This window comes from Priestia sp. 179-F W1.4 NHS, assembly GCF_045369295.1.
Taxonomy (GTDB): Bacteria; Bacillota; Bacilli; order Bacillales; family Bacillaceae_H; genus Priestia; species Priestia zanthoxyli.
This window is the reverse complement of record NZ_JBIQFF010000002.1, coordinates 402,609-460,279: the sequence shown is the minus strand read 5'-3', so window position 1 is coordinate 460,279 and position 57,671 is coordinate 402,609. Positions and strand designations below refer to the sequence as shown.

General features: G+C 38.2%; 59 protein-coding genes and 2 riboswitches (2 of these 61 cut by a window edge). Of the genes, 37 read left to right on the top strand and 22 right to left on the bottom strand.

What is annotated here, in order from left to right:
• On the bottom strand, positions 1-1,047 hold the 5' portion of the coding sequence (locus ACH0CI_RS12855) for a bifunctional homocysteine S-methyltransferase/methylenetetrahydrofolate reductase (protein WP_014461038.1). 792 nt of this gene lie to the left of the window's left edge; 1,047 of the gene's 1,839 nt are visible here — the first part of the coding sequence; its start codon is at positions 1,045-1,047; its stop codon lies beyond the left edge, outside the window.
• Between the two features lie 107 nt (positions 1,048-1,154).
• Positions 1,155-1,265: riboswitch (SAM riboswitch) on the bottom strand.
• Positions 1,266-1,597: 332 nt separating this feature from the next.
• On the opposite strand from ACH0CI_RS12855, the gene ACH0CI_RS12850 reads away from it, so the two are divergent.
• From ACH0CI_RS12850 to ptsP, 9 genes are all read left to right on the top strand, one after another.
• The gene (locus tag ACH0CI_RS12850; protein WP_406901546.1) at positions 1,598-2,632 is read left to right on the top strand and encodes a YkvI family membrane protein; all 1,035 of its coding nucleotides are present in this window, start codon (positions 1,598-1,600) and stop codon (positions 2,630-2,632) included.
• Between the two features lie 107 nt (positions 2,633-2,739).
• A riboswitch (FMN riboswitch) is annotated at positions 2,740-2,890 on the top strand.
• Between the two features lie 278 nt (positions 2,891-3,168).
• Positions 3,169-3,828 (top strand): riboflavin synthase, encoded by a 660-nt coding sequence (gene ribE / locus ACH0CI_RS12845; RefSeq protein WP_406901545.1) that lies wholly within the window; start codon positions 3,169-3,171, stop codon positions 3,826-3,828.
• A gap of 16 nt (positions 3,829-3,844) precedes the next feature.
• The gene (locus ACH0CI_RS12840) at positions 3,845-5,038 is read left to right on the top strand and encodes a bifunctional 3,4-dihydroxy-2-butanone-4-phosphate synthase/GTP cyclohydrolase II (protein ID WP_406901543.1); all 1,194 of its coding nucleotides are present in this window, start codon (positions 3,845-3,847) and stop codon (positions 5,036-5,038) included.
• Between the two features lie 91 nt (positions 5,039-5,129).
• Positions 5,130-5,600, top strand: a complete 471-nt coding sequence (gene ribH / locus ACH0CI_RS12835) for a 6,7-dimethyl-8-ribityllumazine synthase (RefSeq protein WP_013056007.1) — start codon at positions 5,130-5,132, stop codon at positions 5,598-5,600.
• A gap of 382 nt (positions 5,601-5,982) precedes the next feature.
• Positions 5,983-6,855 carry a hypothetical protein gene (locus tag ACH0CI_RS12830; protein WP_406901541.1) on the top strand — a complete coding sequence of 291 codons (873 nt, stop codon included), beginning with the start codon at positions 5,983-5,985 and terminating at the stop codon, positions 6,853-6,855.
• Between the two features lie 131 nt (positions 6,856-6,986).
• A complete protein-coding gene (gene glcT, locus ACH0CI_RS12825; RefSeq protein ID WP_406901540.1) occupies positions 6,987-7,835 on the top strand; it encodes a glucose PTS transporter transcription antiterminator GlcT in 849 nt (282 codons plus the stop codon).
• A 270-nt stretch (positions 7,836-8,105) separates the two neighbouring features.
• Entirely contained in the window at positions 8,106-10,160 is a 2,055-nt protein-coding gene (gene ptsG, locus ACH0CI_RS12820) for a glucose-specific PTS transporter subunit IIBC (protein ID WP_406901538.1), read from the top strand.
• Between the two features lie 18 nt (positions 10,161-10,178).
• On the top strand, positions 10,179-10,445 hold the full coding sequence (locus ACH0CI_RS12815; RefSeq protein ID WP_013056011.1) for a phosphocarrier protein HPr: 267 nt from the start codon (positions 10,179-10,181) through the stop codon (positions 10,443-10,445).
• On the top strand, positions 10,445-12,166 hold the full coding sequence (ptsP, locus tag ACH0CI_RS12810; RefSeq protein ID WP_154989295.1) for a phosphoenolpyruvate--protein phosphotransferase: 1,722 nt from the start codon (positions 10,445-10,447) through the stop codon (positions 12,164-12,166). The genes ACH0CI_RS12815 and ptsP overlap by 1 nt, the downstream gene beginning before the upstream one ends.
• Positions 12,167-12,207: 41 nt before the next feature.
• Here the strand turns inward: ptsP and ACH0CI_RS12805 are convergent, their stop codons facing one another.
• The 3 genes from ACH0CI_RS12805 to ACH0CI_RS12795 all read right to left on the bottom strand — a co-directional run bounded on the left by ACH0CI_RS12805 (position 12,208) and on the right by ACH0CI_RS12795 (position 14,632).
• Complete coding sequence (locus ACH0CI_RS12805; protein WP_033578394.1) at positions 12,208-12,894, bottom strand: LrgB family protein; 687 nt, start codon at positions 12,892-12,894, stop codon at positions 12,208-12,210.
• Complete coding sequence (locus tag ACH0CI_RS12800) at positions 12,891-13,259, bottom strand: CidA/LrgA family holin-like protein (RefSeq protein ID WP_014461029.1); 369 nt, start codon at positions 13,257-13,259, stop codon at positions 12,891-12,893. The genes ACH0CI_RS12805 and ACH0CI_RS12800 overlap by 4 nt, the downstream gene beginning before the upstream one ends.
• A gap of 497 nt (positions 13,260-13,756) precedes the next feature.
• Positions 13,757-14,632, bottom strand: coding sequence for a LysR family transcriptional regulator (locus ACH0CI_RS12795; protein WP_028414130.1), 876 nt, complete (start codon positions 14,630-14,632; stop codon positions 13,757-13,759).
• A 241-nt stretch (positions 14,633-14,873) separates the two neighbouring features.
• On the opposite strand from ACH0CI_RS12795, the gene ACH0CI_RS12790 reads away from it, so the two are divergent.
• A complete protein-coding gene (locus ACH0CI_RS12790; protein WP_033578396.1) occupies positions 14,874-15,650 on the top strand; it encodes a hypothetical protein in 777 nt (258 codons plus the stop codon).
• Positions 15,651-15,789: 139 nt separating this feature from the next.
• On the opposite strand, the gene ACH0CI_RS12785 is transcribed toward ACH0CI_RS12790, so the two are convergent.
• Positions 15,790-16,485, bottom strand: a complete 696-nt coding sequence (locus ACH0CI_RS12785; protein ID WP_335708029.1) for a GNAT family N-acetyltransferase — start codon at positions 16,483-16,485, stop codon at positions 15,790-15,792.
• A gap of 140 nt (positions 16,486-16,625) precedes the next feature.
• On the opposite strand from ACH0CI_RS12785, the gene ACH0CI_RS12780 reads away from it, so the two are divergent.
• On the top strand, positions 16,626-17,411 hold the full coding sequence (locus ACH0CI_RS12780; protein ID WP_028414127.1) for an SDR family oxidoreductase: 786 nt from the start codon (positions 16,626-16,628) through the stop codon (positions 17,409-17,411).
• Positions 17,412-17,447: 36 nt separating this feature from the next.
• Here ACH0CI_RS12780 and ACH0CI_RS12775 read toward each other — a convergent pair whose 3' ends face one another.
• The 5 genes from ACH0CI_RS12775 to ACH0CI_RS12755 form a co-directional block, all read right to left on the bottom strand.
• A complete protein-coding gene (locus ACH0CI_RS12775) occupies positions 17,448-18,059 on the bottom strand; it encodes a nitroreductase family protein (protein ID WP_335708030.1) in 612 nt (203 codons plus the stop codon).
• 152 nt (positions 18,060-18,211) lie between these two features.
• The gene (locus ACH0CI_RS12770; RefSeq protein WP_033578399.1) at positions 18,212-19,375 is read right to left on the bottom strand and encodes an aminotransferase A; all 1,164 of its coding nucleotides are present in this window, start codon (positions 19,373-19,375) and stop codon (positions 18,212-18,214) included.
• A gap of 96 nt (positions 19,376-19,471) precedes the next feature.
• Complete coding sequence (locus ACH0CI_RS12765) at positions 19,472-19,693, bottom strand: IDEAL domain-containing protein (protein WP_013056021.1); 222 nt, start codon at positions 19,691-19,693, stop codon at positions 19,472-19,474.
• Positions 19,694-19,896: 203 nt separating this feature from the next.
• Positions 19,897-20,091: a hypothetical protein gene (locus ACH0CI_RS12760; protein ID WP_013056022.1), complete on the bottom strand. Its 195-nt coding sequence runs from the start codon at positions 20,089-20,091 to the stop codon at positions 19,897-19,899.
• A gap of 113 nt (positions 20,092-20,204) precedes the next feature.
• Positions 20,205-20,804, bottom strand: coding sequence for a TetR/AcrR family transcriptional regulator (locus tag ACH0CI_RS12755; RefSeq protein WP_335708032.1), 600 nt, complete (start codon positions 20,802-20,804; stop codon positions 20,205-20,207).
• A gap of 296 nt (positions 20,805-21,100) precedes the next feature.
• Here ACH0CI_RS12755 and ACH0CI_RS12750 point away from each other — a divergent pair, with 296 nt between their 5' ends.
• Positions 21,101-22,006 (top strand): chemotaxis protein, encoded by a 906-nt coding sequence (locus ACH0CI_RS12750; RefSeq protein WP_406901536.1) that lies wholly within the window; start codon positions 21,101-21,103, stop codon positions 22,004-22,006.
• 50 nt (positions 22,007-22,056) lie between these two features.
• Here ACH0CI_RS12750 and ACH0CI_RS12745 read toward each other — a convergent pair whose 3' ends face one another.
• Both ACH0CI_RS12745 and ACH0CI_RS12740 read right to left on the bottom strand, forming a co-directional pair.
• Entirely contained in the window at positions 22,057-22,524 is a 468-nt protein-coding gene (locus tag ACH0CI_RS12745; protein ID WP_013056025.1) for a YkyB family protein, read from the bottom strand.
• A gap of 254 nt (positions 22,525-22,778) precedes the next feature.
• Entirely contained in the window at positions 22,779-23,291 is a 513-nt protein-coding gene (locus ACH0CI_RS12740) for a L,D-transpeptidase family protein (RefSeq protein WP_335708033.1), read from the bottom strand.
• Between the two features lie 102 nt (positions 23,292-23,393).
• Here ACH0CI_RS12740 and ACH0CI_RS12735 point away from each other — a divergent pair, with 102 nt between their 5' ends.
• The gene (locus ACH0CI_RS12735; protein ID WP_406901535.1) at positions 23,394-24,920 is read left to right on the top strand and encodes a Ppx/GppA phosphatase family protein; all 1,527 of its coding nucleotides are present in this window, start codon (positions 23,394-23,396) and stop codon (positions 24,918-24,920) included.
• Positions 24,921-24,993: 73 nt separating this feature from the next.
• Positions 24,994-27,117 (top strand): RNA degradosome polyphosphate kinase, encoded by a 2,124-nt coding sequence (locus ACH0CI_RS12730; protein WP_335708035.1) that lies wholly within the window; start codon positions 24,994-24,996, stop codon positions 27,115-27,117.
• Positions 27,118-27,156: 39 nt separating this feature from the next.
• Here the strand turns inward: ACH0CI_RS12730 and ACH0CI_RS12725 are convergent, their stop codons facing one another.
• Together ACH0CI_RS12725 and ACH0CI_RS12720 are read right to left on the bottom strand one after the other, a co-directional pair.
• A complete protein-coding gene (locus tag ACH0CI_RS12725) occupies positions 27,157-27,450 on the bottom strand; it encodes a hypothetical protein (RefSeq protein ID WP_013082274.1) in 294 nt (97 codons plus the stop codon).
• Positions 27,451-27,596: 146 nt separating this feature from the next.
• Positions 27,597-28,463, bottom strand: coding sequence for a metallophosphoesterase (locus ACH0CI_RS12720; protein ID WP_013082275.1), 867 nt, complete (start codon positions 28,461-28,463; stop codon positions 27,597-27,599).
• 171 nt (positions 28,464-28,634) lie between these two features.
• On the opposite strand from ACH0CI_RS12720, the gene fadH reads away from it, so the two are divergent.
• From fadH to ACH0CI_RS12705, 3 genes are all read left to right on the top strand, one after another.
• Positions 28,635-29,399, top strand: coding sequence for a 2,4-dienoyl-CoA reductase (fadH, locus tag ACH0CI_RS12715; protein WP_028414119.1), 765 nt, complete (start codon positions 28,635-28,637; stop codon positions 29,397-29,399).
• A gap of 105 nt (positions 29,400-29,504) precedes the next feature.
• Positions 29,505-30,716, top strand: a complete 1,212-nt coding sequence (locus ACH0CI_RS12710; RefSeq protein ID WP_406901532.1) for an EAL domain-containing protein — start codon at positions 29,505-29,507, stop codon at positions 30,714-30,716.
• 155 nt (positions 30,717-30,871) lie between these two features.
• On the top strand, positions 30,872-31,354 hold the full coding sequence (locus ACH0CI_RS12705) for a DUF3993 domain-containing protein (protein ID WP_406901531.1): 483 nt from the start codon (positions 30,872-30,874) through the stop codon (positions 31,352-31,354).
• 29 nt (positions 31,355-31,383) lie between these two features.
• On the opposite strand, the gene ACH0CI_RS12700 is transcribed toward ACH0CI_RS12705, so the two are convergent.
• On the bottom strand, positions 31,384-31,620 hold the full coding sequence (locus tag ACH0CI_RS12700) for a glutaredoxin domain-containing protein (protein WP_013056034.1): 237 nt from the start codon (positions 31,618-31,620) through the stop codon (positions 31,384-31,386).
• Positions 31,621-31,900: 280 nt separating this feature from the next.
• On the opposite strand from ACH0CI_RS12700, the gene ACH0CI_RS12695 reads away from it, so the two are divergent.
• The 6 genes from ACH0CI_RS12695 (at position 31,901) to ACH0CI_RS12670 (ending at position 36,376) form a co-directional block, all read left to right on the top strand.
• Positions 31,901-32,137: a YkuJ family protein gene (locus ACH0CI_RS12695; protein ID WP_013056035.1), complete on the top strand. Its 237-nt coding sequence runs from the start codon at positions 31,901-31,903 to the stop codon at positions 32,135-32,137.
• Between the two features lie 382 nt (positions 32,138-32,519).
• Entirely contained in the window at positions 32,520-32,975 is a 456-nt protein-coding gene (gene cbpB, locus ACH0CI_RS12690; RefSeq protein ID WP_013056036.1) for a cyclic-di-AMP-binding protein CbpB, read from the top strand.
• Between the two features lie 99 nt (positions 32,976-33,074).
• Positions 33,075-33,953 carry a transcriptional regulator CcpC gene (locus tag ACH0CI_RS12685; protein ID WP_013056037.1) on the top strand — a complete coding sequence of 293 codons (879 nt, stop codon included), beginning with the start codon at positions 33,075-33,077 and terminating at the stop codon, positions 33,951-33,953.
• Positions 33,954-34,082: 129 nt separating this feature from the next.
• On the top strand, positions 34,083-34,802 hold the full coding sequence (gene dapD / locus ACH0CI_RS12680; protein ID WP_013082280.1) for a 2,3,4,5-tetrahydropyridine-2,6-dicarboxylate N-acetyltransferase: 720 nt from the start codon (positions 34,083-34,085) through the stop codon (positions 34,800-34,802).
• 144 nt (positions 34,803-34,946) lie between these two features.
• Positions 34,947-36,074 (top strand): N-acetyldiaminopimelate deacetylase, encoded by a 1,128-nt coding sequence (locus ACH0CI_RS12675; protein ID WP_335708038.1) that lies wholly within the window; start codon positions 34,947-34,949, stop codon positions 36,072-36,074.
• Between the two features lie 56 nt (positions 36,075-36,130).
• A complete protein-coding gene (locus ACH0CI_RS12670) occupies positions 36,131-36,376 on the top strand; it encodes a YkuS family protein (RefSeq protein WP_013056040.1) in 246 nt (81 codons plus the stop codon).
• Positions 36,377-36,410: 34 nt separating this feature from the next.
• On the opposite strand, the gene ACH0CI_RS12665 is transcribed toward ACH0CI_RS12670, so the two are convergent.
• Positions 36,411-37,274 carry a mechanosensitive ion channel family protein gene (locus ACH0CI_RS12665; RefSeq protein ID WP_014461007.1) on the bottom strand — a complete coding sequence of 288 codons (864 nt, stop codon included), beginning with the start codon at positions 37,272-37,274 and terminating at the stop codon, positions 36,411-36,413.
• A 356-nt stretch (positions 37,275-37,630) separates the two neighbouring features.
• On the opposite strand from ACH0CI_RS12665, the gene ACH0CI_RS12660 reads away from it, so the two are divergent.
• The 6 genes from ACH0CI_RS12660 to ACH0CI_RS12635 all read left to right on the top strand — a co-directional run bounded on the left by ACH0CI_RS12660 (position 37,631) and on the right by ACH0CI_RS12635 (position 44,441).
• Positions 37,631-38,179, top strand: coding sequence for a peroxiredoxin (locus ACH0CI_RS12660; RefSeq protein ID WP_014461006.1), 549 nt, complete (start codon positions 37,631-37,633; stop codon positions 38,177-38,179).
• A gap of 102 nt (positions 38,180-38,281) precedes the next feature.
• A complete protein-coding gene (locus ACH0CI_RS12655) occupies positions 38,282-38,728 on the top strand; it encodes a TlpA family protein disulfide reductase (RefSeq protein ID WP_028414116.1) in 447 nt (148 codons plus the stop codon).
• A 187-nt stretch (positions 38,729-38,915) separates the two neighbouring features.
• Positions 38,916-39,812 carry a phosphogluconate dehydrogenase (NAD(+)-dependent, decarboxylating) gene (gnd, locus tag ACH0CI_RS12650; protein WP_025749395.1) on the top strand — a complete coding sequence of 299 codons (897 nt, stop codon included), beginning with the start codon at positions 38,916-38,918 and terminating at the stop codon, positions 39,810-39,812.
• A 259-nt stretch (positions 39,813-40,071) separates the two neighbouring features.
• Positions 40,072-41,808 carry an ABC transporter ATP-binding protein gene (locus ACH0CI_RS12645; protein WP_335708039.1) on the top strand — a complete coding sequence of 579 codons (1,737 nt, stop codon included), beginning with the start codon at positions 40,072-40,074 and terminating at the stop codon, positions 41,806-41,808.
• A gap of 15 nt (positions 41,809-41,823) precedes the next feature.
• Positions 41,824-43,629 carry an ABC transporter ATP-binding protein gene (locus ACH0CI_RS12640; RefSeq protein ID WP_335708040.1) on the top strand — a complete coding sequence of 602 codons (1,806 nt, stop codon included), beginning with the start codon at positions 41,824-41,826 and terminating at the stop codon, positions 43,627-43,629.
• Positions 43,630-43,778: 149 nt separating this feature from the next.
• The gene (locus ACH0CI_RS12635; protein ID WP_028414113.1) at positions 43,779-44,441 is read left to right on the top strand and encodes a potassium channel family protein; all 663 of its coding nucleotides are present in this window, start codon (positions 43,779-43,781) and stop codon (positions 44,439-44,441) included.
• 42 nt (positions 44,442-44,483) lie between these two features.
• Here ACH0CI_RS12635 and rnjA read toward each other — a convergent pair whose 3' ends face one another.
• Complete coding sequence (rnjA, locus tag ACH0CI_RS12630; protein WP_013056048.1) at positions 44,484-46,151, bottom strand: ribonuclease J1; 1,668 nt, start codon at positions 46,149-46,151, stop codon at positions 44,484-44,486.
• A 5-nt stretch (positions 46,152-46,156) separates the two neighbouring features.
• Positions 46,157-46,366, bottom strand: a complete 210-nt coding sequence (locus tag ACH0CI_RS12625; RefSeq protein ID WP_013056049.1) for a DNA-dependent RNA polymerase subunit epsilon — start codon at positions 46,364-46,366, stop codon at positions 46,157-46,159.
• 550 nt (positions 46,367-46,916) lie between these two features.
• Here ACH0CI_RS12625 and ACH0CI_RS12620 point away from each other — a divergent pair.
• On the top strand, positions 46,917-47,699 hold the full coding sequence (locus ACH0CI_RS12620; protein ID WP_033578407.1) for a Cof-type HAD-IIB family hydrolase: 783 nt from the start codon (positions 46,917-46,919) through the stop codon (positions 47,697-47,699).
• 29 nt (positions 47,700-47,728) lie between these two features.
• Here the strand turns inward: ACH0CI_RS12620 and def are convergent, their stop codons facing one another.
• Together def and ACH0CI_RS12610 are read right to left on the bottom strand one after the other, a co-directional pair.
• Positions 47,729-48,283, bottom strand: a complete 555-nt coding sequence (gene def, locus ACH0CI_RS12615) for a peptide deformylase (RefSeq protein ID WP_013056051.1) — start codon at positions 48,281-48,283, stop codon at positions 47,729-47,731.
• A 174-nt stretch (positions 48,284-48,457) separates the two neighbouring features.
• Entirely contained in the window at positions 48,458-48,568 is a 111-nt protein-coding gene (locus ACH0CI_RS12610) for a YjcZ family sporulation protein (RefSeq protein ID WP_016763434.1), read from the bottom strand.
• A gap of 169 nt (positions 48,569-48,737) precedes the next feature.
• Between ACH0CI_RS12610 and ACH0CI_RS12605 the strand changes: the two genes are divergently transcribed.
• From ACH0CI_RS12605 to ACH0CI_RS12580, 6 genes are all read left to right on the top strand, one after another.
• Positions 48,738-49,403: a YkyA family protein gene (locus tag ACH0CI_RS12605; protein WP_335707893.1), complete on the top strand. Its 666-nt coding sequence runs from the start codon at positions 48,738-48,740 to the stop codon at positions 49,401-49,403.
• A gap of 581 nt (positions 49,404-49,984) precedes the next feature.
• The gene (gene pdhA, locus ACH0CI_RS12600; RefSeq protein WP_013056054.1) at positions 49,985-51,100 is read left to right on the top strand and encodes a pyruvate dehydrogenase (acetyl-transferring) E1 component subunit alpha; all 1,116 of its coding nucleotides are present in this window, start codon (positions 49,985-49,987) and stop codon (positions 51,098-51,100) included.
• A gap of 3 nt (positions 51,101-51,103) precedes the next feature.
• Positions 51,104-52,081 (top strand): alpha-ketoacid dehydrogenase subunit beta, encoded by a 978-nt coding sequence (locus ACH0CI_RS12595; RefSeq protein WP_013056055.1) that lies wholly within the window; start codon positions 51,104-51,106, stop codon positions 52,079-52,081.
• Positions 52,082-52,183: 102 nt separating this feature from the next.
• Positions 52,184-53,485 carry a dihydrolipoamide acetyltransferase family protein gene (locus tag ACH0CI_RS12590; protein WP_406901530.1) on the top strand — a complete coding sequence of 434 codons (1,302 nt, stop codon included), beginning with the start codon at positions 52,184-52,186 and terminating at the stop codon, positions 53,483-53,485.
• A 3-nt stretch (positions 53,486-53,488) separates the two neighbouring features.
• On the top strand, positions 53,489-54,901 hold the full coding sequence (gene lpdA / locus ACH0CI_RS12585; protein WP_013082295.1) for a dihydrolipoyl dehydrogenase: 1,413 nt from the start codon (positions 53,489-53,491) through the stop codon (positions 54,899-54,901).
• A 246-nt stretch (positions 54,902-55,147) separates the two neighbouring features.
• Positions 55,148-55,390 (top strand): hypothetical protein, encoded by a 243-nt coding sequence (locus ACH0CI_RS12580; RefSeq protein ID WP_033578408.1) that lies wholly within the window; start codon positions 55,148-55,150, stop codon positions 55,388-55,390.
• 48 nt (positions 55,391-55,438) lie between these two features.
• On the opposite strand, the gene ACH0CI_RS12575 is transcribed toward ACH0CI_RS12580, so the two are convergent.
• The gene (locus ACH0CI_RS12575; protein WP_335707892.1) at positions 55,439-56,959 is read right to left on the bottom strand and encodes a glycine betaine uptake BCCT transporter; all 1,521 of its coding nucleotides are present in this window, start codon (positions 56,957-56,959) and stop codon (positions 55,439-55,441) included.
• Positions 56,960-57,352: 393 nt separating this feature from the next.
• Between ACH0CI_RS12575 and ACH0CI_RS12570 the strand changes: the two genes are divergently transcribed.
• Positions 57,353-57,478 carry a GapA-binding peptide SR1P gene (locus ACH0CI_RS12570; RefSeq protein WP_013056059.1) on the top strand — a complete coding sequence of 42 codons (126 nt, stop codon included), beginning with the start codon at positions 57,353-57,355 and terminating at the stop codon, positions 57,476-57,478.
• A 36-nt stretch (positions 57,479-57,514) separates the two neighbouring features.
• Here the strand turns inward: ACH0CI_RS12570 and ACH0CI_RS12565 are convergent, their stop codons facing one another.
• Positions 57,515-57,671, bottom strand: partial view of an aminotransferase class I/II-fold pyridoxal phosphate-dependent enzyme gene (locus ACH0CI_RS12565; protein WP_335707891.1) — the end only. The gene runs 1,319 nt beyond the window's last position; 157 of the gene's 1,476 nt are visible here — the last part of the coding sequence; the start codon falls outside the window, past its right edge — the gene reads right to left on this strand; it ends in the stop codon at positions 57,515-57,517.

Genomic DNA, 57,671 nt, shown 5'->3' with positions numbered 1-57,671 from the left:
ATCTACGCCGACTTTATCAAGTGCTTTTGCGCCTTCTAAAAATTTCGTCGGACCAAGCTGTTTAGGCGGATCCAGCTCGACGATAACCGAGCGGCGCTTCTTCACAATTTCGTGCATATGAGGTTTATCCTGCTGCTCACGCTCTTGAACCGTAACGGCAGGTCTCATTTTAACGACTTTGCTTGTAATTGGAGGCAGGTCTTTTAAGGCAGACGACATGGCGCGTACGTGAGCTGGTGTTGTACCGCAGCATCCTCCAATTAAGCGAACCCCTTGTTCGCGGAATAAACGCGCGCTTTCTACAAAGTAGTCTTCATTCGTTTCATATTCCAGCTTGCCTTCCACATACGCCGGAAGGCTGGCATTAGGGTAAGCAGATAAGAAAGCACGATCAGGAAGCGGTACTTCTTCAAGAGACTGAATCATATGGTAAGGACCTAAACGGCAGTTTAGCCCGACAACATCTGCTCCCAAGTCTTCTAATTCTTTTAATGCATCTGCTAAAGGACGGCCATCTTGCAGTACGCCAATATCATGCAGGGAAACGTGGGTAATAATAGGCTTATCCGTTTCTTTTCTTGCCAGTGTAAGAACGGTCTTTAATTCTTCGAAATCATAGTATGTTTCAAATAAAAGGCCATCCACGCCTTCATTTAAAAGCCAAAACATTTGTTCACGAATGCTCCGCTTAACCTCTTCTAAACTAATAGCATTTTTTTGGAAAGAACGAATTCCGCCGAGTGTACCAACCACGTAAGCCTGATCTTTTGCGGCTTGTTTCGCTAATTTTACACCAGCAACATTGATGTCTTTGACTGAATCTTCTAATCCATAACGGGCAAGTTTTTGATAATTAGCAGCGTACGTATTTGTTTGAATAACGTTTGCACCAGCTTCTACATAGGCTCTGTGAATACGAGAAACCTCTTCTGGTTTGGTGATGTTTAGTTCTTCAAAACAGCTGTCAATACCGTGTGAGTAAAGGAGGGTACCAGTGGCACCATCCCCAATTAAAATTTTAGACTTTAAATCTTCAAGTAACCCCATGTCAAAACCTCCTTAAATTGTTCCGCTTCTATTTCACGAGTGATTCGTTTTATGCAATATGCCGATAAAATAGAAAAAGTCTTCTTAAGAAGAAGACTTTTTTCGCCTTCTTATCTTCCAAGCAATAAATTAATTGCTTGCTGGATTTAGCACCATGTCTCTAACGACTGGTTGCTGAGGTTTCAAAGGGCCAGTCCCTCCACCTCTCATGATAAGAATCAATTGTATATAATTGAAACATATTTTTTTAAATAGAAAGAATACTTATTTAATAATTTATCTGATTTTTAGAAATTATACAACAGTAAATTGTGAATTTCCAGCAAATATTGAGGAAAATTTAAAAGCTAAAGGGAAAATATCCGTATATTTTGTTTGAAAACTGCCGTTATGTTAAGGGATAAAGGGTTTTTATGAAAAAAACAAGAAGGAAATAAAAAAACGAAAAAGGAACAGCATCGGGTGAGGCGAGGATTTACATATAAAAGGCTCGTCTTTTTTTAACCGTTTCTACATATAGTGAACTATGAAGGGTAGAAGGGTGATGGGCATGAAAAGGTGGAAACTCACGCTGCAGGTTGCTGCTACGTATGTAGGAACCGTTGTAGGAGCCGGTTTTGCAACAGGCAAGGAAATTGTTCAATTTTTTACACAGTACGGCGAACTTGGAATGGTTGGAATTTTGGTCAGCGGCTTGTTTTTTATTTGGCTAGGTTCGAAAATGATGCTGCTTTCGCACGCAATTGGGGCTTCTTCTTATCAGCAGCTTAATACATATTTATTTGGTGATGTACTTGGAAAAGCGGTAAACGGTGTAATGATCGTCATTTTATTTGGAGTAACTTCAGTCATGCTGGCGAGTACGGGGGCAATAGGAAAAGAACAGTTCGGGCTGTGGCCTCCTGTTGGGATGATTTGTACAATTGTTTTAACTTATATATTTATCGCAAGAGGAATTAACGGTATTTTAATGGTTAATTCTCTTGTTGTGCCGATGATGCTTTCATTTGCTTTTATCATCTTTGTGCCAAATGTCAGCTATTTCTCACTGATTCAAACGAAGCCAGACTTAACGCTCGTCACACAGTGGAAGTGGGCGGTTAGTCCCTTTTTATATATTTCCCTAAATCTAGCTTTGGCTCAGGCCGTTTTAGTTCCATTAGGAAGCTCCGTGAAAGATAAGAGCGTGATCAAAAAAGGGGCCATAATAGGAGGATGTGTACTTACGTTTATGCTTGTTTCTACTCATCTTGCCCTTTCCAATTTGCCTTATTCATTTCAACTTGATATTCCTATGAGTGCCGTTGTTAAAAATATCTCAGCGTGGGTGAATGTTTTATTTACGGTAGTTGTGTTAGGCGAGATTTTTACTACATTGATTGGAAATGTATTTGGAATCGCTAAACAGCTTCAATCATTTCTTCCCCTGAATGACAAACAAGCTTTTGCGTTTATTATCTTGGCATGCTTTATTATCGGGCAATTTGGATATGCTCAGCTTCTTGAGTTTTTGTATCCGATATTTGGCTATATTGGACTAGCTTTTATATGGATGCTATGTATTAAAAAAGAAAAAATAAGCTAAAAGCTGGATTTTGAAGAGCAGATGTGAAAAAACGAAGTTAAATGATGTGACAAGTCGATTTTACTTTGCTATAATGTAAAACAAATAAGACTCTAGCAGTCGAATATATTATCCTTCGGGGTCGGGTGTAAGTCCCAACCGGCGGTGATAAAGCATATGCTTTTAAGCCCGTGACCCGTTTTCATACGATGTATGTTAGCGGTGGATCTAGTTAAAATCTAGAGCCGACAGTAAAAGTCTGGATGGGAGAAGGATCAGGAAGCACAGTTGTTTTTTTGTGTTGTATTAATAAGGGACAGGTTTGCCTTTTTTAAAGCTACCCTTGTTTTCATACACAAAACATAACTGTTTATTTCGTATACAATTAGCGGAATTTTGCATAGATAAAACTGATTCAGCTCAGCCGACCCCTTGGACATTTGTTCAAGGGGCTTTTTTATTTTCAGTGGTTGGGGGAAAGATAAATATGAAAAAAAAGCAGCTGCTATTTCAAAACGGCATAAGAAGTTGGAATAGCGCCAAAGCAGGTGAAGAAAATGTTCACAGGTATTATTGAAGAAATTGGAAAAATAAAACGGATTCAAAAGGCTACAGAAGCAATTGTTCTTACGATTGATGCGAAGACCGTGTTAGAAGATGTGAACTTAGGGGACAGTATTTCAGTTAACGGCGTTTGTTTAACCGTAACGGCTTACTCTCAAAATGAATTTACGGTCGACGTCATGCCGGAGACGATTAAAGCAAGTACCCTGCAGCTTCTAACCATTGGATCACGTGTTAACTTAGAACGGGCGATGGCTGCAAATGGCCGGTTTGGAGGACATTTCGTCAGCGGACACGTTGATGGAATTGGAACCATTGTAAGCAAAACACGTAAAGGAAATGCCTTTTATTATGAAATTCAAGTCGATCCTGAACTTCGTGAATTTATGATGTTAAAAGGATCTGTTTCCGTAGACGGAACAAGTCTTACTATTTTTGATGTCAGCAACCAATCATTTACTATTTCTCTTATTCCTCATACGGTGCTTCACACAGTCGTGGGAGACAAACAGCGAGGAGACAAGGTGAATATTGAATGCGATATGTTAGCTAAATATATGCATCAGATGATGACAAATAAGTCAACTCCTGGCGCCTCGAATCGTTCAGGTAATATGAAGGATTTATTGCAGCAGCATGGTTTTACAAATTAACAGTGAGGTGAAAGAGATGTTTCATAAAGTAGAAGAAGCCATTGAAGAGTTAAAAAAGGGAAAAGTGGTTATTGTATGCGATGATGAAGATCGAGAAAACGAAGGAGATTTTATTGCATTAGCCGAAAAAACGACGCCTGAGGTTATTAACTTTATGGCTACTCATGGAAGAGGATTAATTTGTACACCTGTTAATGAAGAAATTGCGCATAAATTGAATCTTCACCCGATGGTAGCGAACAATACGGATGTACATGGAACAGCATTTACAGTAAGTATTGACCATATTTCAAGTACAACAGGTATCAGTGCATACGAACGTTCTGCTACCGTTATGGCTCTTGTAAATGAAGCAACGGTAGCAAGTGATTTCCAACGACCAGGACACATTTTTCCGTTGATTGCAAAAGACGGGGGCGTTCTGCAGCGTGCGGGTCATACAGAGGCCGCTGTTGATTTAGCCTTGTTAGCAGGAGGAAAGCCTGCGGGTGTTATTTGTGAAATCATGAATGAAGATGGAACAATGGCACGCGTACCGGATTTAACAAAGATTGCAGAGCAATTTGATTTAAAAATGATTACAATAAAAGATTTGATTGCCTACCGCCGCAAACATGACCAGCTGATTAGCCGTGAAGTAGAAGTAAGCTTACCTACGGCATTTGGTGATTTTAAGGCTGTAGGATATACAAATAAACTTGATAATAAAGAACATGTTGCTCTTATCAAGGGTGATATTGATCATAATAGCCCCGTTCTCGTGCGGGTTCACTCCGAGTGCTTGACTGGAGATGTGTTTGGCTCTGAGCGCTGTGACTGCGGTCCTCAGCTTCACGCAGCTCTTACGCAAATTGAAGAAGAAGGACGCGGCATTCTGCTGTATATGCGTCAAGAGGGCAGAGGTATTGGCTTATTAAATAAGCTAAGAGCATATAAGCTGCAGGAAGAAGGATACGATACCGTAGAAGCGAATGAAAAACTCGGGTTTGCTGCGGATTTACGAGAGTATGGAATCGGTGCTCAAATCTTAAAGGACCTTGGAGTCAAACAAATGAAGCTTTTAACGAACAATCCTCGCAAAATTACTGGGCTAAAAGGTTACGACCTTGAAGTGGTAGAGAGAGTGCCTCTTCAAATGCCGGCAGTGGATGCCAATAAAAAATACTTAGATACCAAAGCTAAAAAACTAGGTCACTTATTACATTTATAAGTTTACACTTTTTTTCGTTATAACAAATGAAGCTAATTCATGAAAAGAAATGTAAATAACTATATATTACTACTAGCAGGAGGAACAAGAGATGAATCATTTATATGAAGGAAATTTAGTTGGCACAGGATTAAAAATTGGAATCGTGGTAGGGCGTTTTAATGAATTTATTACAGGGCGTTTACTTAGTGGAGCAGAAGATGCGCTTAAACGTCACGGCGTAGCTGATGAAGATGTAGACGTGGCTTGGGTACCGGGCGCTTATGAAATTCCATTAATCGCTAAAAAATTAGCTGAATCTAAAAAATATGACGCGGTTATTACGCTAGGAACGGTTATTCGAGGAGCTACTCCACACTTTGATTTTGTATGTAATGAAGTAGCAAAAGGCGTTGCATCTCAAAGCTTACAAACAGGCGTACCAATTATCTTTGGTGTATTAACAACTGAAACAATTGAGCAAGCAATTGAACGTGCAGGAACAAAAGCAGGAAACAAAGGATGGGAAGCTGCAGCATCAGCTATCGAAATGGCCAACCTTTCAAAAATGATTGAAGGATAATAGAGGGTATTCTAGTTTTTGTAAGCTAAAGAGTTAAAAGAGGCTGAAACAAAAGTATGGTAGTTGAAAGAAGATCCGAACGATGAATCGTTCGGATTTTTTCATGGTTAGGGTTACATTACAACGTAGGTTTCCTGTATGTAGGCTTCTAACTGTTGAGTGGAGAGCAGGGCGAAGGCTCCTGTAGGGAAAGCGAAGCCTTGCAGGGAAATCACCTGCAGTGCAGCAAGCGATCCATACTATCTCATGTATCCGATTTGTTCGCCTTTAGATTGGATTGATGTAGTATGTCTCAATCTCTTTTGAATAGAAGCTAGCTATGTATAATTTAGCTAAAACGTCTTACTCTAAGTAATAATTAGGTCGTAAAAGGGAGACGTCTATGCCTCATTATACTGCTTTTTTTGCATTGATTATTATCAGCACAGCCGTTTTGCTTACAGTATTCATACGTAAAAAAGATAAAAAGCTAGTCGTTTTGCTTTTTTTTATCATTGGAATGGCTTATGTACTAGAGTATGTTGTATTTGTGTTGTTTGAAAGTTACGAGTACGATCCTGATTTTATGACCAATGAATATTTTGATAATTTGTTTGGGTCCTTAACTTCTCAAACGTTTGCTTTTCCAATCATGGCTATGGTGGTAGCTGCTTATCAATTAAAATTCCGCTATATTTTAATCATTTCCGCTATGTTTATGGGGATTGAAGAATTATTTTTACACTGGGATATTTATACACATCACTGGTGGAAAACAATTTATACAGGCGTTTTAATGACTATAGGCTTTAGTATTTCAAAGATTTGGTATGTATGGCTAACAGAACGGTATATGACATTTGTGCATTATGCTACATTTTTTCTGGGAATGCTCGCCATTACTTCTACTATTATGTTTCTGCTGTTAGCATACTTTCATAATAATTGGTTTTATACGGGATGGTTTGCGTCGGTTACTCATGATTCGGTAAATGCAACGATGATTTATGTTTGTATTGTTACGATTCTCCTCGTTTGGAGTGTAGTCAAAGAATTTTTTATTGGAGCTGGGATCATTATAGCGGGGCTGCGTATAGTAGATATTTTGCTGATTCACTATGGGATTTTGCTGGTATCTATTACCACTTCACTTGTTCTTTTTACGCTTTTACAAGCGGGTATATTCATTCTGAGCGTTATGCTTCAACGTTTTATTATGAAAAATTGTTATGGGACGAGTAAAAAAGACGTTGCGTTTCCAGCGAAGAACTACTAAGATAATACGTAACTCAAATAGTTTAGTTCAATAATATTTGAAACAAAGAAAAATGAATTGACGGTTATACGTATTATTTGTAAGATAGGAAAGCAAATAATAGAAAGCCGAAACAGGGGAGTGAAGGATTCGTGAAAGAGTCCTTTTTTGTAGAAAAGGTACTTAATAATAATGTATTAATTGCTAAACACCTTACCTATGATGAAGTTGTGCTAATTGGGAAAGGAATAGGGTTCAATAAGAAAAAAGGCGATGAAATCGATGCAAAAGCTGTGGAAAAAATGTTTTTGCTAAAGAGTGAAGAAGAGCAAGAACAGTACAAGCAGCTTTTAGCTCAGGTGGATGAAGATGTAATTGAAATGATGAATGATATTGTAACGCATATTCAAAAACGCGTTAGTATCCCTTTGAATGAGCATATACACATTTCATTGACAGATCATATCGCCTTTGCGATAAAACGTTTTCAGCAGGGGATGGGTCTTAAAAATCCATTTTTACTTGAAACAAAAGCCTTATATCCAGAGGAATATACGATCGCATCTGAAGTGGTAGAAATCATTAGTCGTAAAATAGGCGTGCAGCTTCCGGTAGGAGAGATTGGTTTTATCGCGCTTCATATCCATAGTGCGCTGACTGAAAAAAACCTGTTAGAAGTGAATCAAGACTCGCAGCTTATTCAAACGATTATTAATGTGATTGAAGAATCGCTTCATCTGCAGGTAGACAAAGAATCTGTACACTATATGAGGTTGATTCGTCATTTGCATTTTGCCATTGATCGAGTAAAAACAGGAGAAAAAATAGAAGAGCCAAAAAAAATTGCTTTGCTATTGAAAGAAGAATATCCTCTGTGTTACAATGTGTCTTGGAAAGTGATAAAAGTAATGCAGCAAGCGTTACATTTACCTGTGTATGAAGCAGAAGCAGTTTACTTAACGATGCATTTGCAGCGACTTATAACAAAAACGGATTTATAAAATCATTTCAATACGTGTTACTGATACGATCAGGCATGAGTGAGAAATGAAGCGATGTGTAATTGGATGAGTATATCCATTTGTCGTTTCTTTTTCCTCATGCCTTTTTTTGTTATAAGAAAGCGCAATCATTGAAGACTTCGCCTCATAGCACCGGAAAATGTAATGAGTTTTCTAGTTAAAGAAAGCGTTTTATGAAAGCGCGTTAATGATTCACGTATCAAATAAATAGCTTGTTGCACACTAAATATATAAAAGGAGGTAAGCGCCATGTTTAAAAAACTTTTTGGAGTATTACAAAAAGTCGGAAAAGCGCTTATGCTACCGGTTGCGATTTTACCGGCAGCAGGGATTTTACTTGGAGTAGGGACAGCGCTTCAAAACCCTACATTGTTGGATGCAGTACCGGCACTTGGTGCAGACTGGGTTCAATTAGTTTCAAATGTTTTGTCGCAGGCGGGTCAAATCGTATTTGACAACTTATCGCTATTGTTTGCCGTTGGTGTTGCCGTTGGTTTAGCCGGTGGTGACGGTGTAGCAGGTATTGCTGCAATCGTAGGTTACTTAATTATGAACAAAACGATGAGCACAATCTTAGTTGCTACAGGACAACTAGATCCTGACAAAATGGGTGCTAATCCAGCTTACACTAGCATCTTAGGAATTCCTACGTTAGCTACGGGTGTATTCGGGGGTATCATAGTAGGTATTTTAGCTTCATCCATGTATAATCGTTATTTCAATATTGAATTACCATCTTACTTAGGGTTCTTTGCAGGAAAACGATTTGTACCAATTATTACTGGGGTATTTTCAATTATTTTAGGTGTTATTATGATTTTCATTTGGCCGCCAATTCAAAGCGGATTAAATGCTTTCTCTACCAACATGATTGATGCAAACCCAACTTTATCAGCGTTTGTATTTGGATTAATTGAACGTTCATTAATTCCATTTGGACTTCATCACATCTTCTACTCTCCGTTCTGGTTTGAGTTTGGTGATTATGTTAATAAAGCAGGTCAACATATTCACGGTGACCAAAAGATTTTCTTTGCTCAATTAGCAGATGGCGTGCCTTTAACAGCAGGAACATTCCAAGTTGGTAAATTCCCGTTCATGATGTTCGGATTGCCAGCAGCAGCTCTTGCGATTTATCACGAAGCGCGTCCTGAAAACAAAAAATATGTAGCTGGTATCATGGGTTCAGCTGCTTTAACATCTTTCTTAACGGGTATTACAGAGCCGCTTGAGTTCTCGTTCTTATTCGTAGCACCAGTATTATTTGCGATTCACGCAGTATTTGCTGGTTTGTCGTTTATGGTTATGCAATTATTAAATGTTAAAATCGGTATGACATTCTCAGGTGGGGTTATCGATTACGTTCTATTTGGAGTTATGCAAAACCGCACAGCATGGTGGCTAGTTATTCCAGTAGGTTTAGTTCTAGCAGTTATCTACTACTTCGGTTTCCGCTTTGCAATCCGTAAATTTAACTTAAAAACACCGGGTCGTGAAGATAAAGAAGAAGGAGAAGAAGATGTAAAAGTAGAAGCAGCAGAGCTTCCGACAAATATTTTGGCTGCACTTGGCGGTAAAGAAAACATTACACATTTAGATGCTTGTATTACGCGTTTACGTGTTTCAGTAGATGATGTGGGTAACGTTGATAAAAACCGTTTGAAAAAACTTGGAGCAGCTGGTGTTCTTGAAGTTGGTAACAATATTCAAGCTATTTTCGGTCCGAAATCTGACACGTTAAAAGGTCAAATTCAAGACATTATGAATGGCAAAACACCGGTTGTCACAAAAGAAGAGACAAAAACAATTGAAAAACCTGTTGCAACATCTGAAGTAGGAAGCGATAATGGTAATGATATTGTTTCACCGATTGAGGGAGAATTGGTACCTTTATCGGAAGTACCAGATCAGGTATTTTCACAAAAATTAATGGGTGACGGTTTTGCGATTATTCCGAAAACAGGCACAGTAGTTGCACCAGTGGACGGAAAAATAGTAAACTTATTCCCGACGAAACATGCTTTAGGTATTGAATCAACGACTGGACGTGAAATTTTAATTCACGTTGGTATTGATACAGTTAATTTAAAAGGCGAAGGTTTTGAAGCTTTAGTTGCCCAAGGCGATGAAGTGAAAAAAGGACAGCCTCTATTGAAAATTGATTTAGACTTTGTAAAAGAAAATGCGCCATCGACGATTACGCCGATCATTTTCACGAATTTACAAGCTGATGAAAAAATTGATATCTTAAAGCAGGGCCAAGTTTCTCAACAAGAAGCAAATATTATTAACATTTCAAAGTAAAAAGGAGATTGATTTAACATGGCACAAAAAACATTTACAGTAACAGCAGACTCAGGAATTCACGCACGTCCAGCAACAACTTTAGTACAAGCAGCAAGCAAATTTGATTCTGACATCAACTTAGAATTCAACGGTAAAACTGTAAACTTAAAATCAATCATGGGCGTTATGTCTTTAGGTATTCAAAAAGGCGCTACAATCACTATCTCTGCAGAAGGTTCTGACGAAGCAGATGCACTTGCTGCTCTTGAAGATACAATGAGCAAAGAAGGATTAGGCGAATAATGACAAAGGAAATTCAAGGCATTGCCGCTTCTAGCGGCATTGCTATTGCTAAAGCATTTCGTCTAGAAAATCCAGAATTAACCGTTGAAAAAAAATCAGTAACTGAAGTTGAAGCAGAAGTAGCACGTCTAGAAGCTGCGCTAGAAAAATCAAAATCAGAACTTGAAATTATTAGAGAGCACGCTCGTAAAGAACTTGGAGATGACAAAGCAGAAATCTTTGAAGCTCACTTATTAGTTCTAAGCGATCCTGAACTTATTAATCCAATTAAAGATAAAATTACGAATGAAAATGTAAACGCTGAACATGCACTTGATGAAGTAGCGGCAATGTTTATTAATATGTTTGAGTCAATGGACAATGAATATATGAAAGAACGTGCTGCTGATATCCGTGACGTAACCAAACGTGTATTAGCTCATCTTTTAGGTGTAAACGTTTCAAATCCAAGCTTAATCTCAGAAGAAGTTGTCATTATCGCAGAAGATTTAACGCCGTCTGATACAGCACAGTTAAATCGTAAGTTCGTAAAAGGATTTACAACAGATATTGGCGGACGTACTTCTCACTCAGCAATTATGGCCCGTTCAATGGAGATCCCAGCTGTTGTAGGTACAAAAACAGTTATGGAAGACATTCAAAACGGCGTATTAGTAATTGTTGATGGTTTAGATGGCGAAGTTATCGTTGATCCAAGCGAAGAAACAGTAAAAGCTTACGAGAAAAAAGCCGCTGAGTATGCAGAACAAAAAGCTGAGTGGGCTAAGCTTGTAAATGAAAAAACGGTTTCATCTGATGATCATCACGTTGAACTTGCAGCTAACATTGGTACACCAGAAGATGTAAAAGGCGTATTAGAAAACGGCGGCGAAGGCGTTGGCCTTTATCGTACAGAATTCTTATATATGGGCCGCGAAGATCTTCCGACGGAAGAAGAGCAGTTTACTTCTTATAAAACAGTTCTTGAACGTATGGAAGGCAAACCAGTGGTTGTTCGTACTCTTGACATCGGTGGAGACAAAGAGCTTCCTTATTTAAATCTACCAAAAGAAATGAACCCATTCTTAGGATTCCGTGCTATCCGCTTATGTCTAGAGATGCAAGACATGTTCCGTACACAGCTTCGTGCGCTTCTACGTGCAAGCGTATACGGTAATCTGAAAATTATGTTTCCTATGATTGCTACTGTTGATGAGTTCCGTCAAGCAAAAGCTATTCTTTTAGAAGAAAAAGCAAAACTTCAACAAGAAGGCGTACAAGTTTCGGAAGACATCGAAGTAGGGATGATGGTAGAGATTCCTTCTTCAGCGGTAATCGCAGATTTATTTGCTAAAGAAGTAGATTTCTTCTCTATCGGAACAAACGATTTAATTCAATACACGCTTGCTGCTGACCGCATGAATGAGCGCGTGTCTTATTTATACCAACCGTATAACCCAGCGATTCTTCGCTTAGTGAATATGGTAATCAAAGCGGCTCACAAAGAAGGTAAGTGGGTAGGCATGTGCGGAGAGATGGCAGGAGATGAGATTGCCATTCCAATTCTTTTAGGCTTAGGCTTAGATGAATTCTCAATGAGTGCAACGTCTATTCTGAAAGCTCGTTCTCAAATCCGTCAATTATCAAAAGCTGATATCGAACCTCATTTAGATACAATTCTATCAATGTCTTCTACGGAAGAAGTTATTGAGTTCGTAAAATCAACTTTTCATATTGGATAATAAAAAGGTGTGATCATATATGATCACACCTTTTTTATCTTTTAAGAGAAAATAGTAGGCAAAAGCATATTTGCAAACAGCATTGTAAGAAGTGCTGCTACGATCATGCCAAGGCTAGAAAAAGTGCCTTCAATTTTTCCAAATTCAAAAGCTCTTGCTGTACCTGTCCCATGGGAAGCTACTCCTAAAAGAAGACCTCTTGCTAGAGAAGAGTGCAGTGCGAGGAGCTTAATCAGTTTTGGAGCGACCATACATCCTACTACACCGGTTATAATCACAAACATAATGGTAATATTCGGATCTCCTCCTAGCGTCTGAGACACATTAACGGCAATAGGAATCGTAACCGATCTTGGAATCAAGCTATGAACCAGCGTTGATTGTAAATGAAACACTAATGCTAACAGCATGGAAGAAATCATGGCAGCAAACGTTCCGAGCCCTACGCTTAAGCTGATTTCAACACGATGTTTTTTGAGTAAATCAAAGTATTTAAACATAGGAACAGCAAAAGCAACAGTTGCTGGTCCAAGCATAAAGCTAATAGCACTGGCACCTTGCTTATAATGATCATAAGAGCCATTCGTTACTAATAAGATGCCAATTAAAAGAATGGGGGCTAGTAAAATAGGGGAAACTAGCATAGACTTATATTTTTTATAGAGCACTTTTGTGCCGACATAAACGAGCAGTGTAAGCGGAAGAGCAATCCATGTGAGTAATGTCATTTTAGCGAACCTTCCTTTCTTCTTGAAATATGTTCTGCAATGATTCCCGTTACAGACATCACAATAATCGTACTGATTGTGATAATAATCACAATCTGGATTCCAAAATGCATCAATACATCTCCATAATTGATGAGTCCAACGACGGCTGGTATGAAAAATAATAATAGTTCTCCCACTAACAGTGTTCCACCTTGTTCAACCCAGCTTAATTTAATTACTTTAAAGTACAGTAAGAAAAACAGTAAGAAAAATCCGATGATACTACCTGGCACTGGGAGGTCAAACCACTGTGAAATACTTTCTCCTATTAAAAACAGAGCCGTTAGTAATAAAATCTGTAAAATCACCATAATCAGTTTCATGATTAGCCTCCTTTATTTATGTTTTTATTCATTCATTCCTAGTTTGTTGAGACAATAATGGAGTCGTCTATGCTGAAAAGACGACTCCATCATGGGAAAAGAGAAACTATTTGGATTTTGCAAATGGGGATACAACTTAAGTAAATGAATGCTACACACTTATCTTACAAAAAAACGACTATAATATGAAATATATAATAACTATGATAACTATTCTTTTTAGTTATAGTCGCAAGAAATCTCTTTACAAATGCGTTGGTAACCTTTTCAAAAAAGCGTTTGTGAAATATAAGGTGTAATTATTTAATAAAAGGCAATCAAAAAAAGAAATTGTGACATGCCTACATCCATTCAATCTAAAGACGAACCAATGGGATAAATGATTTAGTATGAATGACTTGTTACACCGCCATGAAAAAAATCCGAACGAGTTTGATTCTTGATGGAGAATCAGGCTCGTTCGGATTTTTAATTAAACTACTTTTGTCTTAGCTTTGTTAAACTGTACTTTTAATATAATCAATAAAAGCCTGCGTAGCATAAGAGATATATCGATCTTTTTTAACGATTAAAGCAATTTCCCATGGAATAGCATTCTCGAGATTAATTACTTTCATATGCTCCAAATCAAGCTTTTCACATAGTGAATAAGGGAAAAGAGCAATGCCGAGATTAGCAGCTACCAGCTCTCCAATGAAGTCCCACTGAGAGCTTTTAAAAGCAATATTAGGCGTAAATCCATTTTTTAAACATTCGTTATAGACCATTTCATGCATGGTGAAGTCTTCATGAAAGGAAATAAGCGTTTCGTCTTTTAACTCTTTTAATGAAATCGTAGAATGCTGAGCCAACGGATGAGATTTATGTACAACAAGCTGCAGCGTTTCTCGAGCTAAAGGAGTCGTAAAGAACATATTTTCATCAACTGGAAGTAAAACTACCCCCACGTCCACTTCTCCTTGTTCCACAAACTTTTGCATTCTTTTAGCGCCATATTCCACTAATTGAATATGAATCTCAGGGTATTGCTCTCGAAATGCTTTAATAATAGTAGGAAAAAACAATGTACCAATAATAGGGGGAATGCCTATTTTGATGGTTCCTCTTTTTAAATGCATTAAATCATAGAGGGAATCCGATAAATCTCGGAGAGAAGATAAAATGCTTTCAGCTTGCTCGTACACAATCATTCCTGCATCGGTAAGCTGCACTTGTTTGCCAGCTCGATCAAACAAAGGTGTGCCGAGCTCTTCTTCTAATGATTTAACCATTTTACTGAGAGAAGGTTGAGAAATATGCAGCGCTTCAGAAGCTCTTGTGAAATTTTTATGTTTAGCCACTTCTGTTAAGTAATGCAAATGGCGAACATCCATTTTGTATACCTCCGTGTTCATACATGCTAATTAATAAGATACACACATTCTACCACATTCACGATCAGCTCTATACCTTTCTTTCCTATCCAATAAAATGATCAGTAGAAGGGGGAGTGAATACAAAAGAAATTGCCAACAATATATATTTACACATTGTTTATTTTAGAAGTATAATATATAAATCAGTAGAACGGTTACATATCGATCACAGAATCAATCAATAAGGTGGTTAGAACGGTTGAGTAAAGCAGATGAAATAAGAGATATCGTTTATATTAATGGCCATGTAAATAAAAAATGCTTTATTACATATGGAATTGAATTTAAAGAGTTTTATCATTCCCTTCCTACGCCGCTTGCAAATATATTATTGTTAAAGCACGGTTTTGAAGACAGTGATTACCATTACCAAACCCATATGGACTATGTAGAAGAAGAACAAATTCATCTTTTAGCAGAGGATGATGTTTATAATTATGGCGATTTTTGTTGGATTGATTTTGAGGATATATCTTCGTTGGATTTGTTAGAACCTCAAGATATTGCAGCGCTGCTGTATTTAGGTCATTTAAAAAAACCGCTCAATTCGCCATTTAATAATAAACTCGGTAATCAATTTGTTTATTTAGCTCACGATGATGGATTTTATAACAAAATCTATTTTCGAGACGTGTATGATATGAAGCACATTTTAAGTCGAATCATTCCGTTAAAAATGTCAGCAATTAAGCAAAAAAGATTTGTATTTAGAAGGAAGAAGTTAGAATATCCGATTTTGCCGCTCGTGTTAGCAAATACGCTTCTTACTTTAACGAATGACGGTTTGTTTATTGATTTTGAACATATGGTTCAATCTCGTAAAGATATTAAAATTCCTTTGTATACAATCGGTGATTTTGACGATATGAATGAAATGTATAATGATCGGTTTGAGCACAAAGAGATGAGTAAATTGCAGGCGCATCTTGTTCTGACTCATAAAGAACTGGAGTGGAGCATTGAAGAAGTTCAATAATCTAAAAAGAAGTTGAGACATAACGTAATGAATCCAATCAACTGCTAGAAGGAACGAGACAGATAAAACTATATTCACCATCACAAAAAAACGAACTACTAATCAAACATGTTGATTAATGGTTCGTTTTTCACTTGGGCTAAAATGCTTTTGTCCCAGCCTCTTTTTGAATAGACGTATAAAATGGATTTTTCCATTCCATTAGTACGGCGTAGTTGTGTGAATCTTCATCTTCAATATAGTTTGCTGCGAGGCCAATAGGCGTTCTGCCACAGCGCATCAAAAAGGTCATAACGGGGTCGTAGAGAGTTCCGGCTGATACAAGGTTCATATATTCAACGGGGGTGTACAAGGAAGACACTGGTGCGTATCCAGGGATGCGGCACCCGCCGAGCAGCCTTTCTAACTTGTAATGAATCACCACTTCATATAAAGACTGCAACAGCAGCTTCCCAAGCCCCATTGATCGATGCGAAGGAGGGACGCACACGTCCACTACATAAAGCGTATTACCAGAAGGGTCGTGCGTATGAATATATCCGCTTCCTGTTACTTCATCCCATGTGTGAGCCGCATTTCCTTCCACTGAAACAATCGCGCTTGTGATAGATCCGCATATTGTCCCGTTTATCTCCACGCATAGCGCTCCATCCGGAAAAAGGGAAACATGGTTATTTAACTGATCTTTACTCCATAATAATTCAGAAGGGAAAGGAGGGGGAAAACTTTCTTCTTGAATCCGAATCAACTCATCAAAATCATTCGATGTATATGATCGTACCGTACACATTACAGGCTTATTTTGATGAAAGACAAAGCATTGCTTTTTATACACTGCTTTTTTGCCTCCTTTAAGAAATAATTTTCAGATAATTATACCATATGGAAAAAAGAAATTATTTCATATTTATTGAAGAATTTGACGAGAACGTGATAAAGTTAAAAAGATTCGAACTATTAGACGAGGTGAAAGAAATGGATGTTGAATTAAAAGGAAAAACAGCGCTTGTATTTGCAGCCAGCCAAGGGCTTGGCAAAGCGATTGCTGCTAGACTCGCAGAAGAAGGCGCAAACGTTATGATTGCAAGTCGTTCAGAAGAGAAACTAGCCCAAGTAGCAGAAGAGATTTCATACCTTGGAAGCGGACAAGTGTTACATAAAACGGCAGACGTTACAAAAACAGAGGACATTCAAGATGTTATTCAATATACAGTAGATACGTTTGGAACTATTGATATTTTAATTAATAATACAGGAGGTCCTAAAGCTGGGAATTTCCTTTCGTTAACAGATGATGATTGGAAGCAGGCATTTGAGTTAAATCTCCTCAGCTATATTCGTATTATTCGTGAGGTAGTGCCCTTTATGAAAAAGAGCGGAGGACGTATTGTCAATATTGCTTCTTCTTCCATTAAAGAGCCAATTGCTGGACTTATTCTGTCAAATACCTTCCGTACAGGAATCGTGGGACTTACGAAAACACTTGCTTCAGAACTAGCAGAGGACGGTATCTTAATTAACACGGTTGCGCCAGGAAGAATTGCAACAGACCGAGTGAAAGAGCTAGATACCATTCGTGCTGAAAAAATGGGAGTAGACGTTTTAGAAGTTGAAGAAGAGATGAGAAACCAAATTCCTCTTAAGCGCTACGGTCAGCCTGAAGAGTTTGCTAAAGCCGTTGCTTTCTTTGTTTCGGGAGCGAATTCATATATGACAGGCCAGTCGTTTCTAATCGACGGAGGCATGGTGAAATCCATTTAGTTACATAGAAAAACCCTGCAGCTGCAGGGTTTTTTGTTAAATCCAAGTTGTAACTTGATCTAATGGTAAACGATCGCTAGCATGTGCTTCTTTAGCTGCTTTTCCAACTGAAATAAGCATAACTGGAATGTATCGATTCTCAATTTTAAACTCTTCTACAAATTTTTGTGCGTTAAATCCGCCCATTGAACATGTGTCATATCCTTTTGCTTTTGCTGCAAGCATGAATGTCATAGATGCAAGCGAAGCATTTGTAAACGCGGCATCGCGGGCGAAAGCACCGTTTTTATAAGCGCCGTTAATTTGTCCTGACAAAATGTTTTTTACGTCTTCTGTCATGTGACCTGCTTCGACTAGTGGGTTGTACACGTCATCTACATTTTTATTGGCTTCTAAATCACCTAACACAGCTACTACAGCGCCTGCTTCTGTAATTTGTTTTTGGTTGTAAGCAATTGGAAGTAGACGTTCTTTCGCATCTTGGTCTGTAATAACAACGAAATGCCAGTGCTGTAAGTTCCAAGCTGATGGTGACTTCACTGTTGCTTCTAAAAGTTCCGTTAATTCTTCTTTGCTTAATTTAGCTGAAGAGTCATATTCTCGAATCGATGTACGTTCATTTACCACATCAAAAAAATCTTTTGTCATAATAAAAACCTCCGTTAAAAGTATGTATTTCTTTAGTGAATCGATGCACATTTTATAATGATACACTATTGAAGTCAATTTATATGCTTCTAGTATACCCGCTCTTATGTGCTATCACTCACAAAAAAATGCATACACTTCTTACCATCGGTTTAACGTGATTGACGAGATGTAAGATAAGCTTCAATTCGATCACAGGCTTCACGCAGCGTGTTCATGGAATACGCATACGACAGGCGTACATATCCTTCACCGTGGGAAGAAAAAGCGCTGCCGGGTACTAGTGCAACACCCGCTTCTTTGACTAACTCCAGGGCAAAATCAAATGAATTACTGTGGAAGTTCTGGATAGAAGGGAAGATATAAAAAGCACCAGTCGGCTTTTCTACGTCAAATCCCATGTTTACTAGTCGGTCATACACATAATTCAGTCTTTGTTCGTATTCTTTTTTCATATCCACCGCATCGTTTTTACCTGCTGTCAGTGCCTCGAGTGCAGCTGCTTGAGAGACAGAAGAAGCACAGCTCACGTTGTATTGATGAACTTTTAAAATATGTTTGGCTAAATAAGAAGGAGCAAATAAAAGACCAATTCGCCAGCCCGTCATGGAATGAGACTTTGATACTCCGTTAATAACAATTGTTTTCTCTCTCATAGATGAAATGGAGGCAATGGACTGATGTTTTTTATCAAAAACGAGCTCGCTGTATATTTCATCAGATAGTACAAAAATATTTTTATCGCTTAAAAGAGCAGAAATTTCTTCTAATTCTTGCTGTGACAACGTCACGCCTGTAGGATTAGACGGATAAGGTAAGATGACGCATCTTGTTTTAGAGGTCAAATGTTGTTCGATTAAATCCGCAGTTAGTCGAAATCCTGTTTCGGTTGTATCAATATGTACAGGTTTAGCCCCGTTTAACCGGATAAGCGGTTCGTATCCTGGATAAACAGGTCCAGGCAAGATAACTTCGGAATCTTCTTCTAAAATGGTGCGAAGAGCAATATCAATTGCTTGACTAGCTCCAATGGTCACAATTACTTCATCCGCTGGGTTATAGTGCAAGTCATATTTTTCTTTGACAAATTGAGCTGCTGCCTCGCGCAGTTCGATTGTTCCAGCATTGTGGGTATAAGAAGTTTGGTTACCATCAATTGCAGATTTTGCCGCTTCTTTTACATGCTGTGGTGTTAAGAAGTCAGGTTGTCCAATTGTGAGGGATAAAACGTCTTGGTATTGTGAGACCATATTATAAAATGTACGTATTCCTGATAGTTCAATTTCTTTGACACGTTTATTGATTAAGTGCTCCATGGTTTCAAATCCTTCCGCGTATTTTCAACTCATTTTATCACAATGAAAATAGGTAAAAAACCACTATTTGCGCATTTTGCAAATAGTGGTTTTAAGTTAGGTATTATATAGCTTATTATAAGCAGTTGTTAGTTCATAAAATTGTTCTTCATCTCTGTTATCTAACGCATCGTCGATAAGAGATTTCAAATGCTGTTTATTAAAGTTTGTACTCATAGTCGTTAAAATACGATCAGCTTCTTTTGCGTAATAGTGTTGGTAAGGTGTGTACTGAGATGAGTGAGGATAGTGATTCATATTTTTTCGATAAGAACTCATAACATAAACCTCCTTTTTTAAAATAAAACGCAGCTTCTATTACTTGAAATGTACCCTTTCTATATAGTTGTTAACCCTGTTTTTAACTGCGAATGTGCTAAGGTATGTGTTAGGAAATCAGAGGTTCCTTGCTTCACGTTCAATTCTAGATTCAAAAAAATAAGTGCATAAAAAGACCTGCATATATATGCAGGTCTTGTATATTAGTCAGTGTGTATTTGGCCTTCACGCCAATAAACGGGGGAAACGTAGCCAAAATCAACTTCATGATCGTCCAATGTGACAACGCAGTGATCAGAGCCTTCTTGTTCTTTAATATCTTGATATACAGCTTCTTCTACGTTTTCAATAATGGTCATTTCATTATCGTCATTAAAAAGAATGACGGAGCCTTTCATATTACGAACACCTTCTTTTAAGATTATTCATTCACTTTGTGTAGTATAAACCGTTTTGGCTGTAGAGTCCACAGCTATCTTCGATTTCTTGTTAAAAATTTGTGAACAGGCTTTTAGGAATGAATAAGAAACCCTCTAAATAGAAGAGTAACCGACTTGTCTATTCTTTCTTGAAGGGTAGCAGAGTCGGGTTGGTTAGTACACCAGTAGAGAAGGGTGCCAAAAAAATTAAGTATAGCAATAGAAGCCATTTCTTCGGCAGGGATATCGACTATAAGTTCACCTCGGTCTTGTCCTGTTTGAAAAACTTTTGTAAAATGAGCGCGCATTTTTTCAATTTGAAGAATTTCAGATTGTTGAAAGGAACTGTTGGTAATAGCAATATGAAACCAAGAACGGATTAGGTGAGGGTTCGCTTCTTCGTTTGATTGTGCTAGTAATAAAAACAGTTGTTTAACAATGGCAGCAGTTGATTCTTCGGTTTGAAGGAGCTGTTCTAATTTATAGGAGATACGGTTTGTGAAATTAACTCCAAGGTAGTGAAGAACTTCTTCTTTTGTTTTGAAGTAATTAAAAAATGTTCCCTTTGCTACACCCGCTTCATGCGTAATTTGAGACACAGTCGTTTTTTGATATCCCTGCTGTTGGAATAAAGAGATAGCTGCTTTTTGGATGCGTTTTTTTGTTTCTTCTTTTTGTAATCCTCTGTTCATAAATTACACCTCATTTGAATAGGAGTGATCGTTTGACTCAAGTTCATAAGCTAGTATAGAGAAGTAAGTAGAGCAAGTAAAAAACTGAGCAGAGGATAAGACGAAAGGGATCAACGCTCATGTTTTTATATAGTATATAATATTCTGTTAATTCTTAAAACAATATTTCATGTATATGTTTTAGGGAAAAAGGATAATAAAATAAGAAAATTTTTCTTTACGGATATAAGAGGCGGTCACTATAATAGGAAATATGAACTATTAGATAAGCGGGTGAGATGAGAGGAGTAAGTGATATGAATCAAGACAAAGGAATACTGTTAGAAAGTGGTACAAACGAACTGGAAATTGTCGAATTTGAGATAGGAAATGCTTTATTTGGCATCAATGTAGTAAAAGTTAGAGAGATTATTAATCCCGTATCTATTACACCTGTTCCAAATGCGCATTCTTACATAGAAGGTATTATAGAGCTAAGAGGAGAAGTTCTTCCTGTCGTTGACATAGCAAAAGCGTTAAAAATGGAACCTTCAAATACACCGGAAAAAGATAAGTTAATCGTCACAGAGTTCAATCAGCAAAAAATAGTCTTTCACACACACGCGGTAACGGAAATTCACCGTATTTCTTGGAAAGAAATTGAGAAGCCTTCAGATTTGTATCAAGGTTTGGAAACGCAGATTACTGGAGTGGTGAAATTAAACGGGCAAATGCTTCTGCTGTTAGACTTCGAAAAGTTGATTTCTGATGTGAACCCTGACGCGGGTATTAATCAGTCGAAAATAAAAAAGCTAGGGGCTAGAGAACGTTCTAATAAAAAGATTGTCGTGGCTGAAGACTCGCCGCTGCTGCGCCGAATGATTGAAGATACTCTTGCACAAGCAGGTTATGAGAACACGGAATTTTTCGAGAACGGTGAGGAAGCATTGAACTATCTAAGCTCGGTGATCGATGAAGGAGTGGAAATCAGTGATCAAGTCCAGCTGCTTATTACAGATATAGAAATGCCGCAAATGGATGGCCATCATTTAACTAAAAAAGTGAAAGAAAATCCTCAGCTTTCTATCCTTCCAGTTATTATTTTCTCTTCTCTTATCACAGAAGATTTACGTCACAAGGGAAAAATGGTAGGAGCGGAAGGACAAGTAAGTAAGCCGGAAATCGGAGAGCTTGTTGAGTTGATTGATCTCTATATTTTGTAGGAAGACAAAAAAGTGCCTGAAAGCAGATTGCTCCACTCCAGGCACTTTTTTTAAAAATAACTTTTACCCAGCGGTTTAAACACAGGTGCTTGCCGTTTTCTTGGAGTCGAAACAGGGCTTTTAGCCGGCTGTACGAGATGACCCGTATATTTAGATAATAAGCGCTTCGCATAAGATAATGACATAGTCGTTTTGGGATTTCGATACTGATGGTTTAAATGGCCGAGGTGTGATAACTCTTTGAAGTCTTCTTTCTTTGGAGGCATATGGAAAAAGTAGTCTCCAACTGATACAAGTACATCTGATTTTTGTTGACTTTTACCAGGGTTTGGCGAAAAGTGAAGTCCTTCTTTTTTTGCTTTTCCTTCTAAAATTAGTTGATCTAATGCAATTTTCTTTAACGTATATAACTGCTTAGGATCAGGAGCAGCTTTTGCGTGACGATTTACAGTGAAAATAGCTTGTGCAATCTCAGATACAGACGGGGTCAAAGAGCCTTGTCCATTTGCTTGAGACATACGTTCACTCCCTTTCTATCATATCAGCTGTTCAACCTATAAGGTGAAAGCTGATACGTTCATTATAGCGTGTCTTGTCCCATTTGAAAATAATTACACGAAGAAGTATTTTGGTAATTAATGAAATTTCCTATGTATAGGGTTTGTTTTGTTACGCTTCCTTATACAAGTAAAGTGGAACAGCACGCCATACTTTCTATTTTTAAAAAATGCTGCTCGCACAGTTAAACAATCATTGATTAGTAAATCCCGAACTATTGAGCCATTCGTCGAGAGGGTCGAATATAAACACCAGTACCATTTGGCACAATTTGAGCTAGCTCATTTACTTGGGCATTATACATACGAATGCATCCTTTGGATACGGCTTTTCCAATAGAACTTGGATCATTTGTTCCGTGAATGCCATATGACTTTTTAGACAAGCTTAGCCACATTGTACCAAAAGGCCCCCCGGGGTTTGGTTCCCGGTTAACGATAACAAAGTCTCCAGTAGGCGTTGCGCTCAGCATTTTTCCTGCTGCAATGGGATAGACTTTTTGTATGATATTATTTCTTCGTAATTCAAGCTGTTTTTCAGCAATAAACACGTGGATCGTGTAAGGAATGAGCTCTTTATCGGGGAGGTGTGGAATGATGATTACTTGCCCAGGCTTCAGCGCATGATGGCTTACAAAAGGATTAGCCATCCACAGGTCTTCAACCGCAATCCGGTAGTCACCTGAAACGCTTTGCCAGGTTTCACCGCGCTTTACTATATATCTCATTAACTTCGCTCCTTTGATATATGACTATGCTGTAACAGTATACGATTGAAAAAAGTAAAAGTGACTTTTTAAAGTTATTTTGAAAAAGGTGTTGAAATTACATTGACTTATAAGCATGGACTGATTGATATAGGTTCAAATACGATACGCCTTGTTATTTATGAATACAAAAAAGGTAGAGGGTTTAAGCAAATTGAAAACGTGAAAGTAGCTGCACGGATTCGAAATTATTTAGATAAAGAAGGAGTGTTAACGGCTAAAGGAATACATACCTTGCTTGATACGCTTAAAACGTTTGGAGTTATTACCAAGCATTATCAGCTGCTGCGCGTTACCTGTGTGGCCACAGCTACCATCCGTCAAGCGACTAATGCAAAAGAAGTTCTAGCCCTTGTAAAAAAAGAAACGGGCTTTTCTATTCAACTATTGTCTGAATATGAAGAAGCGTATTACGGCTTTGTTGCAGTTATTCATTCCACTTCGATCGAAGAGGCCATTACAATTGACATTGGCGGGGGAAGTACGGAAGTTACGTATTTTCGCAATCGAGAGTTAGTGCAGTACCACAGCTTTCCATTCGGTGCCTTATCTCTACGTCTGCAGTTCGTCAAAGGCAATATTCCCACTGCAGAAGAAAAAGCGAAAATCCGGGATTTCGTGATCCGGCATTTCCATGCTGTCCCTTGGCTTTTAAATCGTCATGTGCCGATTGTAGCAATTGGAGGAAGTGCAAGAAGTATAGTGCAACTGCATCAAGGTTTTATCCACTATCCTCTCGTGGGGCTGCATCAATATGAAATGAATTTAGCTGATATATTGCATGTGAAATCTGCTATAGGCTCATTGTCTTATCACAATCTTCAAAAGCTAGACCGTTTGTCAAACGATCGTGCGGATACAATTTTGCCAGCAATTGAAGTATTTCAATCAGTATATGAAACAGTGAACGCGACTCGCTTCATCCTAAGCCGCAAAGGCTTGAGAGAAGGGATGTTATTTAAAGAAGCATCTGATGCTAATATCCAGCCAATGTACCCCGATGTCATACAGCAAAGTTTTCAAGAAATAATGGAAGAGTTTGAAGTAAGTAAAGATTACGTCAAACAGCTTACGCGCACAGCTAGTATGATGTTTCAGCATCTTAGGGAGCAGGGACCGGTTGAGTTAAAAGAGGATGACTTAGCGCTTCTTATAAAAGCTGCGCAAGTGTATGATATAGGAAAGTATATTGATACAGAATCAAGCAGCCAGCATACGTTTTATGTGCTTGCTAATCGTACAATAGATGGAATTTCACATAGAGAACGTTTAAAGCTGGCACTTGTTTCTTCATATAAAGGGAAGTCTTCTTTTAGGCAATATGTTGCTCCTTTTAAAAAGTGGTTAACAAAAGACGAACAAAAAAAAGTTCAGCTGCTCGGTGCAATTTTAAAAATAGCTGATGGCTTACATGCAACAAAGCGAAATGTCGTTCAACATATTGATGTGAAAAGCGATGAAAACACAGTGACGATTAAACTATTATGTACAAAAACCTTTCTTCCTGAACAATATCAGGCTGAAAAACAGAAAAAGCATCTAGAAAAAGTAGTAAAAAAAAATATTGTTCTTGAATTTACTAAGCTTTAGAATAACGCTGGATCGGTTAGAATATTCAGTATAGCTAACTAGATTAAATTCATTATCCTGGAAGGTGAGGCTAATGTTAGAAAGTAATCGCACTTATAAGCAAACCATACAAGTGGCTGATTCAGCTTATTACAATAATCGTGAATTGAGCTGGCTGGCCTTTAACAAGCGGGTGCTGGAAGAAGCTGTAGATACGAAAAACCCTTTGCTTGAGCGATTTAAATTTCTAGGGATTTTCAGTTCGAATCTGGATGAGTTTTTTATGATTCGGGTAGCGGGGTTAAAAGATCAGGTGAAGGCTGGATTTAACAAACCCGAAAACAAAGCAGGCTTAACTCCTACACAGCAGCTATTCTCTATCTCCAAACAAAACCACGAGCTTGTCAAGCAGCGGTATGATACGTATATTCACACACTTCTTCCCGAATTACAGAAATACGGTGTGGAAATCATTTCGGTTGAAAAGCTGGAGAAATCAAATCTAGATAAGCTTGAACAGTATTTTGACGAGCAAATCTTTCCCGTATTAACTCCTATGGCTATTGATACATACCGGCCGTTTCCTATGTTGATGAATAAAAGCTTGAACTTAGCAGTTGTCCTTTCAGAGAAGTTAAATGATGAGCAGCAAATTACCGAGATAAAAGGAAGACTAGCCATCGTTCAAGTACCTTCGATGCTAACGCGCTATATTGAAATAGCTACGTCAGATTCTACCCGTCTATTTGTATTGCTAGAGGATGTGATTGCCTATTTTATTAAAAAGTTGTTTAAGGGATACTCCGTTTCTTCCGTTTCCCAATTTCGAATTACCCGCAACGCAGATATGACTATTCACGAAGAAGACGCTCAAGATTTATTAAAAGAGATTGAAGAAGAGTTGCAGAAGCGAAAATGGGGAGCGGCTGTTCGGCTTGAGATTAAGAGTCCATACGATCAGGGTGTACTAGCGTATTTAAAGTCAGTCCTTGAAATTGACGATGAAGATGTGTATGAGATCAAAGAACAGTTGGATTTAACCAGTTTATTTTCGTTTTATAGATTACTTAAATCTACGCATGAAGAGCTCGCTGAAAAAGCCTTTATTCCTAAGGTTACAACACAGTTACACCCGGATCAAAATGTTTTCGACCAAATGATTCAAAGAGACATTTTGCTTCACCATCCTTATGAATCGTTTAAGCCGGTGCTTGACTTTGTTAACTGTGCAGCAGACGATGAAAATGTGCTTGCTATTAAGCAAACGTTATATAGGGTAAGCGGAGATTCTCCCGTTATTAAAGCATTAAAACGAGCGGCTGCAAAAGGTAAACAAGTGACGGTACTAGTTGAACTAAAAGCAAGGTTTGATGAAGAGAATAATGTGCAATGGGCTAAAGAGCTAGAGCGGGCAGGATGCCATGTGATATATGGAATGACGCATTTAAAAACGCATGGTAAAATTACGCTCGTGGTGAGAAGAGAAGGAGAGCATATTAAGCGATTCGTTCATCTTGGTACTGGGAATTACAACGATGCGACGGCAAAGATCTATACGGATATAAGTCTTTTTACTGTCAACCAAAACATCGGGATAGATGCGGCCAATTTTTTTAATTACTTAAGTGGCTATACGCAAAAACCAGTATATCATCATTTATCCGTTGCACCATTTGATATAAGAAACGATTTTTTGCATCTCATTGATCAGGAAATACAGTATCACAGACGGTATGGCAATGGAAGAATCATTGGGAAAATGAACTCATTGACGGATAAAATTTTAATTATGAAGCTATATGAAGCTTCTATAGCGGGTGTGACAATCGAACTCATTGTTAGAGGAGCGTGCTGCTTGCGCCCTCAAATTCAAGGCGTTAGCGAGAATATAAGAGTAAGAAGCATTGTGGGACGATTTTTAGAACATAGCCGAATTTATTATTTTCATCATAATAAACAGGAAAAGTTTTTCTTTTCATCTGCAGATATGATGACAAGAAATATGGTGAAACGAGTAGAAATTTTATTTCCTATCTTGGATACACATTTGAAAAAAAGAGTGTGGAAGTGGCTTGAAGTTATGCTTGCTGATAATGTAAAAGCACGAGAACAAGATCAAGAAGGGAATTATCATTACGTCATAAAAAAAGAACATGAGCTCTCTATTAATAGCCAAGAGATCTTTTGTCAATATGCTCTTTGCGACGATCAAGAATAACACAAAAAAAGCCGAGTGCTCGGCTTTTTAGTCATGTTATTATCTAGGAATGGGACCAACAGGACCGTATCCAGGTCCATAGTATGTGTTATAAACAGGGGCACCGCCTCCATAGCCGGCACCGGGGTAGCCTCCTCCAGGAAATCCACCGCCGTAAAACGGAACGGGATAAGGATAAGGTGGTGGACAGCACCCAGGTCTGCCTCCAAAACCGCCAACAGCTAGTCCGCCAAGCAGCCCACCAGCTAAGCCAGCAACAAAAGGAAATCCAAAAAAGCGCTCGTCACCATTTGGAATATTACGATATCCTGTATAGGGATATTGATAGTACATAATTTAACCTCCTTGTCAGTTGTCTTTGTAGTGTATGGCTGAACGGAAGTTTTTGAGCCTGGTTTATTTCTTTAAGACTAGAATTAGGCGGTCGTGATCAGCTAAAAAAAGACAAAAAAACATAAAAACGCCCTGTAAGGGCGTTTTTATGTTGATTGCAAGGTGAAAAGCGTAATTTCAGGCGTAGCTAAAAAACGAAAAGGAATGCGCGTGGTTCCTAAGCCTCTATTCACATAAAGCTTCATTTTAGAATCTCCAACTTCGTACATTCCTTCAGGGTAAACCGTCCCAAAGGGCGGTGTAATCAAAGGACCGTAAAAAGGAATTTGAATTTGGCCTCCATGACTGTGGCCGGAGAGCTGAAGATCCACTGGAAAAGGAGCTGCTTTGACAGCAACGTCAGGTTCATGAATCATAGCAATAGAAAAGATATCCGGCTGTAATTGTCCTAGCGTTCCCTCATATTGTGGATTCCCAAGCATAATATCATCGAGTCCACAAATATGAATGTAGCTTTTATCGGGCATGGAAACCGTGTCAACTTCATTTACTAGAAGTCTAAATCCTGCGTCTTCAATGGCTTGTTTGTAGATATTTGTTCCATACCCTCCATGATCATGGTTTCCATATATTGCGTATTTTCCAAGAGGAGCCTGAAGCCTCTGTAAAATCGGGGGGATTCTTTCTGGATGCGGGTATTCATTAGGTACATCCATTAAATCTCCAGTAAATAATATAATAGTAGGCTTCAAATTATTTATGGTTACCATAAGCTGTTCTAATTGTAATAAATCATAAGAGAGTCCAAGGTGAATATCACTAAATTGTAAAATTTTTATTCCGTTAAAGCTTTTCGGAATGTTTTTAGAAGTAATTGTATGACGAACAATTTGCAGACGTCTAGGCTCAATATATTTGGCATATGTATACCCAAAAGACGTGGTGAGCAAAGACCCTAACGAAATAGACGCTAGTCCTTTCAAAAAAGATCGTCTTGTATACGTCTTTTTCATGCAAAATCAACCTATTCCTTATAGTTTTCAAGTTTTCATTATAGCATTGTTTTTTTTATCATCACAACGAGAAGTCTGCTTTTAAGTTAAATAGATAAAAGTTTCACTTTATTCAGAAAAAATAGTAAAATAATAGTTGTAAAACACTTATGTTTTGGGGAGGAAGATAAATTGAAGAACAAGGTCGTAATTGTTACTGGCGGTTCAAGTGGAATGGGAAAACATATGGCGAAGCGATTTGCAGAACAAGGTGCTCATGTGGTAATCACAGGTAGGTCAGCCGATCGATTACAAGAGACAGAAAAGGAAATTAAAACGTTTGATGGACAGGTACTTTCCGTGGTGATGGATGTACGCAATCCAGAAGATGTGGAACGAATGGTTCAAGAAACAGACAAGGCATTTGGACAAATTGATTTTTTAGTTAATAATGCTGCAGGAAATTTTATATGTGCAGCTGAAGACTTATCCGTTAACGGATGGAACAGCGTAATTAATATTGTATTAAATGGTACATTTTATTGCAGTTCCGCAGTAGGGAAATATTGGATCGATAAAGGTACAAAAGGAGCCATTACAAACATTGTGGCTACATATGCGTGGAACGCAGGAGCAGGTGTTATTCATTCAGCTTGTGCCAAGTCAGGAGTTTTAACCATGACGCGCACGCTCGCAGTAGAGTGGGGAAAGAAATACGGTATACGGGTGAATGCGATTGCGCCGGGGCCGATCGAGCGAACAGGAGGAGCCGATAAGTTATTTGAGTCAGAAAAAATGAAAGCGCGTACATTGAATTCTGTACCATTAGGACGCCTTGGAACTCCTGAGGAAATAGCAGGATTAGCTAGTTTCTTATTCTCCGATGAAGCATCTTATATCAATGGGGAATGCATCACAATGGACGGGGGACAGTGGCTAAATCAGCATCCTTTTTAAGGTTGGATACGCACTAAAAAGTACAAAGCAAACCTAGAAGGACTAGCAAAATTATGCTATTCGTATTATACTAACGTAAAGTGAACAAGGAGAGGGGAGAGTTGAGTGGACCCGTTAGATGTATTAACAAACATAGAGAAAACTCTTCCGTATTATCAAGCAATTTTTAGTGCAGATGGACATAGAGTAATTGGCTATGAAGTGTTGGCGAGGTTTCAAAATGAAGGGGAAATTGAAAGTCTCGGCCCATTCTTTCATGATGATGCGATTCCGGATGAATATCGCATAGAAGTTGATTATGCTGTTTTAACACAAGCGCTCGAGCATATGTTGACCCAGGAAGAACAATTTTTAATTTTTATTAATCAGAACCCTAATTTATTAATGAACGATCACGGAGAATCCTTGCTAGAATTATTGCAACTTTTCAAAAATAAAGGATTATCGCTTGATCGAATTGTTCTCGAAATTACAGAACACAATTTTAGTGGAGATTTGGAATCGCTTCAACACTTACTAAAGTATTATCAAACATATGGTATTAAGATTGCAATTGATAATATAGGAAAAGAAAGTAGTAATCTAGACAGAATTGGGTTGCTGTCACCAGATATCTTAAAAGTAGATTTACATATTCTAAGACAAACGGACATGGCGCAGTCGTATCAAGACGTATTGTATTCTTTATCCCTGTTAGCAAGAAAAATGGGTGCTACGCTTCTATATGAAGATATAGAAGCCTCCTATCAGCTGCAGTATGCATGGAGAAACGGAGGCAGATATTTTCAAGGTTATTATTTACATAAGCCGGCTGCTGAACTTGTCGATCCGAACATCTTAAAGGATAAACTAAAGGAACGTTTCGAAATGTATATCGCTCATGAAAAGAAAAAGCTACTTGCTGTTTACCAGCTGACGGAACGCTTTCAAGATAAAATGCAGCAGGTAGTGACAAAGTGCAGAAAGCTAGAAACGTATGACGATATGCTGCCCGTTATTGCAGAAGAACTATCCAACGCGTGTTTTCGCCTTTACATTTGCGATGAAAATGGATTTCAAAAGTCTTCTAACTATGTAAAGAAAAGCGAGGACTGGATTCTTGAGCCTGAATATGTAAAGAAAAATTGGAGCTGGCGCCCATATTTTCTTGAGAATATTATTCGAATGAGCTATGAAAAAAAAGGCATATTATCAGATTTGTATAATGATATTGAAACAGGCGAGAATATCCGAACTTTTTCGTATCCAATTGATAATAAGCACTATATATTCCTTGATATTTCATATTCTTTTTTATACGAAAGAGACGTTTTGTAGAGAATAAATAAGTAGAGGTTAAGCCGGCAATCAGCAAAAGTGGTTGCCGGTTTTTTATTTTTTTTAGAGGGGAACGACAGTCGGTTATAGAGATATGCATAGGCAGGGGAAATTTCGGAATTCTAATAAAAAAGAAGCGAAGGAGCTGAGTTAATTTGAAGAAAATATGCTTACTTGTCTTTTTGATGATGATCTTGTACTCAGGAAAATCTGTTCATGCAGAAGTGTCAGGAGAGATTAGGCATGAAATCTTTATAAATTTGCAAGATGCTTATCAGGCTCAGCTAAGAGCTGCGTCTGCCCATGCTAATCAAGATGCTGCTCGTGAGCTGAAATTATTTTTAGATGATGAGTATGCATCCGTATTTTTTAATGAGGCTCTCTTACAAAAAGCTCAAGGGTATGTCGGAGAGGGACCTGAATATTTAACACACTACATCCCTTTCTTTTCTTTCGATGAACAGACGAAGGTAGCTCTTCATTCCGACCAAAACAAAGCTTATGTCTATCAATTTTTTCCGGCTGTGCATAATGAACGAGTAAAATACCAAGATCATTATGAAATGATCACTTTAGTAAAAAAACAGGGGAAATGGAAGGTGCAAAAGCTTATATATAGTAAGAAATACTCAAAATAGCCGAGAAAAGCTTATTTTGAGTGTTTCTGTTACCCAATGTTCAGAAGCTTCTCAAGCGCTTGAAGGTCAAACCCTCTGATAATTTCCTGATCAACACGAATAGTGGGAGTGGAATAAGACTCTAACTCAGTAGTCATTCGTTTTCGAGCAGAAGCATCTTTAGATACGTCAAATTCTTTATAGGAAACGTGGTGATGCTGTAAAAACTGTTTAACAATTTCGCAAGGTGGGCAAGCTGGTTGTGTGTACAGCTCTATAGATCTCAATGAAAGCACCTCCCTATATCAAAATGAATGGTGTTAAAGTAGAATGAAGTTTTGGATGATACATAGTATATCGCTATGTTATTATAATAAAAAACGACATATATCGCTATAATAAGGCATTTTCTTATGAAAAATCACGTAAAGTACTTGTGTTTTTTTAGTATGTGGCATATAGTGAAATGGTGTCTTTTAAGTATTAGTTTAGATAAAGTACTTATTTGAATTGATATTGTAGAAAAGTCGAATGCGTAATGATGTAATAGGTGAAAGGAGAGATTATATGTCACAATTACAAGGTATTTTAACTCGTCTTGTGAATCTCCGTGAGCAAGCAAGTGGAAGTGAAGCGCCACAACGCTTCTTCGAAGTAGAGGGAAAAAGAATTTGCAGCGTGAAATATCATGCAAAAACTGAAACATACGAACTTGAAGTATATCAAGATGGTGAAAAGCCAGCTGTTTATCAATTTGATAACGTTGATATGATTGCAATTGAAATTTTTGAACTTATTCATTAAGGGATAAAGCAAAACGAATGCCGCAAAGGATTTTATACTTTGCGGCATTTTTTTGTTACTGTGTATGGAGTTTTTGCGGTGGCTTCTGCCCTATTTTCCCGAGAAATACCGACAAAGTGATAGTGGATTTTCTGATAAATGGAAGGAAAGGGTCGAATGCTGTAAAAAAAGCAAAATAAAAAATTCAGATAATTATGAACTTTCGTTGACACTTGTTTTAAAAAAATCTAGACTTAACATATAAGGGAGAACATCGAGTGTGTCTGCTTCTATTCCCTCTTAAAGGTTCGCATTTACGTAAGCAAGCTATTTTCATTTTGTAGCTTGTTCTTTTTCTCTTTACACACGTGGAAGTTATGAGAAATGGAAGGAGAATGTATAAATGATTGATATTGATCACAATCAGTTAAATCAAATTGAACTTCGAGATTTGCTTGTCACTTCTGATAAAGTTGCTCATGTTCAAGTGGGAAATAATTTAGAACATGCTTTGCTTGTGTTAACAAAGACTGGCTATACGTCCATTCCCGTATTAAATCCAAGGTTTCAGCTGCAGGGGTTCGTGAGCATGACGCTTATTTTAGATTCGATTTTAGGGTTAAAGCGCATTGAATTTGAACGATTAGAAACCATGAAAGTAGAAGAAGTTATGAATCAAAATGTTCCTCGTGTCTCCATGAAAAAATCCGTATTAAAAGTCATAAATGCCATGATTAACCATCCTTTTTTGTGCGTAGAGAATGAAGATGGTATTTTTGAAGGGATTTTAACGCGAAGAAATTTGTTAAAGTCATTAAGAAGGCAGTCCATCATTCTCCCGAAAGAGTCATTTCAATAATTTTTTTAAGAAATCGTGTTTCAGCCTATCTTTCTCCGTTTTTTTCTTATATGATAAAGGTAAAATGAAAGTAAAAAGAGGCTTGAAAGGAATAACTGAATGCAATTAATAGAATGTCGAATGCTCGTTGTATTAGCTCAAGAATTAAATATGAGAAAAGCTGCAGAGAGATTATTTGTATCGCAACCAGCTTTATCACAGAGGCTGCAAACCATTGAAAAAGCATGGGATACACAAATCTTCATTCGTTCGCAAAAAGGACTGTCATTAACGCCTGCTGGAGAAAAGATTGTTCAATTTGCAAAAGAAGTAGTAGAAAAAGAAGATCGGGTTCGCGAGGACTTGCATCATTTAGATAATGAAGTATATGGTACACTCAAATTAGCGGTGGCTTCGATTATTGGACAGCACTGGCTGCCGGCGGTGTTAAAACGCTATATGGATCGTTACCCACATGCTAAAATCTCTCTTGTAACCGGCTGGAGCAGTGAAATGCTTCGCTACCTGTACGAAGATGAGGTACATATTGGAATCATACGCGGAAATCCGGATTGGAAAGGCGTCAAAGAACATTTGTTTACAGATCCTCTTTACCTAGTTGATTCAGAAATTGAAAGGGCAGCGGAAGTAGTAAATACTCATCGACCATTTATTCAATTTAAAAGTGACTCAACGTATTATCAAGAAATTTTAGAATGGTGGCATCGAGAGTTTCATACTACACCGAAGCGTACGATTGTAGTGGATCAGATTGAGACGTGTAAACAAATGGCTTTAAATGGTCTTGGTTTCGCTATTTTACCATCGATTGCTATCAAAGAAGCTGGAAGCCATATTCATCGGACGCCGCTTCTAAAAGCAAATGGCGAGCCAATTACACGAGACACTTCTTTAGTTGGATATGAATCAGCGTTTAAACTGAAGCAAGTTCGAGCATTTGTTGATATTGTACGTGAATACGTAAGAGAAACGGTCTAAAGCGAGCTCAGGTGCTCGCTTTTTTTATTTGCAATCGTTATCTTTTTATTAAAACGATAATGATGCTTGTCATTGTGAAAGCATTTTGTTACATTAAATGAGACATTGCTTACTTAGGAGGAATACATAATGAAAATGATGGATGCTAATGAGATTATCTCATTTATTCAAAACAGTACAAAATCAACACCGGTAAAAGTTTACGTAAAAGGTGAAGTAGAAGGAATTGACTTTGGTTCATCTTCTAAAACATTTGTAACGGGCAACACAGGTGTAGTATTTGGTGAATGGAAAGAAATCAAAGCTGCTATTGAAGCAAACGAAGGAAAAATTGAAGACTACGTAATTGAAAACGATCGCCGCAACTCTGCGATTCCTTTATTAGATATGAAAGGAATTAAAGCCCGTATTGAGCCAGGCGCTATTATTCGCGATCAAGTTGAAATCGGCGACAACGCTGTTATTATGATGGGTGCATCGATTAACATCGGTTCTGTAATCGGTGAAGGAACAATGATCGACATGAACGTAGTACTTGGTGGTCGTGCAACAGTAGGTAAAAATTGTCATATTGGCGCAGGTTCTGTATTAGCTGGTGTTATTGAGCCACCTTCTGCAAAACCAGTTGTAGTAGAAGATGATGTAGTAATCGGTGCTAATGCTGTTGTTCTTGAAGGGGTAACAGTAGGTAAAGGTGCCGTAGTTGCTGCAGGTGCAATTGTGGTCGAAGATGTAGCTCCTTACACAGTAGTAGCAGGTACGCCAGCACGCGTTATTAAAGAAATTGACGAAAAAACAAAGTCTAAAACAGAAATCAAGCAAGAATTGCGTCAATTAAACGAAGAATAAGAAAAACGATCAGGTTGCGCTTTTTCTTTGCTGAATTAATAGGTTTTAGCGATTGGGATACTGAATCCTTAAACGTATCATATGGACAAGTTGGAAGCGTGGGCAACCACGCTTTCTTCTTTATTTCGTGAGGAGGACATACACATGGCTGAAAATGAATTTGTGAAAATAAGAAGAGAGCTACATAAAATTCCTGAATTAGGGTTTCAAGAGGTGAAAACACAGCGTTTTTTGCTTGATTATATTAACACTCTTCCGCAAGAGCGCTTAGAAGTAAAGACGTGGAAAACGGGACTCTTTGTTAAAGTACATGGTACAAACCCAACTAAAACAATAGGCTACCGAGCAGATATTGACGGTCTTCCTATCACGGAAGAAACGAATTCTTCTTTTCAATCACAGCATGAAGGACTCATGCATGCCTGCGGACATGATATGCACATGGCCATTGGGCTAGGCGTACTGACTTACTTTGCTCAGCATGAAATCAAAGATAATGTATTGTTCATCTTTCAACCTGCAGAAGAAGGTCCAGGAGGAGCACAGCCGATGCTCCAAAGCGATATCATGAAAGAATGGCTTCCAGATTTCATCTTTGCCCTTCACGTAGCTCCTGAATATCCGGTTGGGTCGATTGCGCTGAAGGAAGGGTTACTATTTGCTAACACGTCTGAGCTATTTATTGATTTAAAAGGAAAAGGCGGGCATGCTGCTTATCCACATACAACAAATGATATGGTAGTCGCTGCATGTCAGCTCGTTTCACAGCTTCAAACGATTGTTGCTCGCAACGTTGATCCGCTAGACAGCGCTGTAATTACAGTAGGGAAAATTCAAGGGGGGACGGTTCAAAATATTATTGCGGAGCGAGCTCGCATAGAAGGAACCATTCGCACGCTATCTCCTGAATCAATGACGCGTGTTAAAGAACGAATCGAAGCGATTGTTAAAGGAGTAGAAGTAGGGTATCAGTGTGAAACAGCCATTGATTATGGATGTATGTATCATCAAGTATATAATCACCATGAAGTCACGCGAGAGTTTATGGAATTTGCCAAAGCGCAAACCGACGTAGATGTCATTGAATGCAAAGAAGCAATGACAGGAGAAGATTTTGGCTATATGCTAAAAGATATTCCTGGATTTATGTTTTGGCTTGGCGTTCAGTCTGAATATGGGCTTCATCATGCAAAGCTGCAGCCTCATGAAGGCGCAATAGATACGGCGATTTCACTTATTACAAAATATTTTGAACATAAAGGCAATCAATAAATCGTATAATCATTTTTCCTTATGGCTAAATTAATACCATGAGGAGGTGGGCAACGATGGCACGAATTGGTGTAGAATACGGTTTAACAGATGTACAGGCTGCACTTCAGCAGCTCGGACATGAAGTGGTACAATTACGCAACGAAAGTGATGCACAAGGGTGCGATTGCTGTGTTGTAACAGGACAGGATTCAAACGTAATGGGGATTTCTGATGCAGTAACGCAAGGCTCAGTTATTACAGCTAGCGGATTAACGGCAGAAGAAATTTGTCAGCAAGTAGGCAACAAGGTACAAGGATAAAAGAAAGCCGAAGGAATAAATCCTTCGGCTATTTTTATGCATGCTGAGGCTGCTTGGCATCTTCAGGCTGCTTTTTATCAATATTTACTTGATGAGGGAACGGAATATCAATACCGTTTGCGTCAAATGCTTCTTTAAACTCTTTGCGAAGCTGACGTTCAACCCCCCACTGCTCACCGTTTTTAGCTTTGCCAACTACACGAAGCACAACGTCCGATGCGCCTAGACCTTGAACTCCTATCACGCTTGGTCCTTCTACAATGTTTTCATTTGTTGCAGCAACGCGCTCACATACTTTTTCTAGTACGGAAATTGCTTTGTCAATATCATCATCATACGAAATGCCAATATCAATCAACGCGCGCATATTGCCTCGGGAATGATTGCTTAAGCTTGTAATTTCACGGTTAGGCACATAGTGTAAAGTTCCATCAAATCCGCGAATTTGAGTAGTACGCAGACCTACTGATTCGACAATTCCTGAAAAACTTCCGGTTGTTACATAGTCGTCAACATCCAGCTGTTTTTCAAGAAGTAAAAAGAAACCTGTTACAACGTCGCTAACTAGTCCTTGAGCACCGAACCCGATTGCTAGACCCACAACTCCGGCACCGGCTAATAGAGCTGTCGCATGGATATTTACTGCTTCAAGCAGCATGACGACAAAAATAAAAATAAGTACATATGAAAACACATTAACGGTTAAACTTTTGAGTGTGAGCATGCGTCCGCGCGTAGTATTTTCGCGCTCACTCATTTTTTCAAAGGAACGCTCAATAACTTTTTTACCAATTGCTCGTACAAGTAAAAATACAATGGTAATGGCAATAAGTTTTAACACAATAACTCCAGCATTGGTAAGAAGCTGTTCCCAGTTGATGTCTTGCATCTTAAACATTCGTTGTTCATCCTTCCTATGTTCTGTTTCAATATTAATAAGTGGGAATTTATTCTGTGGAAAAGATTTTCTAAGAGTATGAGCACATTTGTTTATTCCCGATATTAGACATGCTAAACTGAGAAGGTAAATAAATGCAACCCTTTTATAGCATTTTTTTGCTGAAGTCAGGGTTTAATTTGCCCTAAAGGCGGGCATAACAACTATGTTACCATTATAAGATGTTGTTTAAATTCATTCTTAATTAATATTGACTAAAAAAACAATATCCATTATAATGAAAACCGTTATAACAGTACATAAGTGAGAATGTTTTGTACATTTTCTCATTTAATAATTATTTGGAGGGATCATGTATGCCAGAACGTATGGTAGGTAAACAAGCTCCACGCTTTGAAATGGAAGCTGTATTATCAAACAAAGAATTCGGTAAAGTTAGCTTAGAAGAAAATATTAAAAATGACAAATGGACAGTATTATTCTTCTATCCAATGGACTTTACATTTGTATGTCCAACAGAAATCACTGCACTTTCTGACCGTTATGATGAGTTTGAAGATCTTGACGCAGAAGTAATCGGTGTTTCTACAGACACAATCCATACACACTTAGCTTGGATCAACACTGATCGTAAAGATAATGGTTTAGGTGATCTTAAATATCCATTAGCAGCTGATACAAATCACGTTGTTTCTCGTGAGTACGGCGTTTTAATTGAAGAAGAAGGTGTAGCACTTCGCGGTTTATTCATCATCAGCCCAGAAGGCGAATTACAATATTCAGTTGTAAACCACAACAATATTGGCCGTGACGTTGATGAAACTTTACGTGTTCTTCAAGCGTTACAAACTGGCGGACTTTGCCCAGCTAACTGGAAACCAGGTCAAGCTACTTTAAACGCGTAAGCACAACGTTTAAAAGGTCTAACGTCCACGTTAGGCCTTTTTTTCATCGGATAATAAAGAACATATAGTCAATAATAGTGAAAACAAGGGAGGCTTTTATTCATGAAATTACGTCAGCCAATGCCTGAGTTAACGGGCGCTACAGAATGGTTAAACGGAGAGGTTACAAAAGAGCAGCTAATTGGCGAAAAGCCAACACTTATTCATTTTTGGTCAGTAAGCTGTCATCTATGTAAAGAAGCAATGCCTCAAGTAAATGAATTTCGCGACCAATACAAAGAACAACTAAACGTAGTAGCCGTTCATATGCCGCGCTCTGAAGATGATTTAGACTTAACAAAAATTAAAGAAGTAGCAGCAGAACACGATATTACGCAGCCAATTTTTGTAGACAGTGAACATAAATTAACGGATGCATTTGAAAATCAATATGTACCGGCATATTATGTATTTGACAAAACAGGTCAGCTACGCCACTTCCAAGCTGGTGGAAGCGGTATGAAAATGCTTGAAAAGCGCGTGAATCGTGTATTAGGCGAGAACGAATAAATACAAGCAGTTGTAACAGGTGAAAAGCATTCGATGCTTAGTAGAACTTGCATCGAATGTTTTTCTTTTTTGTGTGTAGGAAGTAACTGATAAAGGAAATATAAAAATGTGGATTTTTTCTTGTGAGTTTACACCATACTAACACTAACAACATGATACGAAACTTACTATTGGAGGTAATTTACATATGAAATTAGGTATGATTGGCTTAGGGAAAATGGGAGCAAACTTAGTATTGAATTTACTAGATCATAACCATTCTGTGGTAGCATTCGATGTGAACAACGAAGCCGTACAGAAAGTATCAGAAAAGGGAGCAGAAGGCGCTTCTTCCATTCAAGAATTAGTAAGCAAATTAGAAAAACCACGCATTGCTTGGGTAATGGTTCCAGCCGGAGAGCTCACAGAAAAAGTAATTTCTGAGCTTCAAGAATTACTTGAAGAAGGAGATATGATTATCGAAGGCGGTAATTCTAAGTATAAAGATTCCGTACGACGTGCTGCAGCTTCTGCTGAAAAAGGAATTCACTACTTCGATGTTGGAACGAGCGGCGGAATGGAAGGTGCCCGAAACGGCGCTTGTATGATGATTGGTGGAGATAAAGAAGCATTTGCTACAATCGAACCTATTTTCCGCGACATCAACGTAGAAAATGGCTATCTCTATTCAGGTGCAGCAGGAAGCGGTCACTTCTTGAAAATGGTTCATAACGGAATTGAGTACGGCATGATGCAAGCAATTGCTGAAGGTTTTGATGTGTTAGAGAAAAGTGAATTTGACTATGACTACGAAGCTGTAGCCCGCGTATGGAACAATGGCTCTGTTATTCGCTCATGGTTAATCGAATTAATGGAACGTGCATTTTCAAAAGATGCAAAACTTGACAGTATTAAAGGAGTTATGCATTCTTCCGGTGAAGGGAAATGGACGGTTGAATCAGCTTTAGATTTACAAGTGCCAACGCCAGTTATTGCTTTATCTTTAATGATGCGCTATCGCTCACTTGAAGATGATACGTTTACAGGTAAAGTAGTTGCCGCTCTTCGCAATGAGTTCGGCGGACATGCAGTGGAAAAACAATAAAAAAAGAAGCTGGGACAAAAGTATTTTAGACGAAGTGAAAAACGAACCATTGATCAATATGTTTGATTAGTGGTTCGTTTTTTTGTTTGAGTGAATAGTTTCGTCTTTAGATGGAATTCATTTAGCTATATCCCAACCTCTTTTTTATGACTATTTACCTTTTTTTGAAAAAACATCTAAAAATTATGGTAATTTATTTCGGGAACCGATATATTTAAATATGTGTGCTACATCTTAGCTAAGGGAAAGGACGGGGTATATGGGAACGTTTAAAAAACTAAAAGATTTTTATTTGCCGTACCGAATGTACTTTTTTTATTCTGCTATTTGCTTGTTATTTGTAACCTCCATCACTGTGATTTACCCTATTGTGCTGCAATATACGATTGATCATATCGTGTTAGGAAAACAATATCAGCTAGTCGATAATGTAGCATTTATTTTTATTGGACTGATGATCATCAAAGGAATCTTTACATATATTCAGCAATATTACGGCGACTTATTTGGAATTAAGTCCGTGTATACTCTTCGCAATAAACTTTACCGCAAACTTCAGTATTTACCGTTTTCTTATTATGACAATGCCAAAACAGGGGACTTGATGTCCAGGTTGACAGCTGATGTAGAAGGATTTCGTTTTTTTCTATCTTTTGGCTTCTCAGAATTAATTCGCTTCGTCATTTTACTTACTGCCAGCTTTTCCGTTATGTTCTATTACTCTATTTCACTCACTCTTGTCACAATCTTCCTGCTGCCTTTTTTGGGGGTAGCTGTCTATCGTTTTGATAAACGCGTTCATCCAGCGTTTCGCTTAATTCGCCAATCGTTTGGAGAACTTAATACAAATGTTCAAGAAAATATAAGCGGCATACAGACGGTCAAATCATTATCAAGAGAAAAATTTCAAACCTCTAAATTTAACGATTCCAACGGAGTTTATAAAAATCGAAACATTGAAACAGCGAATGTGTGGGCAACTTATTTCCCCTTAATGGAGTTTATAGGGAATTTATCTATTGTTGGTCTCCTTGCTTACGGAGGAGCGCTTGTTATGAACGGAAGCGTACGTCCTGGAGAGCTTGTTGCTTTCTTTAGCTTAACCTCTTATTTAATGTGGCCGATTATGAATCTAGGGTTTGTTATCAATATGTTTTCACAGTCTAAAGCTTCGGGTGAAAGGCTGCTAGAAATTTTAGAAGAAGAAGAAAAAGTCCATGAGCATGCCGGAAGTTTCTCTATTAATGGAACGGTCGAGTTTCAGCATGTTAGCTTATGCTATCCAAACGAGGATAAAAAATCGCTTGAGAACATATCGTTTTCTGCTTCTAAAGGGAAAGTAGTAGGTTTAATCGGTGCAACTGGAGCTGGCAAAACAAGCTTAACACAGCTGCTCACGAGGTTTTATGAACCGACTTCAGGACAGATCTTAGTTAACCATCGTCCGATTAAAGAGTATCCGCTCTCTGTTCTTCGGAAAGAAATTAGCTTTGTACTTCAAGAAACGTTTTTGTTCTCAAGCAGCATAGGAACCAACATCTCTTATGGCGTGCCGGGTATTTCCAGAGAAGACATTATTGATGCTGCAAAACGAGCGCAGGCGCATGATTTTATTATGGAGCTTCCAGATGGATATGATACGATGCTGGGAGAGAGAGGACTGGGGTTATCAGGCGGGCAAAAGCAGCGTATTGCGATTGCACGAGCGCTTATCTTAAATCCTAGTATTCTAGTATTAGATGATGCCACCAGTGCCGTTGATATGAAAACAGAAAGAGAAATTCAATTGGCTTTAAAAGAAGTGATGAAAAATCGTACGACGTTTATTATCGCGCACCGCCTTTCTTCTTTGCGACATGCCGATGAAATCTTGGTCTTACATGAAGGTCGTATAAAAGAGAGAGGAAGCCATGAAACGCTCATTCAAAAGCAAGGAATTTATAAAAACATTTACGACATTCAATATGAAAGCAGTACGTCGGTGATGAACGTATAACAAGGGAGGAATAGAATGGCAGGCGAAAAAAATAAAGTTGTGCGAGAGCGCTTTTATTATCAAACAGATCAAATCATTGATAAGACGTTTAACTGGAAGCAAATGGCCCGCTTGTTTCGTTATCTTCATCCATATCGAAAAAATTTGCTTCCTTTCTCGTTTCTTATGGTCATTATCACGACGGTCATTAGACTCGCTATTCCTATTTTGATAGGTGTCTATACGCTTGATCATGCTGTAAAAGATAAGAATAGCACGCTGCTCATGCAGTTAGTTTTCATCATTTTTAGCTTGTATATCCTATCTTATATTGCGAATGTTTTTCGGATTAAATGGATGAATCAACTCGGGCAGCATGTGATATATGATTTAAGAAAACATTTATTTACGCATGTTCAAGGGCTGTCGCACCGGTTTTTCGATACGCGTTCAGGAGGCTCTATTCTTGTAAGGATTATGAATGATATTAACTCTCTTCAAGATTTATTTACCAACGGGGTAGTTAACCTATTTATGGACCTCTTATTGTTAGTGGGAATTGTGGTTATATTATTTTCTCTCAGTCCTGCTTTGACATGTGCTGTTTTAGTCATTTTACCGATTATGTTTTTGATTTCTACAAAGCTGAGAAGAAGAATCCGCCGGTCATGGCAAGTTGTTCGTATGAAGCAGTCAGTATTAAATTCACATTTAAATGAGAGTATTCAAGGCATTCGCGTTACTCAATCATTTGCTCAAGAACAAGAAAATATGCTGTTTTTTGATCGCATAAACAGTGAAAATTACGAGAGCTGGAGGCAAGCTACTCGAAAAAATGCCATGTTTCGACCGTTTGTAGAACTCACAAATGCTGTCGGAACGGCCATTTTAATTTGGTTCGGTGCTGCACTTATTCAAGATGAGCGGCTAACAATTGGTATTTTTGTATCATTTGCTTTTTATCTGGGGATGTTTTGGGAACCGATTTCTCGTTTAGGGCAAGTGTACAATCAATTATTAATGGGAATGGCTTCATCCGAGCGCATTTTTGAATTTCTAGATGAAAAACCTCTCGTCGCAGATTTGGAAACCGCTACGTCTTTAGAGAATATGAAGGGGAAAGTTGAGTTCAAGCACGTCTCATTTTCTTATGATGGGAAGCGTAAAGCTCTAAACAACGTATCAATTGAAATAAAAGAAGGACAGACGGTTGCTTTAGTGGGGCATACTGGATCTGGAAAAACGTCCATTGCTAATTTAATCACCCGTTTTTATGATGTGAACGAAGGGCAGATTTTAATTGATAATATGCCTATTCAAGATATTACGTTAGCGAGTTTACGAGCACAAATTAGTATTGTGCTGCAAGAAACCTTTATTTTTTCAGGAACCATCACGGAGAATATTCGGTTTGGAAAACCGGATGCTACTGATGATGAAGTGATTAAGGCCGCGGAAGCGGTAGGGGCTGCAGATTTTATAAAGCGTCTGAAAAAAGGTTATGATACGGAAGTAGAAGAGCGAGGAAACGTCTTATCCGTGGGAGAGCGTCAATTGATTTCATTTGCTCGAACGCTGTTGGCTGATCCTCGTATTATCATTTTAGATGAAGCGACAGCAAGCATCGATACAGAAACAGAAGTGAAGATTCAACAAGCGCTTAAAACGCTGTTAAATAACAGAACGGCCATCATGATTGCTCATCGGCTATCGACTATACGAGAAGCAGATAACATCATTGTATTAGATCACGGAAGCATTATTGAAACAGGCAATCACGGGGAACTTATGCAGCAAAAAGGCGTATATTATTACCTTGTTCAAACCCATGCTACAGCTTAAAAAACAGAAGGAACTGATCCTTCTGTTTTTCTATGAGAAATAGTAAAGACATATAAGCGTTGTTAACGGGAAAATGAGGTTGATACAAAAGAATTGTGGTAAAATAACGGTAGTTCAGATTTTTTCCTGTACATAATGGAGGAATTCAAATGAAAAAAGAATTTGCAGTCATCGGATTAGGTAGATTTGGTGGAAGTATTTGTAAAACATTGAGCGATCAAGGAATGGAAGTTCTGGCGATTGACATTGATGAGGAAAAGGTAAATGAGTATGCTAACGTTGCTTCGCATGCAGTAGTAGGCGATTCAATGGATGAAGGGGTTCTAAAAAGTTTAGGAATTCGTAATTTTGATCACGTTATCGTAGCTATTGGCGACAATATTCAGGCAAGTATTTTGACGACCCTTATACTAAAAGAGCTGGGGGTTGAAAAAATAACGGTAAAAGCGCAAAATGATTATCATGCCAAAGTATTATCAAAAATTGGCGCCAATTTTATCGTGCATCCCGAACGAGATATGGGACGAAGAATTGCCAATAACATGATTTCAAACAGCGTGCTGGATTATTTGGAGCTATCTGAAGAACACAGCATTGTCGAATTAGTAGCAAGCAAAAGAATGGCTGGCAATACGCTGATTGAGTTAGACATTCGTGCGAAATATGGTATTAACATTGTAGCCATTAAGCGTGATCGAGATATCATCGTTTCTCCTCAGGCGTCCGAAACGATACAAGAAGGAGACGTGTTGATTGTTATTGGAGCAGACGCAGATATCAACCGCTTCGAAAATAAATTTGCCAGTTCCTAATAAAAAAGAGCAGATGCAATTGCATCTGCTCTTTTTCTTTTATTAAACCTCCATAATGATTGGTAAAATCATTGGACGGCGCTTTGTTTTTTCGTAAAGGAATGGAGCCAATGTGTCTGTGATTTCATTTTTAATCTCAGACCATTGTGACGTACGACGTTCCATCACTTTGTTCAAGTGTTTTGTAATGAGGGACTGTGCATCATTAATTAAGTCGCCGGATTCGCGCATATAAACAAAACCACGAGAGATAATGTCTGGACCAGCAGCGATCTTGAAGTCTTTCATATTGATGCTTACAACGACAATAACAAGTCCTTCTTCAGATAAAATACGGCGGTCACGAAGTACGATATTTCCAATGTCACCAATTCCGCTTCCGTCAATATATACAGAGCCTGAAGGGATTTTTCCAGCTACTGAAGCTTCACTGTCGCTTAAAGCTAGCACCTCTCCATTATCCATAATGAAGCAGTTTTCTTCAGGAACTCCACAGTCTGTTGCAAGTTTGATGTGCATCTTCTGCATGCGATACTCACCGTGAATTGGCATAAAGTATTTTGGTTTCATCAAACGAAGCATTAATTTTTGCTCTTCCTGTCCGCCGTGTCCAGAAGTATGAATATCGTTTAGAGCACCGTGAATAACCTCTGCTCCTGCACGGAATAGCATATCAATTGTTTTGCTAACACTTACTGTATTTCCTGGAATAGGTGAAGATGAGAATACAACCGTATCTCCAGGGATAATTTGAATTTGGCGGTGAGTACCATTTGCAATTCTAGATAGCGCTGCCATCGGTTCACCTTGGCTGCCTGTACATAAAATAGTCACGCGGTTAGCTGGAATTCGGTTAATTTGAGAAGGCTCAATGAACGTATCTTTTGGACATGAAATATATCCAAGCTGTTGGCCAATCTCAATAGCTGCTTCCATACTGCGTCCGAATACAGCAACTTTGCGGTTATGCAATACGGCTGCTTCCACTACTTGCTGTAAGCGGTGAATATTTGAAGCAAACGTTGCAAAAATAATACGGCCGTCTACTTTACGGAAAATGTCATGAATGCTGTCACCTACGCGGCGCTCAGACATCGTAAAGTTAGGAATTTCACTGTTTGTACTGTCTGAAAGCAAGCATAGAACGCCTTCTTTACCGATTTCAGCCATTTTTGTTAAGTTAGCCGGTTCGCCCACTGGTGTAAAATCAAACTTGAAATCTCCTGTATGTACGATTTGTCCGTTTGGTGTTTTTACCACAATTCCGTAAGAATCAGGAATACTGTGAGTTGTGCGGAAGAACGTTACCGATGTTTTACGGAATTTAATTACGTCATCTTCAGTAATTTCATGAAGCTGAGCTGTACGAAGCAACCCGTGCTCGTCTAATTTGTTGCGAAGAAGTCCAAGGGCTAATTTCCCTGCATAAATAGGAATGTTTAATTCTCTTAATAAGTAAGGAATTCCGCCGATGTGATCTTCATGACCATGTGTAACGAAAAGGCCACGGATTTTATCTGCATTTTTTACCAAATAACTGTAGTCAGGAATAACGTAGTCAATTCCTAAAAGCTCATCTTCAGGGAATTTAATTCCTGCATCAATAAGAATAATTTCATCTTGAAACTGTACGGCATACGTATTTTTACCGATTTCGCCTAGTCCACCCAGGGCGAAAACTGCCGTTTGATTATTTTTTACAAATTTCATTTTCATCATATCTCCAATACTTTAAAATCTTCATGCTGTTGCTCATATTCTAGATAGTCTCCAGTCACTGCTTGAACAAACTCAATATTAATTGAACGCGCTTTTAACTTTTTACGAACGTCACGCTCAGAATCTGCGTTCACATACACTGTTTTTGTATTTTCACGTACAGCTACTTCACTCATTTTTTCTTGAAAATAAACTTTAAAAATCATAACAAAAATCTCTCCTTAATTCCGAAATTCAAATAACTTATTTTATTATATTATAAAATGTGTATGTATTTCATGTATTTTCTAAAGAAACTTGCTTTCACTACATTTTAGTCATCTAAATATAACAAGTCAATTAATTATAGAATAATATTAATAGGAAACGGATACAAGACTATATTTTCCGGGCGTATAAAAAATAAGGGCTATTCCATTGTACGATGCAGACACACACTCTGCAAATTTTACAACAGAAAGCCCTAAAAAAATCGATTATGCCATCGTTTTTTTACGCAATAATTCATTCCAGCGTTTTAGCAGCCTTTTTCGAAAATCTTTTAACATGATTTTTCAGCTCCTTTGTTTTTTTTGCGATACCTGCCTGTCTCTCTCTGTACTTTTATTATATGATGAAAAGGGAGAGGTTTCTCGTGGTTAAATATGGAAAAATTGTAAATAGGAACGTCCATTTATAGAGAAATCAGTGCTTGTTTGGTATAATTGTAAAGGATTAACAAAGAGATAAAAAATTATAAAAAATAAGGTGATAAACGTGGAACGAAAGATTATTTTTTTTGATATTGATGGAACGTTATTGGATCATGATAAAAAACTGCCTGCTTCTACAAAAAAAGCTGTCCAGCTGTTAAAAGAGCAGGGGCATGAAGTGGCAATTGCAACTGGAAGGGCTCCTTTTATGTTTAAAGATCTGCGTGAAGAGTTGGATATTCAAACATATATTAGCTTTAATGGTCAGTACATTGTCTTAAATGGAGAAGTTCTTTACAAAAACCCGTTAAATAAAGAAGAGCTTCAGGATTTAACGGCTTTTGCTGTTGAGCATGATCATCCTGTCGTATACATGGATCATGAAGATATGAAATCAAACATTGAATTTCATGATTATATCGAATCCAGCATCAGCACGCTGAAAATTGGATTTACCCACCCTCACCACGATCCTGCTTATTTCAAAGGGCGTGAAATTTATCAATCCCTCTTATTCTGTACAGCGGGAGAAGAAGCTCCTTATGAAGAAAAATTTAAGAAATTTGACTTTATTCGCTGGCATGAATTTTCAACTGATGTTCTCCCAAAAGGTGGATCAAAAGCGCGAGGAATTGAGACCATGATTGAAAAGCTTGGCTTTGATAAAAAAGATGTATATGCATTCGGAGACGGCTTAAACGATATCGAAATGCTTGAGTTTGTCGGAAATGGCGTAGCGATGGGAAATGCGGAAGAAGTCGTGAAAGAAGTGGCTGATCTTGTTACAAAAGATGTAGCAGAAGGTGGTATTCTCCACGGATTAGAGCTAGTAGGATTGTTAAAATAAGAAAAAACGCGAGCTCTAGCTCGCGTTTTTTAGCGTTCATATGGAAAAGCATTTTCAGGTTCTTGAAATGGGTTTTCTTTATTGATGTAATCATAAAACATAATTCCGTCTAAATGATCAATCTCGTGCTGAAATACTACAGCAGGAAGGCCTTTCAAACGAATTTTCACTTCTTCGCCTTCAAGCGTTGTGCCTTTTACTGTGATGCGTGCATATCGAGGAACAAATCCTGGGATATCTTGATCGACAGACAAGCAGCCTTCACCGCCTGTAAGATATGTCTTTTCAACTGAGTGGCTAATGATCTTAGGGTTAAATAATGCATAGCTGTATAGCTTGCCTTTTTCATCCGTAACGTGTACCCCAATCATTCGTTTTGATACATTAATTTGAGGAGCGGCAAGTCCGATACCAGATCGCAGTCCATATTTAGCAGCAATTTCAGGGTCTTGGCTGTTTTTTACATATTCTAATAAGCTATGTAAAATCTTTTTGTCTTCTTCAGAAGCAGGTAACGGTACTTCTTTTGCTACTTCTCGCAGCGTTGGGTGTCCGTCTTGGATAATATCGTTCATTGTAATCAACTTTCACATCTCCCTAGGCTATTTTATAGGTATAAAGTGTACCAAATCCGTATAAAAAAGTCATTACCTCGACCTTGACCATATAAATGTTTCTACTAATTATATGTATCAAACATTTGGAAAAACATGTATAAGAAAACATAAAAGCGGCAGCTAGCCGCTTTTATTGTATAATTACCAGCCGCCACAGCTGCAGCCGATAATAACTAATAAAATGAACAGTACGATTAATAACACGAAACCTTTATTAGAACCGCCGCAGCCATATCCACCATAACCCAACATAATGTAACCTCCCGTAGTTATCAATCCCAAGGTAAAAAGTAATAAACTCCCTTTTTTTCACGATTGGGTTAGTATAATATATTAAAAGGTGGAAAAAGGGTGTAGATAAATTGCTAATTTCCTACAAAAATTGTATAATGACCCATGAATAAGGGAGGATTTACCAAATATGAAATGCGTCGGAAGATATATAGTTATTGGCATTGCTGCTATGTCACTAGCAGGCTGTGCAGAGGGCTCATCGCCTGAACTTGAGGTATATAATGGATTAGAAAAAGTGGTAGCACAAGAAAAGCAATTTGCTAATCAGCAAAAACCGTTAGCTGATTTAGAACAGCAAGAAAATGCGATATACGACCAAATTATTGAGCTAGGGATTAAAGATAAAAAGAAAATAAAAAATAAAGCACAAAAAGCGCAGCAGTTATTAGATGAGCGTGAAAATAAATTACAAAAAGAAGAAAAAAGCATCAGCGCTTCGCAAAAACAGTTTGAAGCGACAGAGCCAAAAATCCAAAAGCTAGAGGACGGCAAAGCAAAAGAAGAGGCGCTTGAACTATCTTCGTTAATGAAGAAGCGTTATAAGGCCTACCAGTCCTTACATGATGCCTATCTTCATTCCATTGAATTAGATCGTAAGCTATATACGCTCTTTGAAAAAGACAATGTGAAATTAGAGAATCTTGAAACACAAATCGCTTCGATCAATGCTACTTATAAAGAAGTTGAAAAGAAAAAAGAAACGTTTAACACACTAACAGCTGACTATAACAAAGCCAAAGAAGATTTTTATAACAAAACGAAGTTAAAGGTGAAAAATAGCGAGGATAAATAAGAAGGCCTGTGAAGTTTACAGGTCTTTTTTTTTGGCTGAAAAGGAAGGTTTTCTGAAATAAAGAAAGAGTTTCGACACGATTCAAGTAAAAATTACAAAAGGTTATTGTTTTAAAAAATCGTTTATTTGTGGCAAGATAGGAGATGTGCAGACGTAAAAAAAGAGAAGGTTATTATAAAACATATAATACAGTTTGTATCTGTGTAATAGTACAGCATGTCTTTTTTATGTGTTTTATTTCACAAACTAAAAAAGCGTAATTTCTTGATGTAAATGCATTGACGAACTGTTTTAGTGTATTGTAAACTAGGTAGCGTAGTAAGTGTTGTATTAATCATTTTTGCAAAATAATTAATACAGTTTAACGAAACGCTCGTTTCGCTTAAACTTTCCTTTTACGTAAATGTTTGCACAGAATTCGCTGGGGAATACATAGAAATGTTAGGGATTAGCGAATTCAAAAAGCTACTCGACAAAATATGACTTTTACTTGTCCATTTGGGACATTCTAAAAGCGTGTATGTTTGTTTGATTAGTAAAATGAATTTATACGGCTTAAATGAAAGGAAGAGGTGACTTAGATGGCTGCTAAAACTAAAAAGGCTATTATTGATGTATCAAAGCAACTTGATAAAATCGCTGAGCAGTACCAAACGTTCCAAATTCTTAATGAAGAGGGCGAAGTAGTAAATAAATCAGCGTTGCCAGATTTATCTGACGAAAAATTAAAAGAGTTAATGACTCGCATGGTATACACTCGTATTCTTGATCAACGTTCAATTTCATTGAACCGTCAAGGTCGTTTAGGTTTCTATGCACCAACTGCTGGGCAAGAAGCTTCTCAAATCGCTTCACATTTCGCATTAGAAAAAGAAGACTTCATTTTACCTGGGTACCGTGATGTGCCTCAGTTAATTTGGCATGGTCTTCCACTATATCAAGCGTTCTTATTCTCTCGTGGTCATTTCCACGGTAACCAAGCGCCAGAAGGTGTAGATGTACTTTCTCCACAAATCATCATCGGTGCACAAATCGTGCAAACTGCTGGTGTGGCACTAGGTCTTAAAAAGCGCGGTAAAAAAGCAGTAGCGATCACTTATACAGGTGACGGCGGAGCTTCACAAGGTGACTTCTACGAAGGTATGAACTTCGCAGGTGCATTCAAAGCTCCAGCAATCTTTGTTGTACAAAATAACCGCTTTGCAATTTCAACACCAGTTGAAAAGCAATCTGCAGCACGTACAATCGCTCAAAAAGCAGCGGCTGTTGGTATCCCAGGCGTTCAAGTAGACGGTATGGATGCACTAGCAGTATACGTTGCAGTAAGCGAAGCTCGTGAGCGTGCAGTAAACGGTGAAGGTCCAACTTTAATTGAAACATTAACTTACCGTTATGGTCCACATACAATGGCTGGTGACGATCCAACTCGTTATCGTACAGCTGAGCTTGACACTGAGTGGGAAAAGAAAGATCCACTTGTTCGCTTCCGTAAATTCTTAGAAGCTAAAGGCATCTGGAATGAAGAAGAAGAAAACAAAGTAATCGAGCAAGCTAAAGAAGATATCAAACAAGCTATTAAGAAGGCTGACGATTATCCAAAACAAAAAGTTACAGATTTAATGGAAATCATGTACGAAACTATGCCTTCAAACTTACAAGAGCAATATGAAATCTACAAAGAGAAGGAGTCGAAGTAAGCCATGGCGCAAATGACAATGATTCAAGCGATTACTGATGCGTTACGCACAGAAATGAAAAACGACGAAAACGTATTAGTTTTTGGTGAAGACGTTGGCGTAAACGGTGGAGTATTCCGTGCGACTGAAGGTCTTCAACAAGAATTCGGCGAAGATCGCGTATTCGATACGCCATTAGCTGAATCTGGTATCGGTGGTCTTGCTGTGGGTCTATCGACTCAAGGTTTCCGTCCGGTTCCTGAAATTCAATTCTTTGGTTTCGTATACGAAGTACTTGATTCTGTATCAGGTCAAGCTGCACGTATGCGCTACCGTTCTGGCGGTCGCTGGAATGCACCAATCACATTCCGTTCACCATTTGGTGGAGGCGTTCATACACCAGAACTTCACGCTGATAGCTTAGAAGGTATCGTAGCATCTCAACCTGGTCTAAAAGTTGTAATTCCTTCAACTCCATACGATGCAAAAGGTCTTTTAATTTCATCAATCCGTGATAACGATCCGGTTGTATACTTAGAGCACATGAAGCTTTACCGTTCATTCCGTCAAGAAGTACCTGAAGAATCATACACTATTGACTTAGGTACAGCTGATGTGAAACGTGAAGGTACAGACGTAACGCTTATCGCTTACGGTGCAATGGTACACTCATCGTTAAAAGCAGCTGAAGAACTAGAAAAAGAAGGTATCTCTGCTGAAGTAGTGGACTTACGTACAGTTCAACCTTTAGATATCGATACAATTCTTGCATCAGTTGAAAAAACTGGTCGCGTAGTAGTAGTTCAAGAAGCTCAAAAACAAGCTGGTATTGCAGCTAACGTTGTAGCTGAAATTAACGATCGTGCAATCTTAAGCTTAGAAGCACCAGTATTACGTGTAACAGCACCGGATACTGTGTTCCCATTCTCTCAAGCTGAGGGCGTATGGTTACCAGACCACAAAGATATCGTTGAAACAGCTAAGAAAGTACTTGAATTCTAATTAGCATTTTACTGTGATAGAAATCAGCTTTATGCTGATTTCTGTCTTAGATAAAATAAACACTAACAAATTGAACGCAACTAACTAGGAGGGTGAAGACACGTGGCATTTGAATTTAAACTGCCGGATATCGGTGAAGGTATCCACGAAGGTGAAATTGTAAAATGGTTCGTAAAAGCTGGAGATGAAATTGATGAGGATGATGTACTAGCAGAAGTACAAAATGACAAAGCTGTTGTTGAAATCCCATCTCCTGTAAAAGGTAAAGTATTAGAAGTAAAAGTTGACGAAGGTACAGTAGCTACTGTAGGACAAGTTATCGTTACTTTTGATGCTCCTGGATACGAAGACTTAAAATTCAAAGGTGACGATCATGATGATGCACCAGCAGAAGAAGCTAAAGAAGAAGCTAAAGAAGAAGCTTCAACTGAAGAAGCAACAGCTCCTGCAGCACAAGCTGATGTTGATCCTAACCGTAAAGTAATTGCTATGCCTTCAGTGCGCAAATATGCTCGTGAAAAAGGTGTAGACATTAAAGCTGTTCCTGGTTCAGGTAAAAACGGACGTATTGTTAAAGATGACATCGATAGCTTCTTATCTGGTGGTTCTACAGCTACAGCAACTGCTGAAGCTCCAGCTAAAGAGGAAACTGCTTCAGCTGAACCAAAAGCAGCTGCAGCACAAGCTATTCCTGAAGGCGACTTACCAGAAACTCGCGAGAAAATGAGCGGTATCCGTCGTGCAATCGCAAAAGCTATGGTTAACTCTAAACACACTGCTCCACACGTAACATTAATGGATGAAATCGATGTAACAGCTCTTGTTGCTCATCGTAAAAAATTCAAAACGGTTGCAGCAGATCAAGGTATTAAATTAACATTCTTACCTTACGTGGTAAAAGCGTTAACTTCAGCACTTAAGAAGTTCCCAGCTCTTAACACTTCAATTGATGATTCTACAGATGAAGTAATTCAAAAACATTACTACAACATCGGTATCGCTGCTGACACTGAAAAAGGTCTTTTAGTACCAGTTGTGAAAAATGCTGATCGTAAATCTGTATTCGAAATTTCGGATCAAATTAACGACCTTGCTGGAAAAGCACGTGATGGTAAATTAGCTCCTGCTGAAATGAAAGGCGCTTCTTGTACAATCACAAATATCGGTTCTGCTGGTGGACAATGGTTTACTCCAGTTATCAACCACCCAGAAGTTGCAATTCTAGGTATCGGACGTATCGCTGAAAAACCAGTTGTACGCGACGGTGAAATTGTAATTGCTCCAGTATTAGCATTATCACTAAGCTTTGACCACCGTATTATCGATGGCGCAACAGCTCAAAACGCTCTTAACCAAATCAAGCGTTTATTAAATGATCCAGAATTATTATTAATGGAGGCGTAATAAATGGTAGTAGGAGATTTCCCAATCGAAACTGATACTCTTGTCATTGGTGCTGGCCCTGGTGGCTACGTTGCAGCAATTCGTGCAGCTCAATTAGGTCAAAAAGTTACAATCGTAGAAAAAGGTAATCTTGGAGGCGTATGCTTAAACGTTGGTTGTATTCCTTCAAAAGCATTAATCGCTGCAGGTCACCGTTTTGAACATGCTAAACATTCTGAAGACATGGGGATTATCGCTGAGAACGTAACAGTTGATTTCTCTAAAGTTCAAGAATTCAAAAACGGCGTTGTAAACAAACTTACTGGCGGTGTTGAAGGCCTTCTTAAAGGTAACAAAGTTGACATCGTAAAAGGTGAAGCTTACTTCGTTGACAGCGAAACTGTACGTGTAATGGATGAAAATTCAGCACAAACGTACAAATTCAAAAATGCAATCCTTGCAACTGGTTCTCGTCCAATCGAGATCCCTGGATTCAAATTCTCTGAGCGCGTAATCAACTCTACAGGTGCATTAGCGCTTAAAGAAGTTCCTAAAAAATTAGTTGTAATCGGCGGAGGTTACATCGGTACGGAGCTTGGTACTGCTTTTGCTAACTTCGGTACAGAAGTTACATTTGTAGAAGCTGCTGATGAAATTCTAGCTGGTTTTGAAAAACAAATGAGCTCTCTTGTTAAACGTAACCTTAAGAAAAAAGGAAACGTTGAAATCTATACAAAAGCAATGGCTAAAGGTGTTGAAGAAACTGCTGATGGCGTACAAGTTACGTTTGAAGTAGGCGGAGAGTCAAAAGTAATCGATGCTGATTACGTATTAGTTACTGTAGGTCGCCGTCCTAACACTGATGAGCTTGGTCTTGAGCAAGTTGGCGTTAAAATGACTGACCGTGGTCTTATCGAAATCGATAACCAAACTCGTACATCTGTAAGCAACATCTTTGCAATTGGTGATATCGTAACTGGACCACCACTTGCACACAAGGCTTCTTACGAAGGTAAAATCGCAGCTGAAGTAATCGCTGGCGAACCTGCTGAAATTGACTATTTAGGAATTCCAGCAGTTGTATTCTCTGAGCCTGAGCTTGCATCTGTAGGTTATACTGAAGCACAAGCAAAAGAAGAAGGATTAGCTGTTAAAGCTTCTAAATTCCCATTCGCTGCTAACGGACGTGCGCTTGCACTTAACGCTGCAGAAGGCTTCTTGAAGCTTATCACTCGTAAAGAAGACGGAGTAGTTGTTGGTGCTCAAATCGCTGGACCTAGCGCATCTGACATGATCGCTGAACTTGGTCTTGCTATCGAAGCTGGCGTAACAGCTGAAGATATCGCATTAACAATTCACGCTCACCCAACATTAGGTGAAATCACAATGGAAGCTGCTGAAGTAGCAATTGGAAGCCCAATTCACATTGTAAAATAATGTTTTTAAAAAGCTGATGCATACGCATCAGCTTTTTTTTGAAGAAAACGGTTTTCATAAAGTATAAGGTGCTTGTCAGACAGTTTTTTTACTGGTTGAGTATAATTCTAGCAGAAAGATGTAAAAAGCGCTGAGACAGTCTTAAATGAGTTCTAGATGCATACATATGAAGTGGGACGTGCTTTGCTTATAGTTGGATACAAAATTGCTTCTTTGAATAACGAATGAAAAGGCGGCGAAGGAGCTATGAAGACATATTTCGTTTGGAGCTTGCACATTGTTATTTGGATGGGGTATTCACTGGTTGAATTATTATCAAAACGTGATCAATTGACATCTAAAATTATTTTATTTTTAGTATTTGCTTATTTAGCTTACGGTATAGCAGAAATGAACGTCAAATCTAAAAGACTGGCGCTTATGATGACGGGCACAACGTCAGCTATCTGCTTGACATGTTATCAACTAATTTTATTTTGCACGGCGTAAGAGTGCATAAAAAAAGCGTTAGCTTATATAAGCTAACGCTTTTTTGTCTTACACAGATTTTTTTTCTCTTTTTAACGCGCCTTCTTCTTTAAATGCTTTCATTAATGAGAAGACCGTTAGCACCAGCACAATTGAGAATGGAAGTGCTGCTATAATCGCAGCTGTTTGGAGCGCATCCAAACCACCTGTCCAAAGCAAAATGATTGCTGTTAACGATTGAATTAAGCCCCACGTAAGCTTAATAGAGCCTGAAGGATTTAGATCACCGTTTGTTGTCTGCATTCCTAAAACAAATGTAGCTGAGTCAGCTGATGTAATGAAGAATGTAGCAATTAAGCAAATAGCAACAATGGACATGAACGTACCAAATGGAAACTGTTCAAGTACGTAGAATAAAGCAACTTCTGTTCCTTTATTATTGATAACATCCATAACAGGAAGATCCTTAAAAAAGTCTAAATAAACCCCAGAACCTCCGAATACAGCAAACCATAATCCGCCAAATACGGTCGGAACAGCTAGTACACCAATTAAAAATTCTCGAATGGTTCTACCTCGTGAAATACGAGCAATAAACGTACCAACGAACGGTGCCCAGGCGATCCACCATGCCCAGTAGAAGATTGTCCAATCTTGAACCCAGGTGCTGTTATCAAACGGGCTCAATCGAAAACTCATCGACGGCAAGTTTTGAATGTAGCTGCCAATTGTTGTAACGAATAAGTCCATAATAAAGTTGGTTGGGCCTGCAAATAACAAGAATAGCATTAACAGAATAGCTAAAACAATATTAATGTTACTCAAATACTTAATACCTTTGTTCAGACCTGTCTGCGCTGACAGCATGAACAAGAACGTTACGATAATAATAACAATTAATTGAGTCGTGAAATTATTATCAATACTTGGCGATAAGTAAGAGGCTCCACCAGTAATTTGAATAGCGCCCAGTCCTAGTGATGTTGCCACCCCAAAAACAGTTGCAAATACGGCGATGACGTTTATGATCGTTCCAAGAGGTCCATCAACACGTTTTCCTAATAGTGGACGTAAAATATTACTGATTATGAACGGGTAACCTTTTCTAAATTGAAAATATGCAAGGGCCAGTGCAAGAACGGAATAAATAGCCCAAGGATGTAAACCCCAGTGGAAAAACGAATAACGTAGAGCTGCACGAGCTGATTCTGCTGTACCGCCTTCACCAGAAGGTGGAGTATGAAAATGATTGATTGGTTCTGAGACACCCCAAAATACAAGACCAATTCCCATACCAGCACTAAATAACATGGCAAACCATGAGACATAACCATACTGAGGTTTTTCGTCAGGCTTCCCTAGTTTGATGTTTCCGTACTTCGAAAAAATTAAGTACAGTGTAAAAACTAAGAATAATGTAGCTGCTAGTAAGTAATACCAGCCAAATTTCTCGATGATAAAACTATGTATTGCCGACGTGACAGGTGTAAGCCCCGCGCTTCCTAGCACAGATTCCGGAATAACACCCCATACGATAAATACTGCAGCAATAATAACGGAAATGATAAAAACGGGAGTCAGTTTTTTCATCGATTAACACTCCTTTCCTATTCTATTTTACATAACATAGTGTTTCATATAGCCTTTTCAGCTATACATGAAACCACATGGTTATACATTCTAGTAAAGTTTGTATGAAATGTCTACCCTATTAGTAAGAAAAAAAGGCAAGATCTCAAATTCTTATTTTTCGTAATTATTTTAAAGTGCCGAAATAGATATGAAATTAGACATAGTTTTTTCATATAAATAGAGATGATGCTAAGGGGTCAGCTTTTTGGAAACAAATATAACATTTATGAGAAAAATATTTTTAATGTGACATACTAATTAGTTGTTGACATATTTAATGTGACATAATAATATAATATCAAGAGTTGTAAAACGCTTACAAAAAAAGACGGTTAAAGGGGAGTTTACAAAATGGGAACAATCGTATGTCAAACATGTAACTGCACAATTGATCATTTCGAAGATGAGAAAGTGACGCGATTATACTCAACATGTAAAAGCGGAGAATGTCAAAAAGCAGATGAAGATTTAGATTAATTCAATAAAAAAAGGTGCGGAATTCCGCACCTTTTTTTATTGAATTGCTTTATGTTCTTTAATGACACGAAATGTCTTTAATTCAAAATCTTCCGGACCCTGCACTGGTAAACCTGCCTCTAAGTTTGTTTCAATATAGGTTAAATTTTCCTCAGTGATGATTTCCCCAGGAATAAAAATAGGAATACCAGGA

Excerpts from the sequence above, each read along its gene's own strand:
- ACH0CI_RS12850 (WP_406901546.1), top strand. The coding sequence starts at position 1,598 with ATGAAAAGGTGGAAACTCACGCTGCAGGTTGCTGCTACGTATGTAGGA.
- ribE (WP_406901545.1), top strand. The coding sequence starts at position 3,169 with ATGTTCACAGGTATTATTGAAGAAATTGGAAAAATAAAACGGATTCAA.
- ACH0CI_RS12840 (WP_406901543.1), top strand. The coding sequence starts at position 3,845 with ATGTTTCATAAAGTAGAAGAAGCCATTGAAGAGTTAAAAAAGGGAAAA.
- ribH (WP_013056007.1), top strand. The coding sequence starts at position 5,130 with ATGAATCATTTATATGAAGGAAATTTAGTTGGCACAGGATTAAAAATT.
- ACH0CI_RS12830 (WP_406901541.1), top strand. The coding sequence starts at position 5,983 with ATGCCTCATTATACTGCTTTTTTTGCATTGATTATTATCAGCACAGCC.
- ptsG (WP_406901538.1), top strand. The coding sequence starts at position 8,106 with ATGTTTAAAAAACTTTTTGGAGTATTACAAAAAGTCGGAAAAGCGCTT.
- ACH0CI_RS12815 (WP_013056011.1), top strand. The coding sequence starts at position 10,179 with ATGGCACAAAAAACATTTACAGTAACAGCAGACTCAGGAATTCACGCA.
- ptsP (WP_154989295.1), top strand. The coding sequence starts at position 10,445 with ATGACAAAGGAAATTCAAGGCATTGCCGCTTCTAGCGGCATTGCTATT.
- ACH0CI_RS12805 (WP_033578394.1), bottom strand. The coding sequence starts at position 12,894 with ATGACATTACTCACATGGATTGCTCTTCCGCTTACACTGCTCGTTTAT.
- ACH0CI_RS12800 (WP_014461029.1), bottom strand. The coding sequence starts at position 13,259 with ATGAAACTGATTATGGTGATTTTACAGATTTTATTACTAACGGCTCTG.
- ACH0CI_RS12795 (WP_028414130.1), bottom strand. The coding sequence starts at position 14,632 with ATGGATGTTCGCCATTTGCATTACTTAACAGAAGTGGCTAAACATAAA.
- ACH0CI_RS12780 (WP_028414127.1), top strand. The coding sequence starts at position 16,626 with ATGGATGTTGAATTAAAAGGAAAAACAGCGCTTGTATTTGCAGCCAGC.
- ACH0CI_RS12775 (WP_335708030.1), bottom strand. The coding sequence starts at position 18,059 with ATGACAAAAGATTTTTTTGATGTGGTAAATGAACGTACATCGATTCGA.
- ACH0CI_RS12770 (WP_033578399.1), bottom strand. The coding sequence starts at position 19,375 with ATGGAGCACTTAATCAATAAACGTGTCAAAGAAATTGAACTATCAGGA.
- ACH0CI_RS12765 (WP_013056021.1), bottom strand. The coding sequence starts at position 19,693 with ATGAGTTCTTATCGAAAAAATATGAATCACTATCCTCACTCATCTCAG.
- ACH0CI_RS12760 (WP_013056022.1), bottom strand. The coding sequence starts at position 20,091 with ATGAAAGGCTCCGTCATTCTTTTTAATGACGATAATGAAATGACCATT.
- ACH0CI_RS12755 (WP_335708032.1), bottom strand. The coding sequence starts at position 20,804 with ATGAACAGAGGATTACAAAAAGAAGAAACAAAAAAACGCATCCAAAAA.
- ACH0CI_RS12750 (WP_406901536.1), top strand. The coding sequence starts at position 21,101 with ATGAATCAAGACAAAGGAATACTGTTAGAAAGTGGTACAAACGAACTG.
- ACH0CI_RS12745 (WP_013056025.1), bottom strand. The coding sequence starts at position 22,524 with ATGTCTCAAGCAAATGGACAAGGCTCTTTGACCCCGTCTGTATCTGAG.
- ACH0CI_RS12740 (WP_335708033.1), bottom strand. The coding sequence starts at position 23,291 with ATGAGATATATAGTAAAGCGCGGTGAAACCTGGCAAAGCGTTTCAGGT.
- ACH0CI_RS12730 (WP_335708035.1), top strand. The coding sequence starts at position 24,994 with ATGTTAGAAAGTAATCGCACTTATAAGCAAACCATACAAGTGGCTGAT.
- ACH0CI_RS12725 (WP_013082274.1), bottom strand. The coding sequence starts at position 27,450 with ATGTACTATCAATATCCCTATACAGGATATCGTAATATTCCAAATGGT.
- ACH0CI_RS12720 (WP_013082275.1), bottom strand. The coding sequence starts at position 28,463 with ATGAAAAAGACGTATACAAGACGATCTTTTTTGAAAGGACTAGCGTCT.
- ACH0CI_RS12695 (WP_013056035.1), top strand. The coding sequence starts at position 31,901 with ATGTCACAATTACAAGGTATTTTAACTCGTCTTGTGAATCTCCGTGAG.
- cbpB (WP_013056036.1), top strand. The coding sequence starts at position 32,520 with ATGATTGATATTGATCACAATCAGTTAAATCAAATTGAACTTCGAGAT.
- ACH0CI_RS12685 (WP_013056037.1), top strand. The coding sequence starts at position 33,075 with ATGCAATTAATAGAATGTCGAATGCTCGTTGTATTAGCTCAAGAATTA.
- dapD (WP_013082280.1), top strand. The coding sequence starts at position 34,083 with ATGAAAATGATGGATGCTAATGAGATTATCTCATTTATTCAAAACAGT.
- ACH0CI_RS12675 (WP_335708038.1), top strand. The coding sequence starts at position 34,947 with ATGGCTGAAAATGAATTTGTGAAAATAAGAAGAGAGCTACATAAAATT.
- ACH0CI_RS12670 (WP_013056040.1), top strand. The coding sequence starts at position 36,131 with ATGGCACGAATTGGTGTAGAATACGGTTTAACAGATGTACAGGCTGCA.
- ACH0CI_RS12665 (WP_014461007.1), bottom strand. The coding sequence starts at position 37,274 with ATGTTTAAGATGCAAGACATCAACTGGGAACAGCTTCTTACCAATGCT.
- ACH0CI_RS12660 (WP_014461006.1), top strand. The coding sequence starts at position 37,631 with ATGCCAGAACGTATGGTAGGTAAACAAGCTCCACGCTTTGAAATGGAA.
- ACH0CI_RS12655 (WP_028414116.1), top strand. The coding sequence starts at position 38,282 with ATGAAATTACGTCAGCCAATGCCTGAGTTAACGGGCGCTACAGAATGG.
- gnd (WP_025749395.1), top strand. The coding sequence starts at position 38,916 with ATGAAATTAGGTATGATTGGCTTAGGGAAAATGGGAGCAAACTTAGTA.
- ACH0CI_RS12645 (WP_335708039.1), top strand. The coding sequence starts at position 40,072 with ATGGGAACGTTTAAAAAACTAAAAGATTTTTATTTGCCGTACCGAATG.
- ACH0CI_RS12640 (WP_335708040.1), top strand. The coding sequence starts at position 41,824 with ATGGCAGGCGAAAAAAATAAAGTTGTGCGAGAGCGCTTTTATTATCAA.
- ACH0CI_RS12635 (WP_028414113.1), top strand. The coding sequence starts at position 43,779 with ATGAAAAAAGAATTTGCAGTCATCGGATTAGGTAGATTTGGTGGAAGT.
- rnjA (WP_013056048.1), bottom strand. The coding sequence starts at position 46,151 with ATGAAATTTGTAAAAAATAATCAAACGGCAGTTTTCGCCCTGGGTGGA.
- ACH0CI_RS12625 (WP_013056049.1), bottom strand. The coding sequence starts at position 46,366 with ATGATTTTTAAAGTTTATTTTCAAGAAAAAATGAGTGAAGTAGCTGTA.
- ACH0CI_RS12610 (WP_016763434.1), bottom strand. The coding sequence starts at position 48,568 with ATGTTGGGTTATGGTGGATATGGCTGCGGCGGTTCTAATAAAGGTTTC.
- ACH0CI_RS12605 (WP_335707893.1), top strand. The coding sequence starts at position 48,738 with ATGAAATGCGTCGGAAGATATATAGTTATTGGCATTGCTGCTATGTCA.
- pdhA (WP_013056054.1), top strand. The coding sequence starts at position 49,985 with ATGGCTGCTAAAACTAAAAAGGCTATTATTGATGTATCAAAGCAACTT.
- ACH0CI_RS12595 (WP_013056055.1), top strand. The coding sequence starts at position 51,104 with ATGGCGCAAATGACAATGATTCAAGCGATTACTGATGCGTTACGCACA.
- lpdA (WP_013082295.1), top strand. The coding sequence starts at position 53,489 with ATGGTAGTAGGAGATTTCCCAATCGAAACTGATACTCTTGTCATTGGT.
- ACH0CI_RS12580 (WP_033578408.1), top strand. The coding sequence starts at position 55,148 with ATGAAGACATATTTCGTTTGGAGCTTGCACATTGTTATTTGGATGGGG.
- ACH0CI_RS12575 (WP_335707892.1), bottom strand. The coding sequence starts at position 56,959 with ATGAAAAAACTGACTCCCGTTTTTATCATTTCCGTTATTATTGCTGCA.
- ACH0CI_RS12570 (WP_013056059.1), top strand. The coding sequence starts at position 57,353 with ATGGGAACAATCGTATGTCAAACATGTAACTGCACAATTGATCATTTC.